The organism is Dyella sp. (assembly GCF_035277725.1).
Classification (GTDB): Bacteria; Pseudomonadota; Gammaproteobacteria; order Xanthomonadales; family Rhodanobacteraceae; genus Dyella_B.
Genome location: NZ_DATEJY010000053.1, coordinates 1 through 57671, shown reverse-complemented (window position 1 = coordinate 57671; position 57671 = coordinate 1). Strand labels below are relative to the sequence as shown.

The following is a 57671-nucleotide window of genomic DNA, read 5'->3' as shown; positions in this document are numbered from 1 at the left end:
CGCAGTGGTTGCGTCACAGGCTTGCTCTTGTCGCCCTCTTGCGTAGCCAGCGTGCCCCACGTGCGGTAATGCCCTCGCCACACCACCATGCCCGCGTCGTCAGTCAGTGCTATGGCCGCGCCGGCAACGTCGGTGTGATAGTGATAAACGCGCGTATCGGCCATCTCGCCGTTCGCACCCAGCGATTGCTCCACCTTGGCCAGCGGCGCGAATCCCGCGGCATCGCCAGCACCCGGCCGATACAAGTAGGTATGGACGGCCGATTCGTGCTGTTCCTGCAACAGACGAGGCCCGTCCCACACATAACGGGTGACGGTATCGCGGATCAATGTTTCGGCCGCGTCGGAAGTCCTAGCCTCTTCGATTTTTTCGCTACGCCGTCCCAAGGCATCGTATCGGTAGCGCACCGTGCGCTCACCATGCCGAATGGCCACCAGATGGCCCTCCACATCCCATTCCAGCTCCAGCGGCTGACCGCGGCCGCTGCGGCGGATCACCTGGCCCCACGCGTCATACTCATAACGATAGCCATGACTTTCATGCAGGCGATGATCACGCAGTGCGTGTGGCGCCCCGCCTGCGGCAGGCATGTTCGTCAGGTTGCCGGCCGGGTCCCAGGTGAAGTACTCAATCCCCAGGGTGTCGGATACACGGCGCAACAAATACCCGCGCCGGTCGTAGTCGTGCCACAGCGGATCGGCCATCACGCCCTGCATTTCCGTCACCAGGCCGTTGGCGCTGTAGTGGATCTGCATGCCAAAACGCAGATCGCCCTCCGACGATGGGACGCTACTGCCCACCATGGAACGCCCCCACGCACGTTGACCGAGCGCGCCATAACCAATTTGTGTACGCAGGCTACCCTGGCTGCGCGCCACCATGCGCTGCATGGGGTCATACCACATGCGAGCCAGCATGCGCCCCTGCCAGTCCAGTTGGGTGACGTCGCCTGCGGCCGAACGGCGCATCTGCAAGACCTGGCCATCAGGCAAGGTCATTGCGATCTGGCGGCCGGCCGGATCATAGGTGTAACGCAGCGCGCCCTGGGTGCCATGTTCGGCCAGCACACGCCCGAACCCGTCGTACTCGAAACGCCGCTCGTCGACGCCAATACCTCGCCATTGCCCATCGTCCAGGGGCTCTCGACGCACACTGGTCAGCCGTCCCAACTGATCGTAGCGATAGCCATAACGACTGTGTGCCGTGTCGCGCCCAGCTAGACGTCCGGCGTCGTCGTAATGGAAGTCTTCGCTACGCGCGGCGTTGCCTGCCTGCTCGGTGACACGCGTGATCTGACCGAGCTTGTTGTATGCAAAGTACCGCACCGTGCCATCGGCATAAGTCATCGACGTGCAGCCCCATACACTCCAAGTAAAGGTCTGCACCGCACCGTTGGCACTCTCGATACGCAACAGGCGTCCGTGCGCATCCCGGTCACAACTCGTGACATTGCCTTCTTCGTCGATATAGCGCACCACCTGGCCACGCCGGTTGCGCTCCCATTGACGCGCCTGGCCATTCACGTTCACAAACGAAAGGCGCTGACCGGCAGCATTCCAGGTATGCCGCTCGCTCTGGCCATCGGGGCGGATCACCGTCAGTAGGCGCCCCATCGGGTCACGTTCCGCACGCGTTACCTCGCCCGCGGCGTTGGTAATGGCGATCAAGTAACCATTGCGGTCATGGCCATAATGCGTAGTGGTGCCGGGGGGCGTCGTGCGCTTGATCACATGGCCGAGCGCATCATGCTCCAGCACCGTGACCCGGCCGTGTGCATCGATACAGTGCGTAGCAAGACCGTCCTCACTGTAGGCATAACCGATGAAATCGCTGCCTGGCGAACGCTGGCCCGTTACGCGCAGCTGTTCATCGCGCAGCCAAAGCCAGGACCTGCCCTCACCTTCCTGCATGGCGATCAGCTCACCCGTAAACGAGGCGTGTTGCAGGCTGCGTGAGGCATCACCAGGACCGGTTTGGCTGACCACACGCCATAGACGATCGTATCCCACCTGCACAACACCGCCATTGGGAAGATGCAGGCGGCTGGGGCCACCTACCGTACCGTGTTCGAAGCGGTAGACGCGTCCTTCGAATCCCGTATGCGCCAGGACGCGCCCCTGTTCGTCGTACTGCCAGCTGGCCGTATCGCCGAAGACGTCAGTGACTCGCGTCGCGCGCTGCTCCACATCGTAGTGAAACCGCTCCCGCGCTCCATCAAAGGTTTCGCGCGCCACCACGCGCGATGCATCGCCCACCATCTGCCAGCGATAACCAAGCTGCATGCCAAGCGCGTCCACCTCGGCAATCATGCGACCGTTCTGATAGGCGAAGCGGCGCATCAGCGCTCCCGCGCCGTGGCGAACCTCCATCAACTGGCCATGTTGATCGTAGCCATAGCGCACCAAGGTAGTGCCGGCAAGCCCGCCTTCGGCGCATTCGATAGCGGCCAACCGCATAGGCTGTTCGGTGCCGTAATGCATGCGCAATTCATACCCGCAAACACCACGCATGCGCACAAGCCTTCCTTGCTTGTCCCACAAACAACCAATGCGATGGCCTTGCGCGTTTTCGATGTATTTGATTCGCGCAACGCCGCTTTTGTCGAAGGCGCCGAACACGCGGAAATGCGCCTTCAGGTCCACCACGATCAGCCGTCCATCCGGCATGTGGGCGACGCGCCAACGCTCCAGCGGCACAATCACAAGCCGCCCCGGCGCAGGAAACGGCACCGCAAGCTTGCGCCCATGGGCATCGCTATAGACCAGCTGGTCGCCCACCCGGGCCAGCGTTACCTCCCAAGGTGTGCGCCAGCCAGGCCCAAGCAAACCGCTCATGCGCAGCGCGCTGCTGTAAAAGCGTGACCAGGAAATCGGAAAGCGTCCAGGCAACTGGAAATCCTGCTCAGGCAAGCAAAGCTTGTTGCCGTGAACCGCATCCACGCCGAGCCACAAACCCGACAATGCAGCCCGCACACGATGAGGATCGCCCGCTCCATCCAACCAGCTGCTGCGATCCATGGGCGGACCGGCGGATACCCCCGCAAGTACCTCGCCCGTCAGGGGCGCCAGCTGTTCCATCAGGCTTGTTGAGTGAGTCATAAGGGCATCCTTGCGGTACGTCGCAGTTTTTTAAAGCACAAGCTACAGTGCCGACCGTTACGCAAAGTTAGTTCGCAGCGTGACAAGGCGAACTGAGCGATCGCACGCTGCAAGCACTTTCGACAAACACGGCAACATCCTTGGATTCAACTGCCGGTCGCCATCGTCACCTTCGTGGGCTCGAACGATACTCCCGAAAGACAGCCGCGGTTGCGCTCAGCGAAACCGACATTGAGCTTGCCCCAGGCAAGAAAAGCTGAATATACGGTTTTCTCATTAAGCGAATGCCCGCGGGGATGATCCGTCATCTCCAGATCACCGTAGTGGTCGCGCAGCTCATCACGATCAATGCACCTGCCTTCAAAATTCAACACCAGGAAGCCTGGATCGCCTTCTCGGTTGCTGATACGCAAATCCACACTCTTGATAACCACACCATCCGCCAGCCTGACAGGACCGCCCACGCAGGGCGTAAAAGTGATTGGTTGAATGACGAATTTTTCGGAGCTGTCAACATGAAGCTCAATATTTAAAGCGCCTTCCACCCTATCTTTTGCAAAGGGCATTTGGCCGATCATGGCATCGATGACTTGCCATATCGTTTTATCCAAGGAAACCGTGGGTAGGCAGTCATGGCTGCTCGATTCAGCTGTCGCCATGCTGCTATCGAACCCGATAGTTGTGGCACAGCCCGCCAGAATCAAGCACAGTGACCTTGAAGGGAAAACCATATGCGATTAATTCAAAAATTAAATTCGAGCCATCCCATCATGGAAATTAACCTTGACAAGAACGTCGAACACGCTGCAAGACTTCCACCAGTTACGACGCATATCCGACATGCCTTTTTCGCTCCATAATGCGAGAAGCATGTCAGTTCGCAACATCAACTTCCTTCTTTTCAGGATCAAATGACACACTAGCAACGCAATCTGGATTGCGTTCTCGAAAACCAAAGCTAAGCCTACCCCAGCCCAAAGAAGATGAGTACGCGGTAGCCTCATCAAGCGAACGCCCGCGAGGGTGCCCGGTAATTGTTAGATCACGATAATTTGAGCGCACAGACGCAAGACCAATACAAGCTCCTGCAACATGAATCACCAAAAACCCTGGATCATTTCGTCGATGACTTATGCGGAAATCCACATCTTCAATGACGACGCCACCATCTAGCTGAATACGCTCCCCAACATAGGGGTGAAAAGACTTAGGCGGAATCACAAACTTATCATTACTTTCCGTCTGAAGCGCAATTCCAAGCACCTTCTCAATCTTATCTTTGGTGAATGGTATTTGACGTGCCAACGCGTCAATGGCTTGCCATATCGTCATATTCAATTGCGGCACTGTTGACCCTGTATCATTGTCTGATGCGCCTACCCTATCACTGTTGATTAGCCCTGGAACTAAAAAAAACATCCATGCTAAACGCCTACTTCCTGCTCTTCTTTGATGGAAATTTTTTGTCATACCAATTTCCATAGTAGTTGTCATAACGCCGCCCGGTCGTGGATGTTTTCGCCAGGCGCTGATAGAAGCGCTCGAATAGAGCATTGCTTGTGCAGCAACAAGCAACGCCTACCCTCTCCATGACGCGCATCCAGGCAGGTGCCGGGCGGTTCTGAGTGGTTTAGTCACCGATAAAGACATCTGGTGAGCCTTCGGTGACCTGGGCACCACAAGAGATCTGGCTGCCTACTCGCCCGGCCGGCTTCCCGTTGATGAACACCATCGGGGCGCCCTTGGTTATCTGCTGCGTGCTGGGGTGCTGGTTGCAGTCGACCTGGCTGATTTGAACCACCCCGGCAGCAATGCCGTTGATTTTGACGTCGGGAGATCCTGTGGTGATCTGCCCGCCGTGATCGATCGGATCGCCGACGCGGGCAGCTGGTTGTTTGGACATGTGAAGCTCCGTGTCTTGTATCGCCATGGCCCCAGCCCAAAGCGTGTCTACGCAATCGGCTGGGGCATGGGAAAAACAGTGCCCTGGATGAGGCTTACGGTTCCGGATCGGCGCCGGTTGGCGGCGGTGTTGGTGTTGGTGTTGGTGTTGGCGTTGGTGTTGGTGTTGGTGTTGGTGTTGGTGTTGGTGTTGGCGTTGGCGTTGGCGTTGGCGTTGGCGTTGGCGTTGGCGTTGGAGCTGGTCCTGGAGCTGGCGCCGGGCCAGGCGAAGGTGCAGCGGGTACGGAGGGAAGCACTTCACTGTGGCTGCTGTTACTGTCCGCGCCGCCACCAATGCTGAAACCGGCATCGCTAGCTCGTACGCCGATATCGCCGGCGGGACCGCCGATGGCACCTACACCGAACCCACCTACGCCGCAGCCTGCACCGCCACCACCACCGCCACCGCCGCCCGGGTTCAGGTTCAACGGATTGCCCTGGATGACGACATTGCTGTTGCCCACGAAGATCAGTTCGGTGCCGGTAATGGTGATGGTGCCGTCGGCGCTCATGGTCAGCGACGACGCACCACAGGTGATGGAGATGGCGGTGGCAGCCGAAAGCGTGTAGGCCGCACCAACGTTCAGCATGCAGGCCGCGCCCACACCAAGCTGATAGGCTGCGCCCACGGAGTGTTGGAATCCCGCGCCGACACTCAGTTGGTATTCGGTACCAACCTTATGTTTGTAGTCGGTGCCAACACTCAACTCGTGGCTGTTGCTTACCTGATGCTGGAAGTTGCCGCTTACGGCACGGGTATGATCGCCGCCCACCGTCTCGGCCACGGCGCCCGTGACGTCGTAGTTCACGGAACCGCCCACCTTGGTTTGCATGTCTTCCGCCACGCCGTACATGGCCATGCCACCGACGGTTTGCATCTTATCTTTCTTGATGGTGGCGACGTAGTTGCGCTCGGCCTGCAAGGTAAATTCTTCTTCGCCCTGCTTGTCCTCAAAAATAATGCTGTTGTAGTTCTGCGGACCGCCGTCGATGGTGCGGGACTTGATGCCCCCTTTGGTCGCGTTCTCGGGCAGCGGAACGGGTGGCGGCGTTACGTCGTTGTACAGGCTGCCAGCCACATAGGGGCAATCCGGGTCGCCGTTGAAGAAATCGACGATCACTTCCTGCCCCACGCGCGGCACGTACACGACACCGAAGTTCCCGCCGGCCCAGGCCTGACTTACACGCAGCCAACATGAGTCGCGCTCGTCGCCCTTGGCATTGCGATCCCACAGAAAACGTACCTTTACGCGACCGTATTCATCGGTATACGGCTCGCCGTCGCGCGGACCGGTGACTATGGCCCATTGCGCATGACCTCGAGGTTTTTTGTCGGGGTTGTAGGCCAGGCGAAAGACCTCGTCGACCGGCTGCACTTCGAAGTCGTTTCGACAATGGAAACCCGCCTTGCTACCCGATTCGTTGGGTACCTCCTCGATGAGCAGGTGAGACGCGATCATGAGATATTCGCGGTTGGCCTGGTGGTTGGGATGCAAGGTCAGCTTGAAGGTCTGGCCGCAAGCCAGTCCACGGATATTGCCGCGGCCCTTGCCACGCAGGTTGGCAGCACGCAGCTCTTCCATGCGTATGCGCGCCAGCATGGCGCCATGGTTGGTATCCGTGTAATTGCCGGGCCATGCGTAGCGTTCCCATTTGGCGTCGGTGTCCGGGCCAAGCAGCTTGTTGATGGCCTTGAGGTCGGCACGGGAACGCGTGAAATCAAAGTCGTTCGTTACATAGCTGCCGGAATACACCTGCTCCGTGGTGGAAAATTGGTGTACATATTCGATGTCAAGCTTTTCGCCGTTGGCATGAAAAGCGACTTCCTGGTACCCGGCACTCGGTGGTTTCTTGTGTGCGCTCATGTGATCGCACAACACCAGCGTGTGCTTGCCACCAGCATGCTCGAAGAACCAGTAAATGCCCCACTCTTCCATCAGCCGCTGGATGAACTCGAAATCCGTTTCACCGTACTGCACCTGGAATGCACGCGGCTCATTGAAGAGGCTCTCGCCCATCACGCCATATTGCGCGGCGTTGACCCGTTTTTCGAACGGATAGGGATAACTTTCCAATACCTCATCGATGATATCGATAACGCTTCTGTTCTGAAAAATACGGTAATCGCTCCGTAACCTCGCCTCTGCAAGCCACGGCTCCATACGCACGCCGTAGACGTGATAGTGCGGCTCCTGACGGAGGTAACTCACTTGCGTCACGACACCGCTGATTTCGCGCGTGCCGGCGCCGACGCCATTGGGCCCTTGTGCGTCGAGTTCCATGGTGACGGTAATGGGCTGTTTTAGCAGGCGACTGACGTCGACGTTCGCCAAGGCGTCGGGCGAAACGCTGTAATCGTCGGGCGTACGCAACTCCAGGTTGTAGCTATACAACGCGCCCAGGCGCTCTTCGCCTTGCATGCGAAGGAATTGAAGCGCGGGTTCTGGACCTGACTTGGTATTGAAAACAGGTATGCCCGGACAGGACACCTTGAAGGTGCGATTTAGGCCTGATTGGTTTTCGGATGACATGCTTCCCTCGTCATACTTATCGTTCACCCCACTCCCGCAGCGACCAGGGAACGCACACAGATGCCGCAGATCACGCTGACCGAGTGGTCGTGGACAATCTGCTTTGCCCGTGCGCGCTCAACGGACGCCAGGGCAATGGAAATTTTTCAGCAGGCCGCTTGATTGCGGATTGGCCTGTCCACTTCCCACCAGTTCGAGCACGGCACGGCGGCCGTCGAAATCGAAGTCCACGGTGGCTCGGCTCGACGATGCGGTCTTGCTCAGATGGCCGCGGTCGATCAGCCGAAATAGCGCCCACGGCCCCTCGGCCATCAGGGTCGAGGTATCAGGCCGCACGCGAGGATTGGCCGTGATACTGGCAACGGCGCCGCCGCGCGGCCCTGGCCAGACCATCGGCGAGACCGTTACCGGGCCATGCGCATAACGCAAACTCTGGCCATCGATGTCGATGGTGAGGTCGGTGATTTCCGGGTCCAGTGCTACCACCTTGATGCCGCCCTTCCACGAGGGATGCTTGGCATCCGAACCTTGAAAGAACGCCTCACGGATGGCGGCCGCTTGCTCGAATGGTTGTAGCGATGGGCCGCTGAAAGGCGGCATGCCAGCACCGACAGGCTTGTAACGCCACGGCCGCACGCTGGTGTCGACATGGCTGGCCAGCGACTGCTGGAAGAAATTGTCCAACATGCCACCCGGCGCGAATACGCGGGCGAAATCGTCGATGTCCACGTCCCGTGACGTCTTGGCGAAGGGATAGCGCCCCTCGATGAGGCTGCGGCACTGGTCGCCCACACTGCTTTCGACCTGGCGCGCCAGCATGCTCCCTACGCCCTGATTCACTTTGCGCATGGAACGGGAGGCCACGCCCTCCAGCAGCACGTTCAAGGGCGCAGGCAACCTACTGGCTTGCAGAGCAAGCGTGGCACCCAGGTCATCGCCGCCAGGCATGCCATTGGTGGCCAGTGCGCTATCCGCCATCGACAGCCGGTTGTACTGCTCGCCGAGCAGACCCATCACGCTGCCGAGTGAAACGCCACTCGATGCTATCGCCGAACCGGATGGTGGCGCCGGCCCCTTGCCGGTATCCGCACTTCCCGTCACCACTTGGCGCAGGGCGGCGAAGCGATTGTCCACCAGCTCCTTTTCCATCTTTACCTGGGCCAAGTTCATGCTGGGCGCAACCGTCCTGGCGGTATTGACCAAGCGTCCTGCGCGCGAACGCCGGGTGACTTCATCAAGGGCGGCGCTGGTCAGGGCCGAATCGTCCGTCTCGTCGTTCACTGCGGTCAACGACGTCTCGCGCACAAGGGTCTGCGCCAAGGTGGTCAGCGGTGAATCCGGCGCGGAAAGTACCCGCAATGTCTGCAATTCATCGGTGAGAGAACCGCCGTTCACGTTTGCGGGCCGGATGTCTTCCATGAAGCGCTGCCAGTAGTTGCCGTAATCGGTGAGGTACAGGCGGCGCATGGCATCGGCAAGCTTGTCGCGCTCGGGACGCAAGGTGGAGGTCCAGATCGAAGGGGCGGATGCCTTGCCCATCACCCAGGCGTCCTCTGCTTCGGCCTGCTGCAGAAAGCGCGACAGCTGCTTATCAAAAACCTCGTGATAACCCTCGTAGGTATATAGGCCTGGCATGCCATCCTGCAGTGATGAATTGGCTGCCAGGCCGAATACCGCGGCGGAACGCGGGCCGGCGGCTCGCAACAGGGTGATGTTGTCTGGTGCGCTCTTGCGCATTTCCATCATCGCCCGCTCGTAGAGACGGTTGGCTTCGGGCTGGCGTGCGAGCAGTTCGCGTGCGCGCTGCACCAGGTCGTCACGCTGTGCGGTACGTGGCGTGACCGGCTCGTCTTCGGCGAACAGGGCGTTGAGGTGGCCCTCCAATGCGTTGCGATCGGTGGCCGGTGCAGCATCGGGACTTTGCTGCCAGTCGTCCCATACCCACGTGCGGAGTATCGCGGCGTCATAATGCGCGTGGTCGTACAGCGACAAATACACGGTGAGCGTACGATAGGTGGCGTCGGCATCTTGTGCGTCCACCTGCATGCCGAGCACAGCCTCGACTCGATCGACGATCCGCGGGAGCAAGGCCTGGCGGAGCAACGCGGTGTAGTTGGCGTCCGACGCATCCTGTATGCGCGGAGCGGTGTACAGGCCGTAGCGCCAATAGTTGCCGGGGCTGTCCAAGTCCAGGTTTGGGTATTGCGGCAGTTCGCTGGAGATATTCAGCATGGTTGCCATGGCGTCATCTTGCGGGGCTTTGTTGTAGGCGGCCGCCGTGTTGATGAGCACATCGGCCTTGCCGTCGATAGCCTTCAGGTAGCGATGATTGTTGCCAAAGCTCATCGTCAACGAGCCGATCAACCAGACCGCCACGGCAACCGACAGCAGATGGCCAACCGTGCGCAGCGCGCGGAAACGGAATTCCCAGCGCAGGTTGGGCCGCACCAGATGCCCTTCGGCCAGGATCACCTGCTTGAACAAATCGCGCAGGAAGTAGCCCCGGTGCCCGGTGGGCAAGGTTGCGTTTGCCTCAGCTAAAGCAGTGCCGCCCAAGAGACCGGCGAAACCGCGGCGCAAGCGTTGCAGTAACGTATGACGATTAGCGGGCACCACCTCGTGTGTCTGGGCGGCGCTGGCAAAGTAGACGCCGCGCAAAGCGCTGTGCAGTTGCGTATCGTCATAGCGCGAATCGAGAAATACCATGCCGATCCATTCGGCCAGTTCCGCCGCGAAGCAGCGGAACTCTCCGGGCAGCGCATACAGCTTGCGGCGCCGCTCCAGTTCGTATTCTTCTTGCAGGCGCAGGTTGATGCCGGCTTCCAGCCGCTGTTCGAGCTGTTGCAGCTCCTTGGCAATGCCGGTACGCAGCGCGCTGCTGGAAATCAGATCTGCGCGTTCCTGGTACGGCAGCGTGAAGCCGAGTACCTGCGTGCGCCCTTCGGGACTCAGCGCCTGGAAGTACTCGGAGAAGCCCGGCAGAAGATCGAGCTTGTTCACCAGTACGTAGACAGGAAAGCGCACGCCCAGTTGCTCGCGCAGATCGCCGAGCCGTGCACGCAAGGCCGCTGCCAGCGTCACCCGTTCCGCGGCGGAACGCTTGAGCAGTTCCTCGACGGAGACGACCAACAGCGTGCCGTTGACGGGCGCTCGCGGCCTGCGCTTGCGTAGTGCGGAAAGGAAGCCTTTCCATTCGGCCGCGTTGGCCTTGCTGCGCGCTGCTGCGATGGCAGCGGCGTCTTCTTCGTCGGCGGCGATGGCTTCATCGCTGCGTGGCGTATTCTGCAAGGCATAGCGGCCTGCGGTGTCCACCAGTACGGCTTCGTTGCTGAACCAGCAGTCGCAATCGAGGGTTGCCGTGCGCTCGTCACGTGCCGAGCCATCCATCTGCTCGGGAAAATCGAGGCCGGAGTTCAGAATCAGCTGCGTTTTGCCGGCACCGGAGGAGCCGATCACCACGTACCATGGCAGCTCGTAGAGATAGCGCTGGCTTTCGAACAGGCGGCGCCATAACGGCAGCGCACCGCGCATGCGCCGAAGCTTGGCCAGCGCACGGTCCAGCGTGGCGTTGACGGCCCGCACCTCGTCGCGGGCGACATCCTGGTCGGCGGAGCGCTGGCCAAACGGATGCAGTACGCGTTGCAACAAGGCATCGTCGCTGCGCATGGCGCGCCACAGGCGATAGGCGCTGAAGGCGAGATAGCAAACGGCCAACACGATGATGACCTGGGCGCGCGCCCAGGTGCTCTTGAACGGATGCGCTTCACCGAAGGCCAGCAACGGGCTGGCATACCAGAACGCCACGCCCAGCAAGGCCAGCCAGATGCCTAGCGTAGGCCAGCGAAGCAGCCAGAACAGCAGCAGCGTAAGCAGCACCACGATGACGAGTACGCGCGCCCCAGCTGTTGCCAGCGGATAATAGACGCCAAAGGCAAGCAGGGCACCGAGAAACCACACAGCGACCGCGGCAAGCAGGAGCGCCACGACCAAAAGGACCTGGCGCGAAAAGAGAAAACGAAAAAAGCGATTGATATAGTGCATGACATTTTCCCCGTTACAGCGTAACGAGGACCTCCACGCGTCGATTGCGCGCACGGCCTTGTTCGCTGGCATTGTCGGCGAGCGGTTCGGTATCGCCCTTGCCCACGACGTGGATGCGATCGGGCTGCGTGCCATTGGCTTTCAATACGTCGGCAACGAATTGCGCGCGCTTTTCCGACAATACCTGGTTGTCGGGAAATTCAGCCGTATGCACTGGCTGGTTGTCGGTATGGCCCGTGACCGTGACCATGCCTTCGACCCGAGCCACTTCACGGCCGACGCGGGCAAGAATGTCGTTCATCTCCGGACGCACGCGGCTTTGCCCACTGACGAACATCGTGTCGCCTTTGAAAATGACCAAGCTATGGACAGCGTCTTCTTCCACCGATACCAGCCCTTTGGCGATCTCGTTTCTCAACAGATAAGCAAGACGCAGGCGCTGCGGCGCTACGTGGATGACGTCACCCGCCGCGCGGATTTTTGCCTCGACCAGCGCACTTTGGGAAAGCAGGCGATACTTGTCCCAGCCAAACAGTGCTGATACCAGCAGCGCTGCCGCGCAAGCCGTAGCCTTGGCGGAGACGCCGCCGAACAGACGCAGCTTGCCGGGAGCTGTGCCATGCCAATGCGGCGACAAGGCCAGCGGTACCGCGTCACGCGCGCTGTTGATCAAGGTGAGCAGGCGCTGCCGGATCTGATCCAGATGCCGGCGACCATCGACGATCACGCTATACCGCCCCTCAAAACCGAGCCCGAGAATGCGATAGAGCACTTCCAGCACATCCACATAGGCTTGCGGATCGGTGGCCATGCGGCCGATCAGCAGAAAGAACTTCTCGCCACCATCGACTTCACCCTCGAACGTGATCAGCAGGCTCTTCACGGCCCAGACGCCGCCCTTGCCCCACTGCGTGCGGTTGGCCGCTTCGTCCAAGGCCGTGCATAGGCAGTAGCGCGCTGCCACCATGTGCTTCCATGGCAGGTTGGCCCTGTCGCACAGCTTCTGGAACACCACCACTTCACGCACGAGCAGTTCACGCAGCGCTTCGATTTCCGCTGAACTGTCAAACGACGCCGGTACTTCGGCCAGCATGCGCAACAAAGGTTGCGCCGCTTCCAACAGTGGATTCTGCGCCTGCCGCATGGCTTCGACCCGCGCCTGCAGATCGTCGGGCAGTTCGACACCCAGCAGCGAAGCGCCTTCACCTGGCCCATGCCCCATGGAGGCCTGCGCGGATGAGCGGGTCTCCGATGGACCGTTGAGGAAATCGAACGCGTCGTCGCTATACGCTTGCATGCTCATTTCTGCCGCACTCCCCACAATTCGAGCTTGAGCTCAGGGAAGTGGCCAGCGATGTGCATTGCCAGGCCGCCCTGCCGGGCGATCTGCTCCCAGAACGGTCCCGTGCGCGACAGTTCGTAGTAAATGAAGCCTGCATTGAACGGAATTTGCCGCGGCGGCACCGGCAGCGGTGCAAGCGTGAGACCTGGCAAGTGCGAGCGAACCAGTTCAGGCAGGCGCTGCGGATGGCTGATCTTGGTGGAAGAGGAAAACTGTTGTTGCAGAACGTCTGGCGGCATCTGCGCGTGGACAGCCAGTACCAGGCTCGAATAACTGGCCAGTTCACTCGGAAGCAAGGCAGCCGTACGCACGCCATGGCCCTGCTCAGTGAGCGCAATCGGCTGCGCGCCACGAATCAATACCTGGTTCAACAGAAAATGGACGTCCTCTACCAGCGGGCGTATGCTTTCGTAAAGGCGTGCATGGTCGTAACCCGGCGCAGGCAACGGGCGGCGCGTCTGCGGGCGCACAAACGTAGAAAGCTCCCCCGCCAGCATGGATAGCTGCCGATAGAACTCCACCGGCGGCGTTTCCTGGATGCGTGCCATGTGTTCGAGCACCGGCTCGTAACGATTCAACACTTGCAACAGCAAATAGTCGGACACTTCCGCAGCGGCACCCATGCGGCCATCGCTGCCGGACAAGCGGCTTGCCAGGGCGTCCGCGCGCAACTTGGCCAGACCGTGCAATTGCAAGGTCCACTCGCGCAACAAGGGATTGGTCGCGCAGCCCGTAACCGGCGGAATGTGGTCCTCGCTGTGCAACGTTATCGCGCCATCGGCTTCCAGCGATTTGATACGTGTCAGGGCAATGCCGATCCACGATTTGGTCAGTTCCTTCTCTGGCTTCAGACGCAGGCGCAGATTCGACAACTGCACCGGTTTGGCGCCCTGCCCGATGGCGTTGCTGTCATGCAGCTCTTCATCAAACGCGTGGAAACGGGCCAGCGACCCCGTTTGATCGGCGAAGACAGTTTCTTCCGTATTCGGCAAGCGCAGCGGCACGGCCAGGTAGATCACCTGGTTGATATGGTCATGCGTAATGGTCAGCGGCGGCGGCGGCGGCGCGTGACCGGGAATGTCGAACGGCGTACCGTCCGGAAAGACACCGCTGCCGCTCTTGAAAACAAGCTTGCCGAATGCGAGCGATTCGCGATCGATGTCGTATCGACCGAAACCCCAAAAGAACGGGCTCAACGAGGTGCAGCGCTTGTGTGCAAAATATTCCAGATAGCGCTCCTGCTGCTGGAACAATTGCGGGCGAAGAAACAGGCCTTCGCTCCACACAACTTTGTTATGCGTGCTCATGTCAATCCCTTGACCTCGATATCGACACGGCTCGCCGATCCAGACGGACGGTCAGGCTGACTTTCTTCGGCCGCCGCTTGCGCTGATACCACTTGGAGGTTTCCACCTGCATATCCGCCGCCGGCACGCGATAGACCGTTCGCCATACCGATTTGCCAAGCACGCGGTAGCCGGCAAGCACGCCAATGGCGGTGGTGTCGGGATTGATCTTGCGCTGGATATCGCGGCTTTCACCCGGGCGAAGAATAAATTCGTCCATGGCCACCGCATCGTCACCGATGGCTGCCCTGCCATCATTTTGCAAGGTAAAGAAATCGGCGTCCTCGAACGCCGTAGGCGACTTCAATTCATAAACACGCACCATGATGGGTGAAGCGCGATCATCTGCATCCGGATTGGTCTGCTCACTGGCGTTCACATGCACATTGAGCTGCGTTGAAGCAGCTTCCTTACGCGTCGGCGCGGTACCGCAAGCGGTCAGAAACGCAAACATGGCGAGCATGACGACCATGCCGGGCGTGCGTTGACATGACTGAAAGTGAGAAGGCATAAAAGAACACATGGTTTGAGTCAGCCGAATCGACTGACGGAATAGTTCCGCTGGCCCTCCCTGCATACGAAGCCAGCGCGTCTTATAGGGCGACCCAAAGCCTCGCCGGATATCCAGCGAGGCCAAGCCTTGAAGGACGTTGGGAATCAGGAGTTCTGCTTGATGTTGAACTTCTGCGAGATCGTGCCGCTCTGCGCACCCTTATCGTTCTGCGGAACATACAACTGCTCCACCTGGGCAAACGACAGACGAACGGTTTCAGTCGGACGGGCGTCGCTGTTGCTCATGCCGGTCGGCTTATAGCCGGTGATCATGACCTGCTCCAGATTGAACGTGATGTACTCGAGCGGATTGGCGCCGGTAACTTTGCGAACGACCAGCTGCGCGGTGTCGAAATGCTGGCCTTTCAAGCAGCGGTACATCAGATCCGGCGAGGCGGTATCGGTGTACTTGCTGATGACCAGGTCACCGACCGTCGGGCGACCCACGCCGCCACCAGTACCCAACTGCATGTTGGACTGCTGCGCCACATCCCATTCGTAGCTCAGCACCTCGATGTCCTGGTGACGGGTCGCATCCTGCGATTCGCCCTTAACGCCATTCGAGAGCCTCAGGAAAATGTCTTGTGCCATGGAACTGTTCCTTGATGTCAACTTTGATATCTATTGCGTCGCAAGCCGGTATTTGGTGAGCGCCGGCTGTCGCTCGAACCCGGACAAACCGGGTTGTTCCGTTACGCAGCAGCCTTTGCCTGCGGCAGCTTGGTGACCAGGCGCAGCGACACCGTGAGTCCTTCCAACTGGAAGTGCGGCCGCAGGAAGAATTTCGCCTGGTAATAACCGGGGTTTCCCTCGACGTCTTCCACGACCACCTGGGCGGCGGCCAGCGGGCGTTGCGCCTTGCTTTCCTGGGTGGAACTCTCCGGATTGCCGTCCACGTAGTGCATGATCCACTCGTTGAGCCAGCGCTCCATGTCTTCGCGCTCCTGGAACGTACCGATCTTGTCGCGCACGATGCACTTGAGGTAATGCGCGAAGCGCGAGCACGCAAAGATGTACGGCAGGCGCGCCGACAGGTTGGCGTTGGCCGTCGCGTCAGGATCGTAGTATTCAGCTGGTTTCTGCAGGGATTGCGCGCCAATGAAGGCGGCATAATTGGTGTTCTTGCGATGAATCAGCGGCATGAAGCCGTTCTTCGACAACTCGGCCTCGCGGCGGTCGGAGATAGCGATCTCGGTGGGACACTTCATGTCGACGCCACCATCGTCGGTCGGGAAGGTATGGCAAGGCAGGTCTTCCACCACGCCACCGCTCTCCACACCGCGGATCATCGAGCACCAGCCGAAATGCTTGAACGAACGATTGATGTTCACCGCCATGGCATAGGCGGCATTCGACCATACGTACTTGCGATGATCGGCACCATCGGTCGTTTCTTCGAAATCGAATTCATCGACCGGGTTGGTCTTTGCGCCATATGGCAAGCGCGAAAGAAAGCGCGGCATGGCCAGGCCGATGTAACGGGAGTCCTCGGAACTGCGCAGGGCATTCCAGGGTGCATATTCCAGGTTCTGGGTAAAGATCTTGGTGAGATCGCGCGGGTTGGCCAATTCCTGCCAGGAATCCATCTGCATTACCGACGGTGCGGCACCGGCGATAAAGGGGGCATGTGCTGCTGCCGCAATCCGGCCGAGCGATGCAAGCAGGTCTACATCGGGCGGCGTGTGATCGAAGTAATAATCACCCACCAGGCAGCCATAGGGCTCGCCACCCAGCTGGCCGTATTCCTCTTCGTAGAGCTTCTTGAAGAGCGGGCTTTGGTCCCAGGCAATGCCCTTGTGGCGCTTCATCGTGCGGCGCAAGTCATTCTTGGACACGTCCATGAAGCGGATCTTCAGCTTTTCGTCCACTTCGGTATTGATAACCAGGTGATGCAAGCCGCGCCAGGCACTTTCCAGTTGCTGAAATTCCTGATGGTGAAGGATCAGGTTGATCTGTTCCGAAAGCTTGCGGTCGATTTCGCCGATGATGGTCTCGATGCTTTTGTAGGCATCGTCGGACACGGTTGCCGAAGTGGCCAGGGCTTGCTGGGCCAGCGTCCGGACCGCCGATTCGACGGCCTCGCGTGCGCGTTCGGTCTTGGGCTTGAATTCGCGCGACAAGAGCGCGGTGAAATCGGGTTGCCCGGTCAGCTCCTGTGTTTCCACCGCGGCTTCCTCAGCTAAACGTTTAGCCATTGTTTCCTCACTACTTCCTATGCCTGGGGTGTTCGCCGGATGGCTCGTTACTCGTCGGTGTCGGCTTCGCTGGAAGAAGCCTTCGGCTCAGCCTTTGGCGCCTTGGACAGCGCGGCCAGCAGCGCCGGGTCCTTCAACACCTTGTTTACAAGGTTCTCGGCGCCTGCCTTGCCATCCATGTATGTCTGCAGGTTGGCGAGCTGTGTGCGAGCCTCAAGCAGCTGTGAAAGGGCGTCGACCTTCTTTGCGATGGCGGCAGGCGAGAAGTCGTCCATGCTTTCGAACGTCATGTCGACCATCAGCTGGCCTTCGCCGGTAAGCGTGTTGGGAACGGCGAAAGCCACACGCGGCTTGATGGCCTTCATGCGCTCGTCGAAGTTGTCGACGTCGATGGTCAGGAATTTCCTGTCGTTGACCGAAGGGAGCGCCTCTATCGGATTCCCGGACAGATCGGCCATGACGCCCATCACGAACGGCAACTCGATCTTTTTATCGGAACCGTAGATTTCGACGTCGTATTCGATCTGTACGCGCGGCGAACGGTTGCGCGCGATGAACTTCTGCGAACTTTTGGAAAACAATTGTTGCGAGCTGTTGGAAATCGCCGCCATGAGGTAGCTCCGGATATAGGCTGTTGCTTAGGGCAAGATGGATGGCGTTTTGCGCCATGCCACAAGACAGGACGCCATACGTGATGCGCGATACTACGGTTGGCTCATCGCGGCGAATATGGGCGTATACCCAAAAGACACGGCGTCCTGCTGGTGTAACGATGACTCGACCGTAAGCAAAAGAAGATGCGCAAGCTGGGCGAATGACGCTCCACAGCCACGCGGCGTTTTAGGCCATATGACCAAATGGATGATTTTCGACCAGACGTAACTTGGAGGTGCGCTGATTTATTCGAGCATTCGCCAAAGAAATGTAGGCTGGGATGGCAATCCCAGCTTTCTTTCCGCAACCGATGCTGGGATTTCATCCCAGCCTACGCGGCGTGCAGCGGCAAAGAAGATGCCTATGGCACATCAATCACGTACGTAGCGATGGCGTTCACGTCGCCCGGGGAGACGTCGCCCGTAGGGTAATAGCTTGCATAGAAATCGACGGGTATGGGCTGTGTGCCTGACACGGGAATGACTTTCATCGTGGTGGCATCGCCCACCTTGATGACCGAACCGTCGTCGTTTTGGAGATGAATTTGCACGTTCTGGGCCATCCCCGGCCCAGACTGGGGAACGAGATTGCCTGTGCTTGTATCCACTGAGCTGCCGTCCAGGAAAATGCGCGCGTTGTTGACACCGCTTGGGCACTGGAAGGTTATGGTGAATCGCGTCTCTTCTTTTGGGGTGCCGACAGGCACGAGGTCGCGTGCTTGAACCGTGCGCAGAACCACGATTTGATCTTGATCGCCCACCACGGAACAGGTAGGAACGCTGTATTCACCACGAAAATTCACGGTGACCGAGGCGGACGTCGCAGCCATGGTAGATGAGCACATCCAGCAAGATGCCATGGCCATCGCTACTGGAGACGCACTGCGAACGGACGCTGGACGGCTATTGGTTTTCATGTCTGATTCCTTGTCGTCGGTCGCACGTCTGCATCGCGCTTATCGCCTTTGATGCTGCTGGACATTTTCACAGCAGGGCGCGCCTGGCGAACGCAACGCAGTTCTATCCGTGTAATCTCCGAAGCCATGTTCGTTTTATTGTTGCCAGGCTTGCTGGATGGGATGTCGTAGGGCGCTGAGCAACTCTGGTCAGCCTCATCGCCCCAGCGGACCTCCAACTGCCCATTGCCCTCCACACCGCGCATGTAAGCCAGCCCGGCCTGCCCCACGATACCTATCGCTTTGCCACTTGCGTCGAATACCTGGGCGCCCATCGGCATCGGCTCGCCTGTTGCATCGGCAATGGTGGCGAACACGGCGAGTCCCTGATCCGTGACCAGCTTGACCTTCACCAGCGCGCCAGCACGAGGCACGATCTCCTGCGTGGTGTTGCCCAGTTCGACATCCAGCGACACACCCTTGGGATCGATACCGACCTGGTTGACGCGATAAGGCGTCAGCGAAGGTGCCAAGGCGTAACCTCGGCCGCCGATTTTCGCACCTTGGCCGTCGATGACCTGACCGCCTTTGGCGCCTTTGGCCTCGATCAATGCAAAGGCACTGCCCAGCGGCGGGCCAGCGGTTATCCCGCCCGCATGAATGGCGAACGAACCCGACGCACTTACACCAACCTGATTGTTTCGCCCACCGAACGATATGTTGCCGCCGTAGGTGCCAACGGGTGAGTAGTATTGGAAGGTACCGCCACCACTCGCATCACCACGGCCACCGGATGCGCTGCGCGACGCGCTGACGGAGTAATACAGCGGATGTTCGCCACGCGACGAACCCTGTGCCGTGGCCTGCGTCGCATAGTCGCTGCTCGAGTAACGCGACAGCGTCGACGTAAGGTGATGGAAACCATCCGAGCGTGTCGCGGCCGACGAATCCAGGGGAACGCTGAAAGTGAGGCCGACCTGGGTATCCATACCCAATCCCAGGGTGCGCACACGCGTGGCGTATAGCGAATAACTCACGCGTCCAAGCGAGTTGCCATAACCAGCCTGATACTGCACATCCCTGCCGCGCCGATGACTCCAATAATCCTGGATGCCGGCCATGAAATTGACGGAGCCTTTGCTTGCCAATGGCTGGGTGAGGTTGACCTGCAACCGGCTCCGTACACGGTAGTCGTTCCACGAATCGCTTGCCTGCGGAGATAGCCCGTATGGATTGGTCACCCACGACGGCACACCGTCTACCGTGCTCGGCAAGCTGTAGAAGCGATCCGGCCCGGCATTTCTGGCGTAGATGGCATCGCGCAAGCTGTAAAAGCCCGATGACGAATAGCGATACGCCGCCACCGTGATGTTGGTTCTGGTTTCGGGTACTTCCTTGCCGTAGCTGATGCGCGCGCTGTAGCCAGCCGAACTGCTGCCTTTTGGCAATTGCGTCCTGGCGCCGGTGATATCGAAGGCCAACGCGCCGAATTCAGTATTGAAGGCTGCACCTACCAGGCCCGCGCCATAGCCGGTGGACGCCTGCACACCGGCATATCCCGTAAGCAGATTGGTGAGGCCGCGCTGGTATACGCCTTGGAAAACGGCAGGTTGGGTGTTGAGGCTGAAATCGCGATACACGCCTGCGGTGAGGTTGTAGCGCGCAACTCCGGGACGCAACAGTTGCGGAATCGAGGCATACGGCACAAGAAAGGAACGTTCCCGCCCATCCGCCTCCACGACCACGACCTCGAGATCGCCGCCGTAGCCGGCTGTGGACAGGTCATTTATCTCGAATGGTCCCGGCGCCACGTTGATCTCCGTGAGCACCATGCCATTCTGGCGTACCAGCACGCGCGCATTGGTTTCCGCCACGCCACGGACCGTCGGCGCATAGGAGCGCTGGTAATCGGCCAACATGCGATCGTCGCTGGCGAGCTGTACGCCTCGCACATTGAACGTATCGAACACGTTGCCGTCGGTGGAGCTGTCGCCGAGCGTGACCTGGCTTTTCAGCGAGGTGACGTCATGCTGCGCGTAAAGCTGGTTGCTGCGCCAATGGGTGCCGGCGCGGGTGCCGACCGTGAGGGTGGCCCATTGCCGCAAGCGCCAGCCTTCGACGTTGACACCGTTCTGCAGCCCCAGGTAAGCGCCGGTAAAAGTGGAGCCCTGATGCGGCGTATTGTTGTAGGCGCTGAAATTGTATTGAACGATGCCGGCATTGATGCCTTGATCCCAGCGGGAAGGATCGACATAGCCGCGTGGCTCGTGCCGCAACTCCAGCTGCGGAATGGTCAGGTTGAGCTCAAGTGCACCGGTGTCGAAGTAGGCGGTTGCGCCGGGCACGGCCTTGGCAAACGGAATGCACTCATTCTGCCTTGGCGCGGCTGTTTTTCCATTTTCGGTAAGCCGCTCGATGACACGGTCATCGTTCACGCCGACGCGGCGCAAATCAGTGAGATTAAAACATGGCGCGGCCACGTCCGAGCCGGACACGGCAAGGAAACGTACATCCAGGCGCCCCCGCCCCTTGCCATTGACCAACAGATCGACCGGATAGACACCGGGCGTTACCGGGTTGCCCTTTTCGAAACGGGAAACGTCTACCTTGCCGCCATTGAGAAATGCTGCGTTGTATTCGACGGGCTCAGGGCCAAGCGCGGGTTCGGGACCAAACGCGCCGCCTGGCGATGCGTCCGCGCCCATGGCCGCCATGCCGGCAGCCGGTCCAGCCGCCACATATGCCGGCAGTTCAGCGCCAAAAGCGACCCCGCTTGGCGCAAGCAAGATGGCCAAGGTCAACGGATGCCTACGCAGTGCAGCAGCGCGGGTACTCGGGTTATCGTTCTTGTGTGGCATGGAGTACATCGCGTTCCGCCCTTCTCTTACGTAATTAACTACCGGCCTCAGCCATCTGCGCCGTGCCATCCACGGTGGCGCCGTAGTCGTTCAACAAGCCATAGGAAATGATGATTTTCGGGTCTTGAATATCGAGCGCTCCCTTCATCGGCACGAAGTCCACGTGGCCGAACGGAGGCGCCATCTCGGGCTTCATGTCGATCGTTTTCCCGGCGGCCTTGAGCTTCACCTCCGCCATCGATACGTAGTACGGCGAGGCGTTTTCCATGTGCAGTACACGCTCACCCTTTTCGTTGGCACTGAAGCTCCATCTGAGCTGCCTGGTAACGGCTGATGGGTCTTCGGTCAATGCAGCAGGCCGGTAAAACAATTTCATGCGTGTGCGGAAGGCAAACTGCAGCGTATTGCGTCCGGACTCTGCCGATTTGGGCTTAGGTGGAATCTCCAGCACGTTCAGGTAGTACACGGACTCTCGATCCTGGGGCAGGTCGGCACCCGTGAACAGGATGCGCAGCGACTGGCCTTTTTGCGGTTCCACACGAAAGACCGATGGCAGCAGCGCGAAAGGCACACGCATATCGCTGGGTTTGCTTGCCTCGTGTCCGTCATCGATCCAGGCCTGCACCAACGCCGGCTTGTTGCCTGAATTCTTGAGACGCACCGTCACTTCGCGTTCCTGCGCTGGGTAAATCACACGCGTGCCGGTAATGACTATTCCCGCGTGCGCACTTGATGCCACCACGCCGAACAGGGCGACCACCGCTGCAAGCATGCGGCAGCGGGCAGAACGTATGAATGGCATTTCCCTACGCATGGAATCCGGTCCAGGGCTATGAATCGACTACTGGGAAACCATTGGCTGCAAATAGGGGACCCGAGCGCCGATGTCGGATATCACCTGAAAATCGGCCTGCACATCGGCCACCGTGTGACCGGCAAGTTCCTTGATGGGAAAGTCCGACGAACCACCCGGCTCGACCGTGCCCGCCGTTCCTTCGATTTGCTGCTCGCCTATCCTTGCCCCAACACGAGCAAAGTTGACGTAGTAAGGCGTGGGATTATCGACGTGGAGCACAGATGTCTTGCCACCTTCACCAGTGCGAAGCATCCACCGCAGGTGCTTGGCTGCCTCGAACGCGCCATCTGCCGATAATCCCCGCGGGCGGAACAGCAGTTTGATGCGTGTGCGCACGGCAAATTGCATCATGTTCTTCCCGCTGTTTTCTTTCGGGTTTGGAGCGACCTCAAGCATGTTGACCCAGAACAGACTTTCCTTGTCGGTCGGCAACGGTTCGCCGGTATAAAGGATGCGCACTGCCTGTCCCTTCTGCGACTCAAGGCGAAACAGCGGGGGGATCACCGTGAACGGCACCTTGGCCTGGGTGGACGAAGCCTGCTCGTTGCCGTCATCGATCCACACCTGGACCAACATGGGATTTGCCCCTTTGTTGACCGTTTGCATGGTGACTTCTTTCTCAGAAGCCGGATACACCACGCGCGTGTTGTTGATAACCACGTCGGCCTCGCTGCGTCCCGCAAACACTCCCATCGCGGCCGCAAGCCCGATCAGGACAAAACGCATTGCCTTGGTCATAGTCATTTCCTGCACAGAAAAAGTCGGCAACCGCCGAAGCGGTTACCGACTGAGGCGCTACTTAGTTATAGGTAACGTTGTAGATGACGTCGGAGCGAACGCCACCGGCGCCCACATTGGCATTGGTCGAGTAGTACTCGACCCCGTAGGTGAGCGTGGCAGCCTGGGTGTCAAGGCCCGTGACAGTCCAGGTCTTGGGCTGGGAAAGATTGATTGCCGTGCCAGTATCATCAAGCAATTGCAGTTCGACATTGGTGGCACCGCCCTGCGCTGCCGTGGTCACATTTTTCAGGCGACCGGCCACGTTGACGTTGGGGCTGGAGGTCACGAAACCGAACTCTGCATTGCCGTTTTGCAGACCACTGCAGGGCGCGCCGTTACCATCCTTGCTGATATTGATGTTGAACTGGGTCAGGCCCAAAGGCTGATTGGCCCTCGTGAAGTCGGTGCTGAGCACTGGGTCGATCGGAACCGTAAAGTTGCCGACGCCGCCATTGGTGCCCGTGCCGCCGCTGACGACGCAAGTACCATCGGAAACGGAACCGACAAATGTGATCAAACCCTGGTCGGCACTGGCCGAACCCGCTGCACCAAGACCAAGGACCAAAGCCGCCGCTAGTGCGATTTTGTTGTGCTTCATGAATTACTCCTCAAGGATATGAAAAAGCCGCCTCATGGCAGCCACTTTCACCGCCGCCAGGTCGTGGAAGCGGCGAAACCGATCGGTGTCGCCCTACCGCACACGGCGAAACAGGCGAACCTCACACCGTCGCAAGATTCGTACGAAATCCTGCTCGAAATTGGGTGAAGCATGGATTCATCACTGCGCCTTGTTAATGGGCGACCACCCAAAGTTGTTAGCGATACATAAATCGAAGCGGGCTGGATCAAATCTTCCATGCACAAACCCGATCAGCCCAAGTGCAAGCAGCCTTAAGGCAACACTGATCAAGTATCGCCGTCGCCATGATGTCTGGAAGGCCCGCAGGGTGTGTCGCGTGGCGCCGGGAAGACTGGCCGTCTTGCCAAGCCGCGCGGCGCAGCATGCGGGCCTTCCAGACATCACCCCATCACTTTGGATTCAACATGTTGGGGCCAGCCCTGTCTGTCCGCATGCCGCAGGGCCGCCATCTCGACAGACGCCAGTCTGCCTTCGCCGACGCCCCTGCGACCTGCGAACAGACAGGGCGGGTGACGACGGCGATACTTGATCCGTGTTGCCTTAAGCATCCGTCAGTGAAAAAATTTCGCGCATGGCGACGCATAGCTCCACATCGTTGCGCACACCAAGTTTTTTCATCGCCGCGTTCTTCTGATTGCTGATCGTCTTGGGACTACGTCTTAGCTGGTGGGCGATGTCCGCCAGCGACAGTCCTTCGCAGATCAGCCGCGCCACAGTCGTTTCCTTGTCGGACAGACCGCCTGGCCGTGCGCATCGCTGGTCGCTGGCATCTTCTCTCATTGAGAAGCCGTTTTTGTACCAAAGACGCTGCTGAAGCGAGTTGGGCAGAAAGAATTTCTTATGCGCGAAAGAGCGTATGGCGTAGGCCAGGTTGGCGAAATCGCTGTATTTCTTGCCAATAAAGCCGGAAGCGCCCGCCTCCATGGCCGAGGAGATCAGATAAGGCGAAACGTGCGAGCTGAACACGATGATGCGTGTGTCCGGCGCAACGCGCCTGGCGCTCTCCAGCAAGCGAAGGCCGTCGGCTTGCGGATCGTCCCTGAATTCGTAATCGCACAGCAGTACGTCCACGGGTGCTTCCACCAGCAGGCGAAGCAGGTCTTCGATACGTTCCGTGGTGAAAACGACTTCGATATCCGGACTGGATTGAAGCAAATGCAACACACCGAGCACGACGATGGGATGGTCGTCGGCGACGCCAACAGCAATTTTTTTCATGATTGATATTCCGGAAGGAGCGTACGTGAATCGCCCCTTCTAGGCATCAAAAGCATGCATGCCAGCGCGGCTTGCTGTTAATGGGCACATTCCCATTTTTACAAAAGCAGGCTTTTTGCCCGGAAATTCGTTACGACACCTGATCGATGTTCCGCATCGCCATGCTCAGCTCGACGTCGTTGCGCGCGCCGAGCTTCTTCATGGCCGCATTCTTCTGGTTGCTGATGGTCTTGGGGCTTCGCTTTAGCCGCTGGGCAATCTCCACCAGCGATAGGCCCTCGCAGATCAGCCTCGCCACGGCGGCCTCTTTATCGGAAAGCCCGCCGGGCCGCGCGCTGCCGCGGCCTGCCTTGCCCAGGTTCTCGAAGCGACCGTCCATGGTGTGAAACAGACGATTCTGCAAGGAGGCGGACAGAAAGAAGCGCTCATGGCTCAATGCGCGGATGGCGTAAGGAAGGTTGGCGAAGTCGCCCTGCTGCTTGCCGACGAACCCGGATATCCCCGCCTGCAACGTCGACGACACCACATATGCGGAAGTGTGCGAGCTGAACAGCATGATGCGCGTTTCCGGCGCCAGGCGGCGTAGCCGTTCGATCAACTGGAATCCGTCGGCGTGCGGATCGTCGCGGAACTCATAATCACACAGCAGCACGTCCACCGGTTTCTCGGCAAGTTGCTTGAACAGGTCTTCGATACGCTCCGCAGTAAAACGCACCTCGATATCCGGACTCGATTGCAGCAAATGCACGACGCCAAGGACGACGATGGGATGATCATCAGCTACGCCAACGGTGATTTTTTTCATGGGTCCTGGCCGCCATGCTTCTTTTGAAGCGCTCAATACCGGCAACGCCGCTGGCATGCCGAATGAGGTATCCAGGGCCGCGCCGTCAGATTCGCAAGCGAGCGACATGATGAAGCCCATGCAGCGCCGGGGCCATGAGAACGCCCATCAACTTCCTGTAGGACTTTGCCTAAAAATGCCCTGGGTCAACAGGGGCGTTGGCGTACTTTCCACGCCAGGATCAAAAATATACGCAGGGCTGGCGGCTATGCCTTCGGACGACGCTTACAGCCTATTCATCGATATTCCCAATTCAGGCCAGCGATCGATACGTGAAATTTCTCACCCGGACATCACCCTTGTTCGCACTGTAGATACCCAACCTGAGGCTGAGAAATTCGCCGAATGTGTTGTGGTTGAGACCCGATACTTCCGAACGCAGGTCGAGCAACGTCCAGGTTTCGCCTTCGTCGTGCGAGTAATGGAAGGTCACCACGTTATTGTCATTGGCCAAGCGAATACGCACGCTGGCGGTCTGCATCGGCTTGCGCGCCCAGTTCAGTTCCGAGGCGTACTCGAAGGTTTTCATCTGCTCCGGCGTAAAGCCGATGCCGACGAATGCTTTCGGGTTGTAGAACAGCAGCACGCCGCCTTCGGCATCGCCGATAAGATCAAGCGTGATTTCGGCAACGTAGGAACGATCGCCGACCAGGCACGTCAACGGCGAGGTGTCCGCTGGAGATTGGCCCTTGCCGGCAATACGCAGGCCGGTGGCCTCGTAACTCGCGCGCTGCATGTCTTCCGGCTTTGGGTTGTAGAACGTCCACTGCACGCCTAGCCGGTTGGTGCTGAAGTCATCCGACAAGGCTGCGCCGGAGGCACCGCGCTTGCCACCTTTGGGTGTTGGCAAAGGTCTGGAGAGATCGCCGCCGGTGGCTTTGAACCAGCCGTCGGAGGTCCACTCCATCGGCGACAGCAAGGTTTGGCGGCCGAGCGTGCGGAAGCTGTTCTCGTAGCCGTGGTACACCATCCACCAGTCACCCGCCGGGCCTTCCACCAGCGAGGCATGGCCGCGTGACCACCACGGTTCATCGGCGCTGGTCGTACGCACCAGCGGATTGTGCGGGCAATGCTCCCATGGTCCGTGGATGGATTTGGAACGCGCGGCAATCACCATGTGGCTGGTCGGCGGTCCGGCGGTGCCGCCCACGGCGGTGATCAGGTAGAACCATTCGCCGTGACGCAAAAGCTTCGGCCCTTCCGGCGCGAAATCTTCCACCACCCAATCGTCCGGATAGCGCCATGGACTGTAGGCGTGCTGCAACGACCCATCGGCGGCAAGGCCATCATCGGTCAGGCGCACCATGCGAATACCGTTGACGAACAGATAGCGCTTGCCGTCCTCGCCCACCACGTGACCGGGATCGATGCAGCCCACGATGTTCATATCGGTGGGATCGCTCCACGGGCCTTGGATGTCATCGGCCCAGATCACATGAATGGACCAACCCTTGCCGGTGTCGGCGGGAATGTAGATGAAATAGCGGCCGTTGTGCTTGCACAGGTCGACCGCGAAGAGGGTGCCGAGCGGTTTGTGCAACGCGGCGGTGATCGGCGCCCAGTTCACCAGATCGGTCGAATGCCAGATCACGATGCCCGGGTAATAGCAGAACGACGTGAACGTCATGTAGTAGTCGCTGCCATCCTTGAGGATGGTGGGATCGGGGTGATCGCCGGCAACGATGGGGTTGAGGTAGGTGCCGTTACCGAGGTCGGCTTTGCGCTGGTTTTCCGGGCCGTGTGCCCATTTGAACGGATAGGGTGGGCATGAGCTGACGGCTGCCTTCGTGATGAAGGGAGCAGCGGCCGCGCCGGTGAGTGCCATCTTGAATACGTTGCGGCGGGATGTGTCCACCATGTTCGCCCTGCTCCCCTTTTTGTAGGTTGGGGTGCGAACCCAACATGGATGCGTCCGCGTGGCCATGTTGGGGTTCGCACCCCAACCTACGGTCAATCGCGCTTGGTGCCCGACAGCACATCCACCCACACGGCAATCACCAGGATCGATCCCTTCACGATCAACTGCCAGTAATTGTCGACGTCCATCATCGACATGCCGTTGTCGAGACTTGCCATCACCAGTGCACCGATCAGCGCACCGTGCACGGTACCTGCACCGCCGCGCATGGACGCGCCACCGATAAAGCACGCAGCAATCGCATCAAGCTCGCCGTTGGTGCCAGCCGAAGGCGAACCGGCGGCAAGGCGCGCCGTATTGATGATGCCGGCGAAGGCGCACATCAGACCCATCAGCGCGAACACCACCATCTTCACACCGGACACGTCGATGCCGGACAAACGGCTGGCTTCCATATTGCCGCCCACGGCATAGATGTGCCGCCCGAAAACGGTCTGCGTGCCGATGTAGGTAAAGATCGCCAGCAGCGCGAGCAGGATCATCACCGGCAGCGGCACGCCGTTGTAGCGGTTGAGTGCGACCAGAAAGCCAACCATCACCGCGCCGATGGCAATCACTTTCACGGCATCGCGCCATGCGGCCGATTGCGGAATCGACAAGGCAGCGCGACGGCGGCGACGCATGATGGTCATCACTACCAGCGCCACGAAGATGATCGCCGCCAGCCAGTTCGACAGCGTGGGGTTCACGTAGCCCTGCGCGAGATACACCATGTCGGCCGGCACCGGCGCAATGGTGGCGCCGTGCGTAATGCCCTGCAGCACGCCGCGGAAAGCGAGCATGCCGCCCAGGCCGACGATGAAGGAAGGCACGCGCAGCCGCGTCACGATAAAGCCGTTGAGCATGCCGGCAACGAGCCCCAGCACCAGCACCAGCATCACCGCCGGCCACGAACCCCATTGCAGATTGACCGTCAGCACGGCGGCGATGCCGCCGAGCAGGCCAAGCAAGGAGCCCACCGACAAGTCGATTTCACCGGCGATGATCACGAACACCATGCCGCAAGCCAGCATGCCGGTGATCGAGGTCTGGCGCAGCAGGTTGGACATGTTGCGCGAGCTGATGAACGCGCCGTCGGTGGCGATGTGGAAGAAGACCCAGATCACGGCGAGCGCAAGCAGCAGCGCCAGGATCTTGTAGCGGACGAAGAGTGTGCGGAGTTCTTGTGCGCGCATGTTGAAGCTCGTGTTCCTTGAATCTGTGTTGGTCACGTAGGCTGGGATGAAATCCCAGCTTTATTGCGGCTCCCCGTGCTGGGATTTCATCCCAGCCTACAAAACTGTTTCAGCGCGTTCGTCATTCCGGCGAAGGCCGGAATGACGAGCATGGGGTTCTGGCGATTGGAAAAACCTTGAGCTCGGAGCATTGCCTCCCTCCGGGGAGAAGAAGAATATCGACTACGCCCTCTTCGCCTGCGGAATCGCCGCCGCCATCACTTGCTCCTGCGTCAGCCCATCGTTCGGCAGATCCGCACATAAGCGCCCCTCGCCCATCACCAGCACGCGGTCGCTCGTACCGAGAATCTCCGGCAGTTCCGACGACACCAGGATGATCGAAATCCCCTCTTTCGCCAGCTCGAAGATCAAGCGATAGATATCCACCTTCGCGCCGACGTCCACGCCGCGCGTGGGTTCATCCAGGATCAGGATACGCGGCTTGGTCAGCAGCATGCGCGAGAACAGCGCCTTCTGCTGGTTGCCACCCGAAAGGTTGGCAATCGGCAATGCAGCGCTGGAAGCCTTGATATGCAGCGAGGCAATCTGCTCCTCCGCCACGCTCCATTCGCGCCCGCTATCGAGATGGCCCGCGCTGGCGTAATGCTGCAGTGTCGCCAAGGTGATGTTCTGATCCACACCCAGCAACGGCACGATGCCGTAGCGTTTGCGGTCTTCCGACACCAAACCAAGCCCGGCGCGAATGGCATCGCGCGGCGAGCGGATCTTGAGTGGCTTGCCATCCATCACCAGTTCGACCTGGCTACGGCCGGGATAGGCGCCAAAGATCGCGCTGACCAGTTCAGTGCGCCCCGCGCCGACCAGGCCGGCAATACCCAGAATTTCGCCACGCCGCAGCGAGAACGAAACATCCTTCACGCGCTGGCGCGAGGGATCGGTGACGTCGTAGCAGGTGACGTGTTTGGCTTCGAACACCACCTCGCCGATCTCGTGCGCCACTTTCGGATACAGCGTTTCCAGCCGACGGCCAACCATCATGGCGATGATGGCGTCTTCGTCCAGCTCGCTCATCGGCTTGGTAGCGACGTGCCTGCCGTCGCGGATCACGCTGACGGTGTCGCAGATGCGCGCCACTTCGTCCAGTTTGTGCGAGATGTAGATGCAGGCAATGCCACGCTGCTTGAGTCGCTCGATAATGCCGAGCAGCACCTCGGTTTCTTTTACGGACAGCGACGACGTCGGCTCGTCAAAAATCAGCAGGCGCGCATCCTTCGCCAATGCCTTGGCGATTTCGAACAACTGCTGGTGGCCGCCGCCGAAAGCCTTCACCGGCAGCGCCACGTTGACGTCTTCCAGCTGCAGCTCTTTCAGCAAGGCATGCGCACGGGCGTACATCGCCTCGTAATTCATGCGCCCGCCGGGCAGCTTGAGTTCGTTGCCGAGGAAGAGGTTCTCCACCACCGACAACTCCGGCACCAGCATCAGCTCCTGATGGATGATGACGATGCCGGCCTGCTCGCTGTCGCGCACCGAGCGCGCGTGCAGCGGCTTGCCTTGCCAAAGGATTTCGCCTTCCCAGGTGCCGTGCGGATACACGGCCGACAGCACCTTCATCAACGTGGATTTGCCGGCGCCGTTTTCGCCACACAAACCGAGGCATTCGCCGGGGCGGACCTTGAGGTCGATGCCGTCCAGCGCCTTGACGCCGCTGAACGACTTGCGGATATCGCGCATCTCGAACAGGTAGTCGCTCATGGCTTGTCCGCTCCACGGCCGTATATCTGTTCGTGCGTGTAGAAGCCGTCCTGGATCACCACGTCTACGTTCTTTTGGGTCAACAGGATGGGCGTGAGCAGCACCGTGTTCACGTCCTTGGTGCCGTTGTTCAAGGTGGTGGTGTAGTGCGGCTGCTCATTGCGCACCAGCTGCACAGCAAGTTGCGCCGCTTCAGTCGCGATCTTCTTGATCGGCTTGTACACGGTCATGGCCTGCGTGCCGTCGATCACGCGCTTGACCGCGGCCAGATCCGCATCCTGCCCTGACACCGGCACCTTGCCAGCCAGCCCTTGCGCCGCTAGCGCCTGCACGGCGCCACCGGCCGTGCCGTCGTTGGAAGCCACCACGCCCTGGATGTTGTTAGCGTTGGCCGTCAGCGCATCTTCGACGATGCGCAACGCCTTGGACGCATCCCAATCCGGCGTCCACTGCTGCCCGACGATCTTGATCGCGCCGCTGTCGATCGCCGGCTGCAGCACCTTCATCTGGCCCTGGCGGATGATCTTGGCGTTATTGTCGGTGGGCGAACCACCAAGCAGGAAATAGTTGCCCTTCGGCGCACGATCCAGCACGCCCTGCGCCTGCAGCTCGCCGACGCGTTCGTTGTCGAAAGTGATGTAGGCATCGACGTTGGCGTTGAGGATCAGGCGATCGTAGGAAATCACCTTGATGCCGTTGCGCTCCGCTTCGGCCACGACGTTACTGAGTACCTTGGAATTGAACGGTACGATCACCAGCACGTCGACCTGTCGGGCAATGAGGTTTTCCAGCTGGGCAACCTGTCGCTCTTCGCTGGCGTCGGCCGATTGCACGTAGACCTTGGCGCCGAGTTGGGTGGCGGCGGCGACGAAGTAGTCGCGGTCGTGCGCCCAGCGTTCGAGGCGGAGGTCGTCGATGGAGAAACCGATGACGGGGTGGTCTTTGCTGGCGTGGGCGGCGGTGGCGCTCAAGCACAAGGCCGCGAGTGCCAGAAGCTTGATTATTACCGTGCTGCCTTTTCGTGCCTTGCCGTCATTCCGGCGAATGCCAGAATCCAGTGAGGTATGACGTGCGCAGCACTCGATGTAAAAGGCTTTGGGTGCTTCGCACTGCGTATTTGTACTGGATTCCGGCGTTCGCCGGAATGACGAACGCTTCGAATTCGTCATGTCGTCCCTCTTACCCGATACACGCCGGCCAGCTGGCGATACAACGCCCGGAACATCGGCTGCCGCTGCTCGCGATAATACGCATGTCGCGCGGCATTCGGTTCGCGCACGGCGGTGACTTGGGGCATTTCGCACACGTCTTCCAGCTTTGCACCCGGCTCGGCGGCAAGATGTGCCAGGCGCGCCGCACCCAGCGCCGCGCCCACTTCGCCGCCCGCACGCAAGGTCAACGGCCGGCCAATGATGTCGGCCAGCATCTGGGTCCAATACGCACTGCGCGAACCGCCGCCGATCACGGTGATGTCATCGGCATGCAAGCCGGCCGCATCCACCGCTTCGATGCCATCGAGCAAGCCAAGCCCCACGCCTTCCAATGTGGCGTTGGCGAGATCCGCGCGCGCGGTGTCCCCACGCAAACCGGTGAAGGCACCGGCCGCATGCACGTCATTGTGCGGCGTGCGTTCGCCGCTGAGGTACGGCAGGAAGAACGGCGCATTGCTGCGCATCGGCGTGCGTTCCGCATCGGCAAGCAGCGCAGGCACTTCGGCATAGCCGGTGAGGTTCGCGGTGAAGTCCAGACAACTTGCAGCACTGAGCATGACCGACATCAGATGCCAAGTACCGGGCAAGGCATGGCAGAAGCTGTGTACCGCCTGCTCGGGACGCGCGAGATAGCCATCGGAAACGGCGAAATACACACCCGAGGTACCCAGCGACAACATCGCCTGCTTGTGGCGCACGATGCCGACGCCAACAGCACCCGCGGCATTGTCACCACCGCCGGCAGCAACCGGCACGCGTTGCATGCCCCAGCGATCGGCCAGTGCCTGGCTCAGATAACCCGTGACGGCATTGCCTTCGTGCAACGACGGCATCGCATCCTGCGACAAACCGGTCAGCGCCAACATCTGCTGGCTCCAGCGACGCTCCGCCACATTCAGCCACAAGGTGCCGGCGGCATCGGAAACGTCAGTGGCGTATTCGCCGGTCAGGCGCAGCCGCAGGTAATCCTTCGGCAGCAGCACTTTGGCGATGCGCTCGAAAACATGCGGCTCATGCTCGCGCAGCCACAAGAGCTTGGGCGCGGTAAAGCCGGGCATGGCGAGGTTGCCGGTGATCTCGCGAAAACCCGGCCAGTTTTCCATCGCCACGCACTGCGCATCGCAGCGGCCGTCGTTCCATAGAATCGCCGGACGCAGCACCTGATCGGCCTTGTCCAGCACGGTGGCGCCGTGCATCTGTCCGGACAGACCCATGCCGGCGATCTGGCGCGGGGAAATCCCGGCCCTGCCCGCTTCAGCCAACACTTGCTCGATCGCCGACTGCGCTGACTGCCACCACTCATGCGGGTCTTGTTCCGACCAGCGCGGTTGCGGATTGGACAGGCTCAGTGCGTGCGAAGCGGTCGCACGCACCGTGCCGGCAGCATCGATCAAAACGGCCTTGATGGCCGAGGTACCCAGATCGATTCCGAGAAACATGCGTCAGCTGTAGATGTAAGCGTTGACGAGGTTTTCCAGGTGCTCCTGCTGACCTGAAACATGCGCGGGACGCAGATCGCGCTTCACCGCATCCTGGGCCAGCGATTCCAGCGAGAAACCGCCTTCCAGAATCTGCTTGCCGAACGCCGCATCCCAGCCGGCGTAACGCTTGGCCTTGAACTCGGCCAGCGCATCGCGCTCGATCATCTTGGCGGCGCGCTCCAAGGCAATCGCCAGCGTGTCGAACGCACCGACGTGGCCATGGAACAAATCGGCCGGATCGCTGCTCTGGCGTCGCACCTTGGTGTCGAAATTGAACCCGCCGGTGGTGAAGCCGCCGTGGCGCAGGATCTCGTAGATCACCAGTGTCATTTCTTCCACGCTGTTGGGGAACTGGTCGGTATCCCAGCCGTTCTGCGGATCGCCGCGGTTGGCGTCGATGCTGCCGAACAGGCCCAGCGCGATCGAGGTGGCCACTTCATGATGGAAGGAATGACCGGCCAGCGTGGCGTGGTTGGCTTCCAGGTTCACCTTCACTTCCTGCTCCAGGCCGAACTCCTTGAGGAAGCCGTAGACGGTCGCCGTGTCGTAGTCATATTGATGCTTGGTGGGCTCCTGCGGCTTGGGTTCGATCAGGATGGTGCCCTTGAAGCCGATCTTGTGCTTGTGCTCCACCACCATCTTGAAGAAGCGGCCAAGCTGCTCGCGCTCGCGCTTCAGATCGGTATTGAGCAAGGTGTCGTAGCCTTCGCGGCCACCCCACAGCACGTAGTTGGCGCCGCCCAGGCGATGCGTGGCCGCCATGGCGTGGAACACCTGAGTTGCCGCGCAGGCAAACACTTCCGGCTGCGGGTTGCTGGCCGCACCCGCGGCATAACGCGGATGGCTGAACAGGTTGGCGGTGCCCCACAGCAGCTTCACGCCGGTCTCGGCCTGCTTGGCGGCCAGTACGTCGACCATGGCGGAAAGATTGCTCACGTACTCCGACAGGCTGCTGCCTTCCGGCGCCACGTCGGTGTCATGGAAGGTGTAGAACGGCGTGCCCAGGCGCTTGAAGAAATCGAACGCCGCGTGGGCCTTTTCGCGTGCGCGCTGCATCGGCTCGCCGGCTTCGTGCCAGGGGCGGCCGAAGGTGCCATGGCCGAACATGTCCACGCCCGGCCATACAAAGTTATGCCAGTAGCACACGGCCAGACGGAGGTGTTCGTCCATGCGCTTGCCCAGCACCAGGCGCGCCGGATCGTAATGACGAAAAGCCAGGGCGTCCTTGGCCGCCCCGGCCTGTTGGATGGGGTTGATGTGGTTGAAGTAACTCATGTGGTGCTCCTGTGTACCTGGGCGATGCTGCAATTCCCACCCTGGCCCTCGCAATTGCGAAATCTGCCATCGGCGCTGGGTTTTTCTTTGTCGCGTTGCGTCATGTGCCTGATCCTGCGAACTGTTAGCGTTTTGTCACGGCACCCGTGGCCGTGCCTGGTTGCTGCTCATGACAAAGCCACATCGCATCGCACTGCTTTTCAACGCCAACAAGGTGTATGACCGGCAGGTCATTGCCGGTATCGGTCAATACCTCACCTCCACCCGCGTCAAATGGGATCTCTTCATGGAAGAGGATTTCCGCAGCCGCACGGTGGGCATCCATCAGTGGCGCGGCGACGGCATCATTGCGGATTTCGACGACCCCGTGGTGGGCGAGGCACTGGCCTCCATGCCTATTCCTGTGGTGGCTGTCGGCGGTTCCTATGCGGACGAAGCGCAATACCCGCACAACATTCCTTACGTCGCCACCGACAACCACAAACTGGTTCGACTGGCTTACGACCATCTGATCGAACAAGGCCTGCAGCGTTTCGCGTTTTACGGCCTGCCGCCCAGCCCCGGCAACCGCTGGGCGTACGAGCGCGAACTGGCTTTCATGCAGATGGTGCGCGCGGATGGCCTGGAAGGCAGCGTGTATCGCGGATCTTCCACCAGCGCGGGCGGCTGGGGCCGTGCGCAGGAAGAAATGGTGGAATGGGTGCGCTCGCTGCCCAAGCCGATCGGCATCATCGCCACCACCGACGCACGCGCCCGGCATTTATTGCAAGCCTGCATCGTCGCGGACGTGCCGATTCCCGAGCAGATCGCCATCGTCGGCATCGACAACGATCCGATCGCGCAATTGCTCTGCCGCATTCCGCTGACGTCAGTGATCCAGGGCGCGGAAGAAATGGGCCGCATGGCCGCGCAAGTGCTGCATCAAATGTTGCACGGCGGTGACTGCTCCACGACGCGCGTGCTGGTGCCGCCGGTCGGCATCAACGTGCAGGCCACCAGCTTGCATCAACCGTTGAAGAGCGCGTATGTGATGCGCGCCAAGCATTACATACGCCAGTACGCGTGCTTAGGGATAAAGACCGAACAGGTGGCCGATTACGTCGGCATCTCGCGCACGCTGCTGGAGGAACACTTCAAGCGCGAGCTGAAGCAGTCGGTGCACCAGACCATTCTGGAGCACAAGCTGGAGATGGCGCGGCACATGCTCAACGACCCATCCATTCCGTTGAGCGAAGTAGCCGTGCGCAGTGGCTTTACGTCATTGCAGTACATGTACGCGGTGTTCCGGCGCGAATTCAATTGCACACCGCGGCAATACATGGAGAACGTGCGCGAGGGTGCGCGGACGCATTGACGCAGGTTGGGGCTTGCGCCCCAACCGTTGAAACGTCAGCGCTATGGTTTGTAGGCTGGGATGAAATCCCAGCATCGCCATCTTGGTAAAAGCCGGGATTTCATCCCAGCCGACGTATCAGCTTCTTGACGAGGTTGCGGCTTCAACCCAACCCTCTCCCTTTGCTGAAGAGGGTGTCGAACTCGCCATCGCCACACCCCGCGCTTCCGGCCCGAACACCATCAACAGAATCAGCGCCACGGCAACGCTGCCGGCGACCAGCAGCAACGCGTAACCGTAATCCTGCCCATGCCGCTGCGCGATTTCCGCCTGCAGCACCGGATTGATGGCTGCCAGGCAATTACCCAGCTGATAAACGAACCCCGGAAACGTGCCGCGAATTTCCGCCGGCGACAATTCATTGAGATGCGCCGGCACCACGCCCCACGCACCCTGCACACCGAACTGCATCGCGAACGCCGCCGCGCACAGCATGTACACGTCGCGGCTGTGCGACCACGGATACACGGCAATCAACGCCAGCACGCAAGCCAGGATGATCGCATTGCGACGGCCGATTTTCTGGCTCAGCATGCCGAAGAACAATCCACCCAAAATCGCGGCAACGTTGTACACCAGCACGATGTTGGTGAGCGTTGCATGCTGCAGTCCCAACTGCTTGCCAAGGAACAGCTTGGGATAAATATCCTGCGTGCCATGCGAGAAGAAGTTGAACGCGGTCATCATCGCAATGGCGTAGACGGTCAGCTTGGCATTGGCCTTCACGATCTGCAGCAACGAGCTCTTCGGCTTCTTCTGCATCACCTCGAACGCCGGGCTTTCATGAATCTTCGCGTTGATGAAAAACACCAGCAACGCCGGCGCCGCGCCCACGAAAAACATGCCGCGCCAACCCAGCGTGGCATAGCAAAGCCCGAACAGCAGCGTCGCCAGGAAATAGCCCGCCGGATAACCCGCCTGCAACAAGCCCGACACCCAGCCACGCCAGCGTGCCGGAATCGTCTCCATTACCAGCGAACTGCCCACGCCCCACTCGCCGCCCATGGCAATGCCGAACAAAGTGCGGATCACCAGGAACGACACGTATGACCATGCCAGGCCGCTGACGAATTCGAACAGCGAGTAGAGCACGATCACCAGCATCAACGTTGGCTTGCGACCGTAGCGGTCAGCCACCCGTCCGAAGAAGAAAGCGCCGACCGCGCGCGAAGCTAACGTAAGGGTGATAGCTAACGTGATGCTGGTGATGCTGACGCCGAACGTCTTGGCGACTTCATCGAAGGTGAAGATCAGGATGAAGAAATCGAACGCGTCCAATGTCCAGCCGAGGAAGGCGGCGATCACAGTGTTGCGTGCGCGGGCGATGTTGATGTCTGGTGTGGAAACCATGGAAATTTTCCTGCTGATTTGCTGATACCTCTCCCTGGCCGTCATTCCCGTGCAAGCGGGAATGACGGCCACAGGAGGTGGACTTGCCGTTAAAACACAATCCTCACACCTACCGTCGGATCAAACGACGCACGCTGCAAATATCCATTAGCCATACCGTCGTAAACCTTCGACCATTGCACGCCGCCATACACGTCGAAATGCCGCCCAAAGCGCTGGTCAAGCACCAACGACAAGGCGTCGTAATGGCCACTGCACAATCCCGAACTGCTATTGGAGCAACTTACTTTCGCGTAGCTGCTTTGCATCGCCCGGTAATACGCCGCGAAAGCATCCAGCGAGGGCGTCAGCGCATAGCGCATGCCCACCCAGGCCACTTCCAGGATCTTCGGCCGCGGAAAGGCACTGTTGTTCGGCACCACGAAGTAGCCGCCGATGGTCTGGCTGCCGACCGACAACGGCGAAGACGGATTGACGTAGCGGATATGCTCGTAGGCACTGAAAAATTTGGCACGGCCCGCGTTGTATTCACCCAACGCCATGTAAGAAGTGTTGTCCGACACCGTGCCTGCCAGCGTTTTGTCGACCGGCAGACCGTAGGTGGACGAACCCGGCGCATATAACGCCGCCACCTGTGCCGCACTGAGCGTGCCGAACAAAAGCGCATCGTTCTTGTGCGCCAGCACGGCATTCACCGACCACGGCCCTTCGGTGATGCCCAAATCCACCTGATATGCTGTACCGCGCGAACTGGAAAGCCTCCTCGCGTTGCCGAATTGATACATCGCGCCGCCGTGGAAAATGCCGTTCGTCACCACGTATTTCAGCGTGCCGTCGAGCGCGCGATCTTGCGTATCGCCCGTGCCCGCCGTGGACCCGAAAAAGCCGACGTACGAAAAAGCCAGCGAGCAGCTCAGCGGATCGTATTTGCACACTTCGTCATTAAGCAGCGTGCTCTGGCGGCCGAAGGTGAGCGTACCGTAGCCAGGCGATTCCACCCCGACAAAAGCGCGGCCGTTCAAATACTGGCCGGCGCGCGACGAATCGCCCCACGATTTCTGCTGTGCCAGTGGCACGCCGTTGTTGACCGCCAGCGAGCGCGGACCATCGATCAATGTCATTGAGGCCGGCAAAAAGCCGGTATCAAACTGGAAAATACCCCACCACCCCTCACCCAGGGGCTCACGCCCCTTGATGCCGATGGTGGAAATGCTCATGCCGTTGGAGGCGAGCGAGGTGTTCGGCTTGTTGCTGGCCTTGATCAGGAAATTGTTGACGTTGGTGGCCGCCGCATCGCTGAAGGCACTGCCATGGCTTTGGTAGGACACACCGATATCGACGGTGCCGTACAGCGTGATGCCATACATCGTCAGGCTGTCGGCCGTACCCGATTCGGTGCCGGCCCAGGACGGCGACGATGCCAAGGCGCAAGCGATCGCCAATGTGCTGATGGTTTGCCTCGTTTTCGGCATATGCAGCTCTCCCCGTAAAAGTGCGTCGTGCCGAGGGTCCTGCGCCGTCGGCGTGTTGTTGGTTGTCCCCGGGGAACAGCATGCCGCTGGTGCGTGGGGTATTGAATAACACCATGCGACTAGTACTTTCCGGCTAGATCGCAGGTTGGGGTGCGAACCCCAACACTCCGGCGCCCATCGACATGGCGATGTTGGGGTTCGCACCCCAACCTACGGCTGCCCTCGATTGCGATTAGCATGTACGCCATGCCAAGGCTTCCATCCAGAACACTGAAAATCGCCGCATTCGCCGCACTCATCGTGGCCATCGCCGGCAGCACCTGGGCCGCCGCCTGGTACACGAAACAACACGCCCTGGCACAACTTTCCGGGCAAGCACTAAACCAGCTGCAAATTCGCGCTCTCGCCTTGCAACGCCTGGTGGACCGCTATCGCGTACTGCCAACCGTCTTGGCACTCGATCCGGAATTGCGCGATGCGCTGTCGGAACCAGCTTCGATCAACGTCAATGCACTCAATCGCAAACTGACACGCGCCAACGGCGCCACGCATGTTTCCACACTCACCCTGATCAATCGCCATGGCGTAGCCATTGCAGCCAGCAACTGGAAGGAGCCGTCCAGCAACGTAGGCCTCAACTATGCGTTTCGCCCTTATTTCCAGCAGGCGATGCAGCAGGACGTAGGCAAGTTCTACGGCATCGGTATTTCCACCAACCTTCCCGGCTATTTCATTTCCGAAGCACTGCATGACGATCAAGGCCAGCGCATCGGCGTCATCGTGATCAAGATTCCGCTCGATACGCTGGAAAAGGAATGGGTAAGCAGCGGCGATACCGTGCTGTTGAGCGATGCGAACGAGGTGGTGTTTCTCAGCAATCAGCCTGCGTGGATCTATCGGCCGCTGACGTCGCTTGGCCCCCATGTAGAATCCACGCTCGCGCGCACCCGCCAATATGGCAACAGTCTGTTGCCGCCCGCCTCACTGCGCACCTTGTCTGCGCTTGCCTCCGGCGGCCAGCTGGTGCATGTCGATCAACCCGGCATACCGCATGATGCTGTCTGGCAATCCATGCCGCTTCCTTCGCAGCAATGGACCCTGCATCTGTTGCGCGATGCACATCCGGCCACCGTCGCCGCCTATCGCACCGCCATCCTTACGCTGAGCATTTGGCTGGCGGCGATCCTGCTTGCGCTGTTCCTGCAGCAACGTGTACGTGCCGCGCAGCTGCACCAGCGCAGCCGTCGCGATCTGGAGCGGTTGATTTCGCACTACGCCAGCGCGCTGCGTTCGGAGGAAGACAGCCTGGTGCACGCCGCGTTGCAAGCCATGGCCGGACAGCCCGGCGTGCTGGAACGCCTGCCGCAAGGCGTCAGCGTGATCGATGCACAACTGCGCCTGGTGGCCTGGAATGCGCGCTATGCCGAATTGTTCGGCTATCCGGCATCGCTATTACAGCCGGGGCGTTCCGTAGAAGAATTGTTTCGCTACAACGCCGGACGCGGTTTGCTCGGCCCCGGCGATATCGACGAAGCTATCCAGCGCCGCCTGAACTACTTGCGCCAGGGCAGCCCGCATATGGTCGAACGCGAGCGCCCCGATGGCGTACTGCTGGAAATCCGCGGCCGGCCGTTGCCGGGTGGCGGCTTCGTTACCAGCTATGCGGACATTGCCTTGTATAAAGAGGCGGCGCGCGAACTGCGCACGCTGACGCATACGCTTGAACATCGCATCGAAACCAGCACGCAGGATCTGCGCGCCGCCAAGGCGGAAGCGGAACGGGCCAATCGCAACAAGACGCGCTACGTCGCCGCCGCCGTGCACGATCTGCTGCAGCCTTTGAATGCCGCGCGGCTGTTTGCGGGCGCCTTGAAACAATCCAGCGCGGTGGACGCCGGCGTGATCGAACGCATCGAGCGTTCGCTGCAAGCCTTGGACAGTCAGCTCACCAGCATGCTCGACCTGGCGCGGCTGGATGCGGGTGCCATCACGCCGGATGTGAAGGTATTCGCGTTGTCGCCGTTGCTGCAGGAGCTGGCCGGCCAGTTCGGCATCATGGCGCAGGCGAAAGGTCTGCAGCTTGCCTTCGCCAACACATCAGTCTGGATACGCAGCAATCCGGCGCTGCTGCAGCGGGCGGTGCAGAATTTTCTTTCCAATGCGCTGCACTACACGCCAAAGGGACGCATTCTGCTTGGCTGCCGCCGCATCGGGCGAGCGATACGCATCGAGGTATGGGATACCGGCATCGGCATTCCGGAAGATCGGCTTAAGCTTATTTTCCAGGAGTTTCGGCGGCTGGATACCGCGGTGGATGCGGATGAGCGTAGTGCGGGACTTGGGCTTTCCATCGTCGAGCGTATTTCGCATCTGCTCGATCATCCGTTGCTCGTGCGCTCATGGCCAGGTCGAGGCAGTGTGTTCGGCATTACGGTGCCGTTGGCGCAGCCACCTCAGCCTGCGACTCCCGCGGGCGAGGATGATGGCAACGATTCGCTATTGAAAAACCGGGTGATCTGGTTGATTCAAGAGAACGCCCATCTACGATTGAAAACAGCGGCGATGCTGCGCTCTTGGGATTGCCAGGTTTTTGAATGGGCAAAGGCCGATGAAGCGCTTGCATCGTCATCGCCAACGCCCGACCTGATTCTGGTAGATGGCCAGTGGGAACCCATCCTGGCGTTGATGAAACCCGATGGGCCGCCGATCATCGCCTTGCTTGGCAAGGAAGAAGCCAGCCTGCGCGAGGTATTGCGGCAGGCCGGCGTGCACACGGCGAACCTGCCGCTGTCGCCCGCGCGATTGCGGGCCATGATGATGCAATTGCTGCTCGCCGCGTAGGTTGGGGCGCGAACCCCAACCTACGGGCCCTCTTCCAGGTCCAGCGACTTGACCAAGACCGCCGCCTGTGTGCGCGAACGGCAATCCAGTTTGGACAGCACCGCCGTCACATGGATTTTCACGGTGTTTTCGGCCAAACCGAGCCGATCGGCAATCTGCTTGTTGAGCAACCCTTCCGCCATCAGCATCAACACGCGAAATTGCTGCGGCGTCAGTTGTGCAAAGCGTGCGGCGAGCGCTGCATCCTGCTCGCTGCGTTCGGCACGTGTGGATTCAAACCACAATCCACCGTCCAGCACACGCTGCACGGCCTGGTTCAAATCCTCCACCGGCGCCGCCTTGGGCACGAAACCCGCAGCGCCAAACTGTTGTGCACGGCGTACGGTGCGCGGGCGATCGTCGGAAGAAATCACGATTACCGGCACATCCGGCCGTTCGGCGCGCAGCCATAGCAACAGCGAAAAGCCGATCGCACCCGGCATGGTCAGATCGAGCAGCACCAGGTCGATCTCGGGCGTGGCGGCAAGGCTGGTTTCGAGCGTGCTTTGGCTGGATGCCTCCAGCACCTGGCATCCCTGGATCGCCGATTGCAACGCGTGCACGACGGCCGAGCGAAACATCGGATGGTCGTCGGCTACCAGGATGGTGGCGGGGGCTTCGCTCATGCGTCCGAAGTATCGCAGCCCGTAGGCTGGGATGAAATCCCAGCGCTTTATCGGCATGGCGGTGCTGGGATTCCATCCCAGCCTGCGTCAATCGCGTGGCATGGTGATCTCGCTCTCCAGCGGCGTGTCATTCGACGCATCGCCCACATACAGCTTGAACGCGCCCGCATCGACCTGCCAAGCGTGGTGGCCAACGTCGTAATAGGCGAACGCGCGGCGGTCCAGTTGCAACGTGACGTGCTGCGTCTGCCCTGGCTGCAGGCGTACTTTGCGGAACGCCTTCAACTCGCGCGCCGGACGCGCCACCTTGGCGGAGGGATCGCCCACGTACACCTGCGCCACTTCAGCGCCTTCACGCTGACCGGTATTGGTCACGTCGAACGACACCTCCACCTGATCCTTGCCCACCGTCTTCGTCGCGAGATTCGCAAAGCGGAAGCTCGTGTACGACAAGCCATAGCCAAACGCGAACAACGGCTGCGCTTTATCCGGATGGCTGGTGTACCAGCGATAGCCGAGGAACACGCCTTCGCCATACGTCACCGACGGATAGGTGCCGGCAGGATGCGGCGGCGCGTCGTACCAATCGTGCGTGGGATTGTCGGTCCACTGGCGCTCGAAGCTGATCGGCAGCTTGCCTTCCGGCGAGTGTTCGCCGAACAGCACTTGCGCAATCGCCGTGCCGCCCTCCTGCCCTGGATACCAGTTCTGCAATAGCACCGGCACCTTGTCGAGCCAATCATCCGTCGCGTAGCCGCCGCCGGAGGTCACGGTGACGACCGTCTTGCGATTGATGCCGGCCACTGCTTCGATCAGCGCCTCCTGCCCCCACGGCAACTGGAAGGTGCGGTCGTAGGCTTCGCTTTCCGAGCTCGGATCGAAACCGACCGCGATGACGGCGGCATCGGCCATCGCAGCGATCTTCTTCGCATCGGAAGAAATCAAATCATCGATGGCGATCACGCCCAAGCCCATGCGGCTGTAATCGACGTCGGGCTTGTAATCCAGGCGAATCGATACCGGTTGATTGGCATGCAGGCTCAGCGTGGCGTAGAGCGGCGCCTGCCCTTCGCGATGCGGTTGCGTGATCACCGGCTTGCCGTCGACGTACAGGGTGTACGTGTCTTCGCTCGCCGCTGCGGTGAGGAACAGGTACTTGCCGTCATGCTTGGGCAGGAAACGGCCGCTCCAGCGAATGCTCTGCCGCTGCGTGGCCGGCGTGGTCCACAGTTCCGGTTTCCACAGATCGACCTGCGCATCCACGGTGCTGTTGCTGGGCTTGCCCTGAAACGCATCGTTCGCAAAGGTCTCTCTGAGCAAGCCTGGCTTGCCATCCGGCGTGTTGAAACTGGATTTCTTGAACACGTCCATCGCCGACGGCAAGCCACGGCTGTACAGCACGTTCACCTTGTCACCGACCAGATGCGTGATGCCGGTAAGCACGCTCTGCGCCTGGAACGTATCGATGTGCGAACTGCCGCCCGCGCTGCTGATCGCCGGATCGGCGTTCGGGCCGATCACCGCGACGGTCTTGACGCTCGCATCGAACGGCAGCACGTGGCGATCGTTCTTCAGCAACACCAGGCCTTCCAGCGCATTCTTCAATGCCACCTGGTCGTTCTGCAGGCTGTAGAGCGGCAGCGACAAATCTTTCTGTGGGCGATCGAGAAAGCCGAAGCGCACCGCCGTGCGCAGAATGCGGCGCACCTTGTCGTCGAGCATCGCCTGCGAAAGCTTGCCGCTGCGCAGGTTGCTCAGGATCAACTCGGGCTTCATCGCATCCGGTGCCGGCATTTCCAGATCGAGGCCGGCGTTGAAGGCTTTCAGGCCATCGTGCGTGGCGCCCCAGTCGGACATGAAGATGCCGTTGAAACCCCAATCCTTCTTGAGGATGTCATAGCTGATCGCGTGGTTCTCGGCGAGGTAGTCGCCATTGACCAGGTTGTAGCTGCTCATCACCGCGCCGACGTGGCCTTGCTTCACCGCCATCTCGAACGCAGGCAAGTAGATTTCGCGCAAGGTGCGTTCGTCGATATGCGAGTCGAGATGGCGGCGATCGTATTCGGAGTTGTTGGCGGCGAAGTGCTTCACCGTTGCCACCACGCCTTCGCTTTGCACGCCCTGGATCAAACCCACCGCCATGCTGCCGGCCAGCAGCGGGTCTTCGCCGAAATATTCCATATTGCGGCCGTTCTGCGGCGCGCGATACATGTTCACGCCCGGGCCGAGCAGGAAGTTGACGCCGCGTGCGCGTGCATCGCGTCCCATCGCTGCGCCGACATCCTTGGCCAACGACGGATCCCATGATGCAGCCAGGCCAATGCCGGCCATGTAAGCCGTGGAAGGGCCCGGTGCGCGCACGCCATAGGGACCATCGGACATGGTCATCGCGGGCAGGCCGATGCTGGGTTCGGCATGCGTGTAGAAGTTGTCCACGCCGCCGAGCAGTTCCACTTTCTGTTCCAGCGAGAGCTTGGCGAGCATGGCGTCGACGCGTTGTTCGACGGCAGCGCTATCGGGTGCGGCCTGGGCGGCGGCGACGGTGCCGAGCGCCATGCACAACGAAAGCACCAGATGTTTCAGAAATCGGTTTTGCATGAAACGCTTGTTCCTAATCGAGTAGGTTGGGGTGCGAACCCCAACATCGTGATCTGTGCATGCGTGGCGCATGTTGGGGTTCGCACCCCAACCTACGTTCAATACGTAGCCAACTTCACATGCAACACCTGCGGCTTGTCGGTGAAGTTCAATCCCCAATCCGTCTGGTCGCCATTCCATAGCCGCATGAAATTCCAATGGCCCCGTTCGTCGTAGCGCCCTTCTTCCACGCGCTCCATCATGAAATGCTCGTGCTCCCTGTCCTTGCCCGCCATGAAATCCACGCGCGCGAAATAACCGGTGAGGAGGTATTCGTTTTTGCCGATCTGTGCGATCAGCACGCCGCCCTTGGGCGTCTTGTTGCCGGGCGGCTGCTCGGTGGGGCCGAACGTCGGCAAGCCGTAGGATACCTTGGCGCGCCAGTCGCCCATGTCGATCTCCTGGCTGTGTTCGTGCTCCGGTTCGGAAACGCCCCACACCTTGCCGGCGTAGCTCAGTGTGGCGATCAACTCGCTCATCGGGCGCAGCAGGCGGTAGTTCATCGCGAACGGTTCAAACGCTGCCTCATCGGCTTTCGGCGCGCCCAGCGGCCAGTTGACGTAGCCGGTGTAGTCGATGCCGAACACCGAAAAGCCGATGCCCTGATGGCCCAGCGTGGCGAAGATATACCGCGCATACGGCTGATCGTTGCCGGTTTCGGTGACGACCAGCGGATTGTCAGGTCGCCAATAGAGGCCAAGTGCAGCGAAGTAACGCTCGCTATCGCGCCAGTACAGATCCGGACCGATCATGTCGATGGCCGGCGCGCCCTGTTTCCAGATGAACAGCACATTCTGCGAAGGACCGCCGCTGGAATGGCTGGCCGGTGGGCTGGGATGCACGGGATCGCTCAGCACCGCATTGGCATACATCGGCAGCGGGTACACCGCCTTGCCCGCTGCGGCGACCTGGCCGATGAAACGCGAGACGTGCCACGCCTCGAAGTATTCCGCCGCATCCTTGCCGAACACCTGCGTCCACGTCCCTGCAGGCTTGTTGGCGGCCTTGAGCACCGCCGCCGGCACGGGTTGCGCAAACGCTGCGTTGGCGGCAGGCGAATAGTCGCGGTCGGTGCCGTAGCTGCCCGACTCGTTTTCCACCTGCACGAGGATGACGGTGTGCTGCGCGCTATCCACATCACGCAGATGCGTCATCAACTGCACGAACGCCTTGCGATCGGCATCCAGCGTGGCGGCGCCGAGTGGCGACAGCGAGACGAGTTGCTTGCCGTCTTGCGCGATCACGCGCGGAAAACGCTTGTTGTCCAGCTTCACCCAGGACGGCGCATAGCTGGGGCTGTTGTTCTTCCAGGTGCCGAACCACAGCAGCGCCAGGCGTACCTTGTGTTCGCGCGCCTGTGTCAGCAGCGTGTCGAGAAAGCTGAAGTCGAAGTGGCCTTCGGTGGGCTCGATCTGCTCCCACGCGATCGGCACCATCACGGTGTTGGCCTGTACGTGGTCGATCGCCGGCCACACTTGATCCAGCATCGCTGGGTAGTTGCTGGAATTGTTCACTTGCGCGCCGAGCAGCAAGAAGGGCTTGCCGTCGACGATGAAGGCGTGGCGGCCGTTTTCGGTGACGAAGTGCGGCATGTCGCTTGGAGCGTCGGCACCGGAAGCCGGCAGGGACAGGCCGGTGGTAAAGAGCGCGGCGAACACGAGCCACAGGGACGTGACTCGGCGATGTAATGAGGTTTGCACGGGAATCACCATTCTTTGAAATGCTTGCGAAAAACCTCACACTCGTCGCCCCGGCGCAGGCCGGGGCCCAGTGTCCTTGCGCCTTGAAAAGCAAAGTCGCTGGGTCCCGGCGTTCGCCGGGACGACGGGGTTGGGGTTTTCCGCAACGTTGTGTGCTCGCGGAGTGAGGCTTGTTTCCAGATCTCGTTCACTTACGGTTGCTTCGGATCCCCATAAAACACTCCTCGCCCGCTGCTCGCGAAATACACGCGCCCGAACACGCGAGGGTCACCGGTAATCAATCGCTCCCCGCCATAACGATGTTCATCGTCATCGATGCGCAGCCAATGCGCGCCATCGTCGGTGGAGCGATAGAGACCATCCACATCGCCAAGCTTTCCTTCCGCAAACACGGTGGGCAACGCACTGCCCGGCGCCGATTTGCCGAAACCGAAGTCGCGCACGTCCGCCAGTTTGCCGAGCTTGGTCAGCGCACTGCCATCATCGTGCGCGCGCAACAACCCAAGACCCTCGCCACCGACGTACACCACGCCGGCCGCATCGGGCGCCGCACGCATCCACGCGATGGAACCGTGTTGCAAGCGCTCGCCCAAGGCACCGCCGATGACCTGGAAATGCGCACCGCCATCGCGGCTCGCCAATACCTGGGTGGCATGGCCGGCGTGACCGAAGAAACGGCCTGCATACGCATAAAACCGCTTGGGATCGACACGGTCGCTCAGCACGCGCGCGTGCGGCGGCAAGCCGTCGACGGGCTGCCAATGCTTGCCGAAATCGTGCGTAAGGTAGGCATGCGCACCATCGCGCGGCAGCCATAGCACCGCCGAGCCATCCGCCGAGATCGCGATGCTGCCCGCGCCCTCCCCGGCCGGCTCGGGTTCGCTGGCGAAAGCCTGCCAATGCACGCCGCCGTCTTCCGAATGCGCCGCACGGATCGCCGGATCGAACGGCTTGCGCAGATAGCCGCTGCGCACCATCAGCGCCGGTTTGCTTTGTGCGAAATCGATGCTTTCGCTATTCGCGTAGCGCGGCGGCGCGGTGAACTGCAGTTGCGCCACGTCGAGATCGTCGTGCTTGTAGCCGTCCAGATCGCCGATCGCACTCAGCAGATGCGCGCCTTGCGGTGGACTTATCAAATCCAGCGCCACGGTTTCTTCCAGCCCGCGATCCTGGAATTGCCAATGCACGTCGCCTTTCTGGTCGGCCTTGCGCATATCGGTGGACATCCACACACCGTAACCGGTAACGAACCACACGCGATCCGGATCATGCGGATCGATCGCCAGCGAGGCCATCCAGTGCGGCGTGTGCTCGCGCACCCATGCCGGATCGCTGTAATCGAATTGCGAATGCGCAAAGATTTCCTGCCAGTGGCGGCCGCCATCCGTGCTGCGGAACAACAAATCTTTCGGCGTGTAATGCGCAAAGGTCGCCGTCATCACCACGTTCGGGTTGCTGGGATCAACCATCACCGAACCCCAGCCGTAGCCCGTTGGCGTGCCGATCACGTGCGGCAGCGGCGTGATGTCGGTCCAGCGTTGCGCAGCAGGTTCGTATTTCCACACCGCGCCGTCGTGCATGCTGTCGGGGCCCGGTTCGTCGCCATAGCTCAGGTAATACGTGCCATCGCTCGCACGAACCATGTGATTGGGACGCAAGCCGAGCGGCTGGCCGGAAACCGGATTCCAAGTGCGTCCGCCATCAATGGAACGAAACAAGCTGGTTTCTTTCGTCGAAACACCGGCGTAAAGCGTGCTGCTTGGCTTGCCTGGCGAACCGCTACTGGGATCGAACACCACGAACACGATGCCGATCGCCTGCCGCCGCCAGTTGTTTTTCGAGCTTGCCGAAAGCGATGTCGCGACCGACGGAAAACCATCGACTTTCTTCCAATGCGCACCATAGTCGTCGCTGCGCCACAAGCCGGCATCGCGCGAACCGAGAAACAGAATGCGACCGTCGTTGGGATCCACCACCAGGCGCTCACCATCGCCGCGACCCAGTTCATTGCCGCCCATCTTGAACGGCAGATCGGAGCGCTGGAAATGCGCGCCGCGATCGGTCGAACGCAACACGGCGGCGTTGCCGGTGCGCGGGTCGTTGTAGGTGCCCGATAGCAGGTACACGCGATCGGCATCGTGCGGATCGATGGCGAGGCTGTCGATGCCAAGCAAGTTGTTGTCCGCCGCACTCAGCCAGTCGGTCAGCGGCGTCCAGCGCATGGACGATTGATCCCAGCGATACGCGCCACCGACGTCGGTGCGTGCGTACAGCAAACCTTGCGCGCTGGGGTGATAGACCAGGCCGCTGACGAAACCGCCGCCGCCGATGCGGACGCTGGTGAAATGATAAGGGGCTGTGCTGGGTTGGCTGGCGTGGACGCTCAGCGTGAGGAACAAAGCGCAGGCAATAACACCCATGTGTCTAAACATGCCGAACAAGCCTCTTCTCGCCTCACTGTCATTCCGGCGAAGGCCGGAATCCAGTTTCAATACGTCGTGCGTAGCACTCAAAAATTTGCTGTGTCCTTCGGACGCATATTTGAACTGGATTCCGGCTTTCGCCGGAATGACGAGATAAAAGTTCACTGCGGCACGTGGACTGGGATGAAATCCAGCATCGCCACGCGGATAAAAGCTGGGATTGCATCCCAGCCTACGACCTCGCCTTGCGGCCATTCCGGCGAAAACCGAAATGACCGCATGGCAGAGCAGGCCGGGTTGGATCAGAACGTCACACGCAACGTCAGTGCATAACGGGTGTCGTTCACGTACCAGGAGGTGATGTGTTTGCCGGCTGCATTCTGGTACATGATCGTGCGCTGTTCGGCGTTATTGAGATTGTTCATCTCCAGGCCGAGTTTGATGTTCTCGTTGAACGAATAGAAGATCGAGCCATCCAGCTGTCCGTAGGCATCGGCGAACACCGGCAGCTTCCACGGGATGTTGTTGTCAGTACCGTTATAACCGTTCGGACCGACCGACAGCAGATACTGGCTGCGCCAGTTGTAGGCCAATCGGATCTGCCATGGGCCGTGCTCATAGAAACCGGCGACGTTCATCGAATCCCTCGACAGGCCGTCCGCCGGGAGGTCGCCGTACTTGGAGCCATCGGTGTCCAACGGCACCGCGGTCGAGTCGTTCGGGATGTGGGTCCGGCTGCGGATGTAGGTGTAGTTCGCCGACATGCCGAAGCCCTTCACCGGCAGGAAGTCGAAGAACTCGTTCCAGCCCACTTCCGCACCATCGATGGTCGCCTTGCCGATATTCACGGGGCGGGTGACCAGATACTGGTAGTTGTTGCCGTCGAGACCCGGATAGCTCACGAACTCCGACTCGTTGCGGAAGTAGTCGGTGATGCCCTTGTGGAAGAAGTTGATCCAGGTCATGCCGCCGCGATCCGGATCGAAGTACCACTCCAGCGACAGATCGAACTGGTTGGCCTTCATCGGCGTCAGGTACGGGTTGCTGGTAGACGTGCTGGTCAGCGTCAGCTTGTCGATCGGCAAGGTGGTGGTGCCGGCCGGCGGGGTATAGCCGGACAGCACATTGGCGGTAAGGATCTGATAGGCCTGCATCTGGCTGAAGTCCGGACGCGCAATCGCCTTGGAGAAGGCAAAACGCGTGACCACGTTCGGCGCGAACTCCCACTTCAGGTTCAGGCTGGGCAGGATATCGGTGTATTCGTTGCGGGCGTTGATGGGCGAGGTCTGGCCATTGCCCAAAAAGGGCGCCAACGTCACGTTGGGAAACACCAGGAAGCCTTGGGAACTGTTCCTGGTCTGCACCGCACGCACGCCGACGTTACCGCTGAGGTTGGCATCGTCCACGCCGAATTCGAGCATGGCGTACGCCGCGTAGGTCTTTTCGTGCTGGAGATTGGTGTGCGCAGCATCGAGCAGCGTGGGCTGGTACGGCACGTTGTAGCCGCCGCCGATGTAGTAGGGAATGGCGGCGTCGTGGATGGCCGCGTAGCTGCCCGGATAGCCCAGCGCGGTCGACAGCACCGGTGCGTAGAACGCGCCCGGTATGCCGGCGCCGCCCCGGTAGAAGTTGTTGAACGTATCCAGGTGCACCAAACTGGTATTGACCGTGCTGTTCAAGTTCAGGCTAGGCAGCGCACCGCTGGGAATCGCCCAGCCTTGCATCCAGGTCTGAAACACGGGCGTCCAGTTGTAACCCGTATCGATGTTGTCGGCGTAGCGATTGGTCAGGCGCACGCCACCCTTCAACGCATGCACGAAGCCATCGACGAAACTGTGCTCGACGTCAGCGCGCCAAGCCAGCTCTTTCGCATAGTTCTGATCCTGGTGATCCATGGTGAACCCCCAGTAATAATTGGCGGGGTTCCCGGTGAAGTTGGAATCGACACCGATGTGCGGCGGGTTGGTGCCGTTCAGGGCGACGTCGATGTAGGGCACGTTGGTGCCCAGGGCCACGGTAGAATCCAAGGCGTTGGTGGTGGCCTTGACGAATTGCAACGAGCTGGTGACTTCCGTGCTCGAGCCCACCAGCCACTTCATGCCGGTGGAGAAGTCCGTGGTCTTGGAGGTGCTGTCGGATGCGCGGATGTCGGTGCCCATCGGCATGCCGCCGGACTGCGTGAGGCGGCCGGACTGGAACACGCCGCCATTGACCTGGCTCGGCTGGCTGGCGTCCACCACCACCTGCGTCGGGTCGTTGCTCACGAAGATCGCATCTTCGTCCCAAACCTCGTGGTATCTGCTCTGGAACGCGGTGGCGTAAAAGTCGAGCGTGCTGCTGGGACGCCACTGGTAGGCCAGGTAATAGCCGTCGCGCTTGCGGTCGTACAGCAAGGTGCGCCAGTCTGCGCCGCGGGGCACCCAGGTACCGGCGGCGTTCTTGAAGAACGGACGCACGAACAGCCCGTCAGTGCGCGTGGCCAGGCGCGAATCGGCGACATCCACGAGGATGCCCATTTCGCCGATGCTGGTGTTCCAGCGATTGCTGTAGAGCGCCGACGCGGACGGCTTGTACTTCTTGACGAAGTCGCCGTAGTTCTCGCTGACGGAAGCGGCGATCTTCTGGCCCTGGAAGTCGAAGGGCATGAAGGTACGCAGGTTCACCGTGCCGCCCAGGCCGCCTTCGATCATGTCGGCTTTCTGGTTCTTGAACACGTCCACGCCGGACATCAGTTCCGCCGGCACGTCCTGGAAGCTGAGCGCGCGCCCGCCGTTGGCGGAGAAACTGTCGCGGCCGTTCAATTCGGAACGCACCTGCGTAAGGCCGCGCACCTGCACGCCGTTGCCTTCGGCGGAGAAGTGCTCCGGGTCGCCCTGCGAGAGGAAGTGATCGATGGTGACGCCGGGAATGCGCGACAAGGTTTCCGTCACGCTGCGATCCGGCAGCGCACCGATGTCCGTTGAGGACAGCGAATCGACAAAGGTGTCGGCATCGCGCTTGATGTCCTGCGCCTTCTCCACCGACGCGCGGATGCCGGTGACAGTGACGCCGACCAGCTGCTTGGCTTCTTCCTGTGCTTTCTTTTGGGCTTCGGTGCGAGCTTTGGTGCCGGTATTCACCTCACCCGTTTGCGCCGACGCGCTGCCGGTACCGGAAGCAGGTGCCGCATCCTGAGCATGCACGGCGGCGCAGCCGTACGTAAACGCCAATCCCATTGCTACGGCCACCGCCAGTCGAGCACTGGACACCGGCTTGTATTGCACAGGACGTTCAACGCCGTGCATGTCTGATGCTTGCACCTTACCGATCATGAGCTTTCTTCTCCCCGCAGTTACCCGTGCCGGCAGGCCTTGGCCTATCGGCTGTTGTTGTCATTTCGGGACACGCCCGACAGATGCACCCACCGGCAAATCCCCTAAGCGTTAATGTTCCGTCGCCGATGGGTGGCAATGTGGATGCTGCGGCTTGCTCTTTTGTCGGGCAATTACGAAATTGCAGGCGAGAGGTAATGTTTCTTCATTTGCGGTCGCGGCAATGGATCGATCCAAATGTTTATTTCCCCTGCTTTTTTAGGGTCCCGCGCGATTGTGGAAATGGGCCTTTCAGACTTTGCCGGCGCGAGGACTGTGCCCGAATCATAACCGGCGACACTCACCAAGCTCCTACAACGGACATGCAAGGGTTATGGCGAGGACCCGACCATGCGCCATGCATTACGCACCACTCTGCACCGCGCCATCACCGGCTTCAATGAAGACGAACTCTTCACGCATGCCGCCGCGATCGCGTATTACTCCGCGCTGTCGATGGCGCCGTTGATCGTGCTCACGCTGTGGCTGCTCTCGCTATTGGGTGCGCAATGGCAGGCGCAGCTGAACCATGCGCTTACCAACATGATGGGCGACAGGGCGGCGCAGGCCGTGGTGATGATCGTCAACACCGCAAAGTCGCGACCGGCGCTGGGCAACGTCGCTGGTGTTCTCGGTTTGCTTGTGACCTTGTTCAGCGCATCGGCAGTGTTTGCGCAATTGCGGGGCTCGCTCAATCGTATCTGGCGCGTGCAGGAACCGTCTCACAATGCCATCGGCATCTGGCTGAAAGCACGCGCACGCGCGTTTGCGCTGGTGATCGGCATCGCCTTCCTGCTGATCATTTCCTTTGCGGTCAGCGCGGCGATTCACCTGATGATTCCGTATGGATCGCTGGCCTGGTCGATCCTGGAATACGTGATATCGCTGCTGGTGTTCGTGGTGGCGTTCGGCGCGATGTACCGAGTGCTGCCGGATACGCAGATCGCCTGGGCGGACGCGGCGTGGGGCGCCTTGCTGACGACGGTGCTGTTCATACTCGGCAAATTCGCCATCGAGCTGTACATCGGGCACGTCAGCATCGGCGGCGCGTATGGCTCGGCCGGCACGATCGTGGTGATGCTGACGTGGGTGTACTACGCCTCGTTCGTGGTGCTGCTGGGGGCGGAGCTGACGCATGGCTTGGCTATCGCCCGTGAACATCCGGTTCCATCATCGTCTATCGTGCCTCGCTGAGTGCCATGCAACCGCTCGCTACGCTCGCACCCCACCCTGGCCCCAATGCTCCGAACTTAAGGTTTTTGCCGTCACCGTAGACCCCAACCCGTCATTCCAGCGACTTTGAGGTTGAAAAGGCACTGGATGATTCGCTTCGCTCACCCCTTCGGGGCCGTCCATTTGGACGTTCTCCGCGCTTCGCGCTATGTCCAGCTTTCGCTGGAATGACGAGCAAAGTGTCCGGCTAGTGAAAAAGTTAAGTGCGGAACGATGTTAATAGCGTGTTTGCCGGAAAGGGCGCACATCATGGCGAGCATCACGTTTATCACCTTAAACCAGTACGTGAAACCTATACTGACAACGTGTGTGCACGGCGTTTAGTTGCGTTATGTCAAGGTGACTTCGCTGCGCCAAACGTAGCAGGGGCTCTGGATTGCTCGACATAGCGCTGCACATCCAAGCAGCAGATCTCTGTCATTAAAAAGAACAAATAAAACCGAGAGCCTCAGCAACGTTATGTCACAGCATCGCCGCTCCAACACCCACGTCTTGCAACGAACTGGCGCGCAGGCCGAACCGCCACCGGTGCGCAAGATCGACGTATCGCCTCTGCAGGACGTCCGGCGCTTCCTGCTATTCACCGCCCTGCGCGAGCGCTGGCGCACGGCGTTGGCTTCGCCAAATCGACGTGCCAAAGCCGACACGCAGGAAACGCGCTTCCAGCGCGAAGTACGTGAACGCCTGGGCGTGCTGCCCCATTTTTTTCTCACCGCATCGGCGGCACCGGGCTTGGGCGAACAGCTATGGGTGCAGGCGAAGGCGGCGTATCTGGACAGTCCCCTGCCCTCGCTGTTCAAGGAGCGATTGTTCGTGCATCTGTCGCGCTTTTGCGAAATGCGTTATTGCATCGTGCGCCACGTCGGATTTCTGCTCGGCAGAGGCCATCCGGCTGGCGACGCCAAGGCAGCGATAAGCACCATCGATCAGGTGCTGCAACTGTTGAGCCGCCCCGTACCCAACGCAGCGCATCTGGAAGCGGTGCTCGCTCGGCTCGAAGGTCATGCCGAACCCGCGCCGATGCCTGCGCCGTGCACGCGCGACGAACAAGACCTGTTCGATGCGTTGACGGTGATGTTCGTCGTGCCTGCCCGCTCCGCGCAGGCGCGTGCTGCCGTCAAGCACGCCGTCGGCAGCCAAAATCTCGAATACCTGCTGGCCTTCCTTGCCTTCGTTCGACAGGCCCATTACTGGACCGAAACGCATCCGCAACTGGAATACGAGGCGGACATGATCATGCTGATGGCGAAACGCCGGGACTTGGCGCGGCGCCTGCTGGATACGTCCGACGCCGAATGGGCGCATGCCGGCGATGCCTTGCGCGAGGCGCTGACCGGCCAGATGCAAGTGCTCAACACGGAGCTGCAGCACCGCACGCGCAACCTGCTCAGCGTGATTCGCGTGCTGTTCGACCGCACGCTGTCCAAGCACACCCGGCTCGATGGCTTTGCCGAAGTGTTCTCCGCACGACTGGATGCGATCAACCGCGCGCAGGTTTACTTGTCCCGGCTGGTGCAAGGCGAAAAGGTGACGTTCGACGGCTTGCTGCGCAACGAACTTGCAGCCCATGCGGTCTCGCTGCAGCAGATCACGCTGGATGGTCCTGCCGGCGTGCGCTTGCGCTCCTCCGCGCTGCAGACGTTTGCGCTGGCGCTGCACGAATTGGTGGTAAATGCCGTGAAATACGGCGCACTCGCCTACCCTTCCGCGCGTCTTTCGGTGCGATGGGACGTGGAGCATGTCGAAGGGCAGCCATCGATTCTGCATGTGTTCTGGCAGGAAACCGGCGTGCCTGTCTTGGCGTTGGACGAAGGTGTTGTGCAGCCGGGTTACGGGCGCGAATTGATCGAGCGTGCGTTGCCGTATCAGTTGAAGGCGAAGACGCAGTATGAATTGTTGCCCGAAGGCGTGCGGTGTTCGATGTCGGTGCCGGTGTTGGGGTGAATGAGCAGCAAGCGACGCGGAGGTTGGGGTAAGACGCAGGCGAATCCCAACAGGATGTGCATGTATCCGGAAACGTGGGGGTTCGCGTTCCGCTCACCCCACCCTACACGGGTTCGCCTGCTCCGGTGCGCAGCGGCAATCGAACCGTGCAGCGCAGGCTGCCATCGTTCATCTCATAGGTGGTCCTGGCATTGTTAGGCGTGTACGGCAGCGCCTGCTCGATCAGCTTGCGTCCATAGCCGCCGAGCGCCGTCGTCGCGGCCTTGTGTTCGGGTGGCGGCAGGCCGTCTTCGTACCACACGAGGACGAGAAATGACGCGCCCTCATCATCGTCTTCCGTGTGCCAGGTGATCGACAGCTGGCCGAAGTCGGTGGAAAGCGCACCGTATTTGCGTGATTTCGTCGCCAGTTCGTGCAAGGCCAGCGCCAGCGTCTGCACGGCGGATTTGCGCAGCTTGATTCCCCCCCTCCACCGTCACCCGTTCGCGCAGGGCCCGCATGAGGCCGAACGCATCTCCATCGGCATGCCGACTGCGTCACGACATGTCCTCCTCGGTATACACGCCACCTAAGCAAGGCAGCCTGTATATAGAATGTTTGCATCGACGGGAAACCTGCACATGATTTCCAGCCAACTGAGCGGAAAGTCGGTCCTGATGGTGGAAGACGAATATCTGATCGCCGATGCGCTGTGCTCCGCCTTCGAAATGGAAGACGTGCACGTGGTGGGACCGTTCCCCAACGTCGCTAGCGCGATGCAGGCCTTGGACCAGGGCGTGAAAGCCGATGCAGCCATCCTAGACGTGAACTTGAGCGGGGAACGCGTCTTCCCGCTGGCTGATCGGCTGATGGCCGATAACGTGCCGATCGTGCTCACCACCGGCTATGACGGCGATGCCATTCCGCGCGATTACGCGCACCTGGAACGCTTGCAGAAACCGGTACACCTGAGCGAGCTGTTCGGCTGCCTCAACGATTTGCTCGCCCGCTCCGTCGCATCCCATTGATGCGCGCCATCCGTATGCCCCGCCGCAGGCGCCCCCGGATTTGGACGCCTGCGGCATGACTTATGCGATCAGCCATGCACCTGGTGCAGCGAATGCTTCAACTTGCTCATTTCGTCATGCCCTGATCGCACCGACGCGTATGCATGCTGCACGGCGGCAAGCGAAGTGGCGGAAAGCCCCGCTTCGCTGATGGCATCTTCGTATTTGGCCTTGATGTGATCTTCGCTGCGCTCCACTTCGTCGAGCACCGCCAGATCGCCGGCGCGCACGGCGCTGCGCAAATTCACGAACACACGATGCATGGAAGCGAGCATGGTGCCTTCATCCTGCGGCTGCCCACCAAGCGCCTTCACTTGCGATTGCAGTGACATGCACGCGGCCTGCCGTTCACGCGCACGGCGCTGGAAAATGGCTTTTATTTCCGGATTCCTGACGTCCTTGACCGCTTCGTCATAGCCATCGACACTGTCGATGGTCGCTTCGATCAGGCGATTGAGAACGGCAATATCTTCGCTGTTCGTAGCCATGGCACCCCGTTCCGAACGCAGCGCTTTTCAGGGCACCGTATGCAGGCGCGGCGTCAACGGCATGCGCGCCACGTTGCTCAGCGGCAACGTCACACTGCCTTCACGATGCATCGCCTGGATTTCCAGCAGCAGTTTGGCGTTGCGCTCGATCAACCGATGATTCTGTGCCAACAACTGTCCGCAAAGACGCTCCAGATGCTGCAAGCGCTGCTCGGATGAAATGGTGGTTGTCATAGGGAGCTTGGCCTCCGTTGCAGATGGCGGGGACTATCTCTCTTTGGAAGTGAAACTATCGTCTGTTGGGTGTTTGGCGGATTGCCATTTGCGCAAGCCACCGCATAACCCCAACTCGTCGTTCCGGCGAAAGCTCACTGCTGTCCGGGGAAAGTTTTGCTTGTTTAAGCGAAATGGCTAAAAAGCTCGTCGTCCCGGCGAAAGCCGGGATCCAGCGACTTACAGGTCGTCAAAGACACTGGGCCCCGGCGTTCGCCGGGGCGACGAATCGCTAGCTTTGAATTTGCTG

General features: G+C 60.3%; 41 protein-coding genes (1 of these 41 running past the window's edge). 6 read left to right on the top strand and 35 right to left on the bottom strand.

Annotated elements, in window-relative coordinates; all coding sequences use genetic code 11:
• The 25 genes from VJR68_RS04765 to xylA all read right to left on the bottom strand — a co-directional run.
• Window positions 1-3098, bottom strand: the 5' portion of a protein-coding gene (locus tag VJR68_RS04765; protein ID WP_324146420.1) for an RHS repeat-associated core domain-containing protein. The gene continues 334 nt to the left of window position 1, outside the view; only the first 3098 of its 3432 coding nucleotides appear in the window; its start codon is at window positions 3096-3098; its stop codon lies beyond the left edge, outside the window.
• A 146-nt stretch (window positions 3099-3244) separates the two neighbouring features.
• A complete protein-coding gene (locus VJR68_RS04760; protein WP_324146419.1) occupies window positions 3245-3757 on the bottom strand; it encodes a hypothetical protein in 513 nt (170 codons plus the stop codon).
• Between the two features lie 214 nt (window positions 3758-3971).
• Window positions 3972-4673, bottom strand: coding sequence for a hypothetical protein (locus tag VJR68_RS04755; RefSeq protein WP_324146418.1), 702 nt, complete (start codon window positions 4671-4673; stop codon window positions 3972-3974).
• A 55-nt stretch (window positions 4674-4728) separates the two neighbouring features.
• Window positions 4729-5001: a PAAR domain-containing protein gene (locus tag VJR68_RS04750; RefSeq protein ID WP_324146417.1), complete on the bottom strand. Its 273-nt coding sequence runs from the start codon at window positions 4999-5001 to the stop codon at window positions 4729-4731.
• A 94-nt stretch (window positions 5002-5095) separates the two neighbouring features.
• On the bottom strand, window positions 5096-7570 hold the full coding sequence (locus tag VJR68_RS04745; protein WP_324146416.1) for a type VI secretion system Vgr family protein: 2475 nt from the start codon (window positions 7568-7570) through the stop codon (window positions 5096-5098).
• 117 nt (window positions 7571-7687) lie between these two features.
• On the bottom strand, window positions 7688-11611 hold the full coding sequence (gene tssM, locus VJR68_RS04740; RefSeq protein ID WP_324146415.1) for a type VI secretion system membrane subunit TssM: 3924 nt from the start codon (window positions 11609-11611) through the stop codon (window positions 7688-7690).
• 13 nt (window positions 11612-11624) lie between these two features.
• Window positions 11625-12914, bottom strand: a complete 1290-nt coding sequence (tssL, locus tag VJR68_RS04735; protein ID WP_324146414.1) for a type VI secretion system protein TssL, long form — start codon at window positions 12912-12914, stop codon at window positions 11625-11627.
• Window positions 12911-14260 (bottom strand): type VI secretion system baseplate subunit TssK, encoded by a 1350-nt coding sequence (gene tssK, locus VJR68_RS04730; protein ID WP_324146413.1) that lies wholly within the window; start codon window positions 14258-14260, stop codon window positions 12911-12913. Before tssK ends, tssL begins: the two co-directional genes overlap by 4 nt.
• Window position 14261: 1 nt before the next feature.
• On the bottom strand, window positions 14262-14762 hold the full coding sequence (tssJ, locus tag VJR68_RS04725; RefSeq protein ID WP_324146412.1) for a type VI secretion system lipoprotein TssJ: 501 nt from the start codon (window positions 14760-14762) through the stop codon (window positions 14262-14264).
• Between the two features lie 194 nt (window positions 14763-14956).
• On the bottom strand, window positions 14957-15442 hold the full coding sequence (locus VJR68_RS04720) for a type VI secretion system tube protein Hcp (protein ID WP_324146411.1): 486 nt from the start codon (window positions 15440-15442) through the stop codon (window positions 14957-14959).
• 101 nt (window positions 15443-15543) lie between these two features.
• Window positions 15544-17046 (bottom strand): type VI secretion system contractile sheath large subunit, encoded by a 1503-nt coding sequence (tssC, locus tag VJR68_RS04715; RefSeq protein ID WP_324146410.1) that lies wholly within the window; start codon window positions 17044-17046, stop codon window positions 15544-15546.
• A gap of 47 nt (window positions 17047-17093) precedes the next feature.
• Window positions 17094-17657, bottom strand: coding sequence for a type VI secretion system contractile sheath small subunit (gene tssB / locus VJR68_RS04710; RefSeq protein WP_324146409.1), 564 nt, complete (start codon window positions 17655-17657; stop codon window positions 17094-17096).
• Between the two features lie 404 nt (window positions 17658-18061).
• A complete protein-coding gene (locus VJR68_RS04705; protein ID WP_324146408.1) occupies window positions 18062-18616 on the bottom strand; it encodes a fimbrial protein in 555 nt (184 codons plus the stop codon).
• Window positions 18613-21453, bottom strand: coding sequence for a fimbria/pilus outer membrane usher protein (locus VJR68_RS04700; protein ID WP_324146407.1), 2841 nt, complete (start codon window positions 21451-21453; stop codon window positions 18613-18615). The genes VJR68_RS04705 and VJR68_RS04700 overlap by 4 nt, the downstream gene beginning before the upstream one ends.
• Window positions 21454-21487: 34 nt before the next feature.
• Window positions 21488-22255: a fimbria/pilus periplasmic chaperone gene (locus VJR68_RS04695; RefSeq protein ID WP_324146406.1), complete on the bottom strand. Its 768-nt coding sequence runs from the start codon at window positions 22253-22255 to the stop codon at window positions 21488-21490.
• 39 nt (window positions 22256-22294) lie between these two features.
• On the bottom strand, window positions 22295-23047 hold the full coding sequence (locus VJR68_RS04690) for a fimbria/pilus periplasmic chaperone (RefSeq protein WP_324146405.1): 753 nt from the start codon (window positions 23045-23047) through the stop codon (window positions 22295-22297).
• Window positions 23048-23108: 61 nt separating this feature from the next.
• Window positions 23109-23687, bottom strand: a complete 579-nt coding sequence (locus VJR68_RS04685; RefSeq protein WP_324146404.1) for a hypothetical protein — start codon at window positions 23685-23687, stop codon at window positions 23109-23111.
• Between the two features lie 582 nt (window positions 23688-24269).
• Window positions 24270-24947 carry a response regulator transcription factor gene (locus VJR68_RS04680; protein ID WP_324146403.1) on the bottom strand — a complete coding sequence of 226 codons (678 nt, stop codon included), beginning with the start codon at window positions 24945-24947 and terminating at the stop codon, window positions 24270-24272.
• Between the two features lie 130 nt (window positions 24948-25077).
• On the bottom strand, window positions 25078-25752 hold the full coding sequence (locus VJR68_RS04675; protein WP_324146402.1) for a response regulator transcription factor: 675 nt from the start codon (window positions 25750-25752) through the stop codon (window positions 25078-25080).
• A 292-nt stretch (window positions 25753-26044) separates the two neighbouring features.
• Entirely contained in the window at window positions 26045-27649 is a 1605-nt protein-coding gene (locus tag VJR68_RS04670) for a family 43 glycosylhydrolase (RefSeq protein WP_324146401.1), read from the bottom strand.
• Window positions 27650-27741: 92 nt separating this feature from the next.
• On the bottom strand, window positions 27742-28884 hold the full coding sequence (locus tag VJR68_RS04665) for a sugar ABC transporter permease (RefSeq protein WP_324146400.1): 1143 nt from the start codon (window positions 28882-28884) through the stop codon (window positions 27742-27744).
• A gap of 222 nt (window positions 28885-29106) precedes the next feature.
• Complete coding sequence (locus VJR68_RS04660; protein WP_324146399.1) at window positions 29107-30639, bottom strand: xylose ABC transporter ATP-binding protein; 1533 nt, start codon at window positions 30637-30639, stop codon at window positions 29107-29109.
• Entirely contained in the window at window positions 30636-31610 is a 975-nt protein-coding gene (gene xylF, locus VJR68_RS04655; RefSeq protein WP_324146398.1) for a D-xylose ABC transporter substrate-binding protein, read from the bottom strand. The genes VJR68_RS04660 and xylF overlap by 4 nt, the downstream gene beginning before the upstream one ends.
• Window positions 31611-31804: 194 nt before the next feature.
• Window positions 31805-33289 (bottom strand): xylulokinase, encoded by a 1485-nt coding sequence (gene xylB / locus VJR68_RS04650; RefSeq protein ID WP_324146397.1) that lies wholly within the window; start codon window positions 33287-33289, stop codon window positions 31805-31807.
• 3 nt (window positions 33290-33292) lie between these two features.
• Complete coding sequence (gene xylA, locus VJR68_RS04645) at window positions 33293-34606, bottom strand: xylose isomerase (RefSeq protein ID WP_324146396.1); 1314 nt, start codon at window positions 34604-34606, stop codon at window positions 33293-33295.
• A 169-nt stretch (window positions 34607-34775) separates the two neighbouring features.
• On the opposite strand from xylA, the gene VJR68_RS04640 reads away from it, so the two are divergent.
• Window positions 34776-35960, top strand: coding sequence for a DNA-binding transcriptional regulator (locus VJR68_RS04640; protein WP_324146395.1), 1185 nt, complete (start codon window positions 34776-34778; stop codon window positions 35958-35960).
• Between the two features lie 117 nt (window positions 35961-36077).
• Here the strand turns inward: VJR68_RS04640 and VJR68_RS04635 are convergent, their stop codons facing one another.
• The gene (locus VJR68_RS04635) at window positions 36078-37349 is read right to left on the bottom strand and encodes an MFS transporter (protein WP_324146394.1); all 1272 of its coding nucleotides are present in this window, start codon (window positions 37347-37349) and stop codon (window positions 36078-36080) included.
• A gap of 89 nt (window positions 37350-37438) precedes the next feature.
• Window positions 37439-38821, bottom strand: a complete 1383-nt coding sequence (locus tag VJR68_RS04630) for a porin (protein WP_324146393.1) — start codon at window positions 38819-38821, stop codon at window positions 37439-37441.
• 237 nt (window positions 38822-39058) lie between these two features.
• Between VJR68_RS04630 and VJR68_RS04625 the strand changes: the two genes are divergently transcribed.
• Window positions 39059-41662, top strand: a complete 2604-nt coding sequence (locus VJR68_RS04625; RefSeq protein ID WP_414647735.1) for a PAS-domain containing protein — start codon at window positions 39059-39061, stop codon at window positions 41660-41662.
• Window positions 41663-41682: 20 nt separating this feature from the next.
• Here VJR68_RS04625 and VJR68_RS04620 read toward each other — a convergent pair whose 3' ends face one another.
• The 4 genes from VJR68_RS04620 to VJR68_RS04605 all read right to left on the bottom strand — a co-directional run bounded on the left by VJR68_RS04620 (window position 41683) and on the right by VJR68_RS04605 (window position 49084).
• Window positions 41683-42327: a response regulator transcription factor gene (locus VJR68_RS04620; RefSeq protein ID WP_324146391.1), complete on the bottom strand. Its 645-nt coding sequence runs from the start codon at window positions 42325-42327 to the stop codon at window positions 41683-41685.
• Between the two features lie 87 nt (window positions 42328-42414).
• Complete coding sequence (locus VJR68_RS04615) at window positions 42415-44925, bottom strand: glycoside hydrolase family 3 protein (RefSeq protein ID WP_324146390.1); 2511 nt, start codon at window positions 44923-44925, stop codon at window positions 42415-42417.
• 98 nt (window positions 44926-45023) lie between these two features.
• Window positions 45024-46556 carry a DUF5597 domain-containing protein gene (locus tag VJR68_RS04610; RefSeq protein ID WP_414647738.1) on the bottom strand — a complete coding sequence of 511 codons (1533 nt, stop codon included), beginning with the start codon at window positions 46554-46556 and terminating at the stop codon, window positions 45024-45026.
• A gap of 299 nt (window positions 46557-46855) precedes the next feature.
• Complete coding sequence (locus VJR68_RS04605) at window positions 46856-49084, bottom strand: cellulase (RefSeq protein WP_324146388.1); 2229 nt, start codon at window positions 49082-49084, stop codon at window positions 46856-46858.
• Between VJR68_RS04605 and VJR68_RS04600 the strand changes: the two genes are divergently transcribed.
• Entirely contained in the window at window positions 49085-49420 is a 336-nt protein-coding gene (locus VJR68_RS04600; RefSeq protein WP_324146387.1) for a hypothetical protein, read from the top strand.
• Here VJR68_RS04600 and VJR68_RS04595 read toward each other — a convergent pair.
• Complete coding sequence (locus VJR68_RS04595) at window positions 49390-52398, bottom strand: TonB-dependent receptor (protein ID WP_324146386.1); 3009 nt, start codon at window positions 52396-52398, stop codon at window positions 49390-49392. The genes VJR68_RS04600 and VJR68_RS04595 overlap by 31 nt on opposite strands.
• Before the next feature lie 390 nt (window positions 52399-52788).
• Between VJR68_RS04595 and VJR68_RS04590 the strand changes: the two genes are divergently transcribed.
• The gene (locus tag VJR68_RS04590; protein ID WP_324146385.1) at window positions 52789-53631 is read left to right on the top strand and encodes a YihY/virulence factor BrkB family protein; all 843 of its coding nucleotides are present in this window, start codon (window positions 52789-52791) and stop codon (window positions 53629-53631) included.
• Window positions 53632-54129: 498 nt separating this feature from the next.
• Window positions 54130-55614, top strand: a complete 1485-nt coding sequence (locus VJR68_RS04585) for a sensor histidine kinase (protein WP_324146384.1) — start codon at window positions 54130-54132, stop codon at window positions 55612-55614.
• 103 nt (window positions 55615-55717) lie between these two features.
• Here the strand turns inward: VJR68_RS04585 and VJR68_RS04580 are convergent, their stop codons facing one another.
• Entirely contained in the window at window positions 55718-56053 is a 336-nt protein-coding gene (locus VJR68_RS04580; RefSeq protein ID WP_324146383.1) for a hypothetical protein, read from the bottom strand.
• 181 nt (window positions 56054-56234) lie between these two features.
• Here VJR68_RS04580 and VJR68_RS04575 point away from each other — a divergent pair, with 181 nt between their 5' ends.
• Window positions 56235-56621: a response regulator gene (locus VJR68_RS04575; protein WP_324146382.1), complete on the top strand. Its 387-nt coding sequence runs from the start codon at window positions 56235-56237 to the stop codon at window positions 56619-56621.
• A gap of 68 nt (window positions 56622-56689) precedes the next feature.
• On the opposite strand, the gene VJR68_RS04570 is transcribed toward VJR68_RS04575, so the two are convergent.
• Both VJR68_RS04570 and VJR68_RS04565 read right to left on the bottom strand, forming a co-directional pair.
• Window positions 56690-57148 (bottom strand): PA2169 family four-helix-bundle protein, encoded by a 459-nt coding sequence (locus VJR68_RS04570; RefSeq protein ID WP_324146381.1) that lies wholly within the window; start codon window positions 57146-57148, stop codon window positions 56690-56692.
• Window positions 57149-57175: 27 nt separating this feature from the next.
• On the bottom strand, window positions 57176-57382 hold the full coding sequence (locus VJR68_RS04565) for a hypothetical protein (RefSeq protein WP_324146379.1): 207 nt from the start codon (window positions 57380-57382) through the stop codon (window positions 57176-57178).
• Window positions 57383-57671 lie beyond the last annotated feature (289 nt).

What these genes read in the sequence shown, in the direction of transcription:
- VJR68_RS04760 (WP_324146419.1), bottom strand. Translation starts at nt 3,757, where the DNA reads ATGGCGACAGCTGAATCGAGCAGCCATGACTGCCTACCCACGGTTTCC.
- VJR68_RS04750 (WP_324146417.1), bottom strand. Translation starts at nt 5,001, where the DNA reads ATGTCCAAACAACCAGCTGCCCGCGTCGGCGATCCGATCGATCACGGC.
- VJR68_RS04745 (WP_324146416.1), bottom strand. Translation starts at nt 7,570, where the DNA reads ATGTCATCCGAAAACCAATCAGGCCTAAATCGCACCTTCAAGGTGTCC.
- tssM (WP_324146415.1), bottom strand. Translation starts at nt 11,611, where the DNA reads ATGCACTATATCAATCGCTTTTTTCGTTTTCTCTTTTCGCGCCAGGTC.
- tssL (WP_324146414.1), bottom strand. Translation starts at nt 12,914, where the DNA reads ATGAGCATGCAAGCGTATAGCGACGACGCGTTCGATTTCCTCAACGGT.
- tssK (WP_324146413.1), bottom strand. Translation starts at nt 14,260, where the DNA reads ATGAGCACGCATAACAAAGTTGTGTGGAGCGAAGGCCTGTTTCTTCGC.
- tssJ (WP_324146412.1), bottom strand. Translation starts at nt 14,762, where the DNA reads ATGCTCGCCATGTTTGCGTTTCTGACCGCTTGCGGTACCGCGCCGACG.
- VJR68_RS04720 (WP_324146411.1), bottom strand. Translation starts at nt 15,442, where the DNA reads ATGGCACAAGACATTTTCCTGAGGCTCTCGAATGGCGTTAAGGGCGAA.
- tssC (WP_324146410.1), bottom strand. Translation starts at nt 17,046, where the DNA reads ATGGCTAAACGTTTAGCTGAGGAAGCCGCGGTGGAAACACAGGAGCTG.
- tssB (WP_324146409.1), bottom strand. Translation starts at nt 17,657, where the DNA reads ATGGCGGCGATTTCCAACAGCTCGCAACAATTGTTTTCCAAAAGTTCG.
- VJR68_RS04705 (WP_324146408.1), bottom strand. Translation starts at nt 18,616, where the DNA reads ATGAAAACCAATAGCCGTCCAGCGTCCGTTCGCAGTGCGTCTCCAGTA.
- VJR68_RS04700 (WP_324146407.1), bottom strand. Translation starts at nt 21,453, where the DNA reads ATGCCACACAAGAACGATAACCCGAGTACCCGCGCTGCTGCACTGCGT.
- VJR68_RS04695 (WP_324146406.1), bottom strand. Translation starts at nt 22,255, where the DNA reads ATGCCATTCATACGTTCTGCCCGCTGCCGCATGCTTGCAGCGGTGGTC.
- VJR68_RS04690 (WP_324146405.1), bottom strand. Translation starts at nt 23,047, where the DNA reads ATGACCAAGGCAATGCGTTTTGTCCTGATCGGGCTTGCGGCCGCGATG.
- VJR68_RS04685 (WP_324146404.1), bottom strand. Translation starts at nt 23,687, where the DNA reads ATGAAGCACAACAAAATCGCACTAGCGGCGGCTTTGGTCCTTGGTCTT.
- VJR68_RS04680 (WP_324146403.1), bottom strand. Translation starts at nt 24,947, where the DNA reads ATGAAAAAAATTGCTGTTGGCGTCGCCGACGACCATCCCATCGTCGTG.
- VJR68_RS04675 (WP_324146402.1), bottom strand. Translation starts at nt 25,752, where the DNA reads ATGAAAAAAATCACCGTTGGCGTAGCTGATGATCATCCCATCGTCGTC.
- VJR68_RS04670 (WP_324146401.1), bottom strand. Translation starts at nt 27,649, where the DNA reads ATGGTGGACACATCCCGCCGCAACGTATTCAAGATGGCACTCACCGGC.
- VJR68_RS04665 (WP_324146400.1), bottom strand. Translation starts at nt 28,884, where the DNA reads ATGCGCGCACAAGAACTCCGCACACTCTTCGTCCGCTACAAGATCCTG.
- VJR68_RS04660 (WP_324146399.1), bottom strand. Translation starts at nt 30,639, where the DNA reads ATGAGCGACTACCTGTTCGAGATGCGCGATATCCGCAAGTCGTTCAGC.
- xylB (WP_324146397.1), bottom strand. Translation starts at nt 33,289, where the DNA reads ATGTTTCTCGGAATCGATCTGGGTACCTCGGCCATCAAGGCCGTTTTG.
- xylA (WP_324146396.1), bottom strand. Translation starts at nt 34,606, where the DNA reads ATGAGTTACTTCAACCACATCAACCCCATCCAACAGGCCGGGGCGGCC.
- VJR68_RS04640 (WP_324146395.1), top strand. Translation starts at nt 34,776, where the DNA reads ATGACAAAGCCACATCGCATCGCACTGCTTTTCAACGCCAACAAGGTG.
- VJR68_RS04635 (WP_324146394.1), bottom strand. Translation starts at nt 37,349, where the DNA reads ATGGTTTCCACACCAGACATCAACATCGCCCGCGCACGCAACACTGTG.
- VJR68_RS04630 (WP_324146393.1), bottom strand. Translation starts at nt 38,821, where the DNA reads ATGCCGAAAACGAGGCAAACCATCAGCACATTGGCGATCGCTTGCGCC.
- VJR68_RS04625 (WP_414647735.1), top strand. Translation starts at nt 39,059, where the DNA reads ATGTACGCCATGCCAAGGCTTCCATCCAGAACACTGAAAATCGCCGCA.
- VJR68_RS04620 (WP_324146391.1), bottom strand. Translation starts at nt 42,327, where the DNA reads ATGAGCGAAGCCCCCGCCACCATCCTGGTAGCCGACGACCATCCGATG.
- VJR68_RS04615 (WP_324146390.1), bottom strand. Translation starts at nt 44,925, where the DNA reads ATGCAAAACCGATTTCTGAAACATCTGGTGCTTTCGTTGTGCATGGCG.
- VJR68_RS04610 (WP_414647738.1), bottom strand. Translation starts at nt 46,556, where the DNA reads ATGCCGCACTTCGTCACCGAAAACGGCCGCCACGCCTTCATCGTCGAC.
- VJR68_RS04605 (WP_324146388.1), bottom strand. Translation starts at nt 49,084, where the DNA reads ATGGGTGTTATTGCCTGCGCTTTGTTCCTCACGCTGAGCGTCCACGCC.
- VJR68_RS04595 (WP_324146386.1), bottom strand. Translation starts at nt 52,398, where the DNA reads ATGATCGGTAAGGTGCAAGCATCAGACATGCACGGCGTTGAACGTCCT.
- VJR68_RS04590 (WP_324146385.1), top strand. Translation starts at nt 52,789, where the DNA reads ATGCGCCATGCATTACGCACCACTCTGCACCGCGCCATCACCGGCTTC.
- VJR68_RS04585 (WP_324146384.1), top strand. Translation starts at nt 54,130, where the DNA reads ATGTCACAGCATCGCCGCTCCAACACCCACGTCTTGCAACGAACTGGC.
- VJR68_RS04575 (WP_324146382.1), top strand. Translation starts at nt 56,235, where the DNA reads ATGATTTCCAGCCAACTGAGCGGAAAGTCGGTCCTGATGGTGGAAGAC.
- VJR68_RS04570 (WP_324146381.1), bottom strand. Translation starts at nt 57,148, where the DNA reads ATGGCTACGAACAGCGAAGATATTGCCGTTCTCAATCGCCTGATCGAA.
- VJR68_RS04565 (WP_324146379.1), bottom strand. Translation starts at nt 57,382, where the DNA reads ATGACAACCACCATTTCATCCGAGCAGCGCTTGCAGCATCTGGAGCGT.